This is a genomic window from Paenibacillus vietnamensis (assembly GCF_020169515.1).
Taxonomy (GTDB): Bacteria; Bacillota; Bacilli; order Paenibacillales; family Paenibacillaceae; genus Pristimantibacillus; species Pristimantibacillus vietnamensis.
This window is the reverse complement of the sequence record NZ_JAHMHW010000026.1, coordinates 1-57671: the sequence shown is the minus strand read 5'-3', so window position 1 is coordinate 57671 and position 57671 is coordinate 1. Positions and strand designations below refer to the sequence as shown.

Here is a 57671-nt window from a genome sequence, read left to right as displayed (position 1 = left end):
CGAGCTGCCGGTACTGGACGAGCACCTTCGTGTCCGGCCCGGCCTCGCCCAGCTGAAGGCTAAAGCCGACGGGATCGCCGGGACGGTAGGCCGCTTTGTCGGTCTCGAGGCTGCCGATGAGCCCCTGGCTCTGCACCGTCTCGGCTTTAATCTCCTTTTGCCCGCTGCAGCCGGCGGCCAGCATCACTATACAGCTCAGCGCTATGACTGCAGCGGACTTCATTTTATTGCGATTCACATGCATCTGTCCTTCCTGTCCAAAGGATTAGCCCTTCACTCCGCCTTCGTTGAAGCCGCCTTGCACGAATTTTTTCTGGAATACGATATACAGCAGAACGGTTGGAATAAGCGCGATAACCGATGCCGCGAATATCCATGAATAGTTGGTCGCGTACTTGTCGTTAAACATAAGCAAGGCGATCGGCAGCGTCCTCATCGCTTCGTCCTTGATAATGACAAGCGCCGTGAAGTACTCCTCCCATGTTCCTTGGAACGAGAGAACGGCAAGCGTAGCGATAGCCGGCATCGACTGTGGCAAATAAATATTCCAGAAAATTCGCCAGTTGCCGCCGCCGTCGATCAGCACCGACTCTTCGTATTCCTTCGGAATGCTTTGGAAGAACCCCCTCAGGAAGAACGTACTGCCGACTACGCCGCCGCCGATGTAAATCAGCCACAATCCCCAGTAGGTGTTCACTAGCCCAAAGGATTTAATAATAAGAAACTGAGGAATGATGTTAATCACTCCGGGAATCATCATCGTGAGCAGGAACGTCCGGAACAAAAACTCCTTGCCCGGAAACGCAAATCTTGCGAAGCCGTACGCCGTCAGACAGCCGAGAAACAGGCTTCCTATCATCGATACGAGCGTCACGAGCGTACTGTTCAGGAAGTACCTCGCGAAGTTGTTTTTCTCCCATACGAGCTGGTAATTGTACAGATTGGGAATGACCGAGAACACTTCCTTCGGCCTCGGCAGCGAGTATGCTCCTTTAATAAAGCTGGTCATGATCATATATACGAAAGGAAACAGGAACGAAAGGGCTCCGAGCACGATGATCGCATATACCAGGAGCTGAATAGGCCATTTTGTTTTCATCCGTTACCCTCCTATAAAAACCGCTGATTGCCGAATTTTTTCATCTGGGAATACGTCAGCAAGAACACGGCGATCCCCATCATGACGGCTACCGCGGATGCATAACCGAAGTTAAAGTTCTTGAAAGCCTGCAGATACATGAGACTCGGCAGCGTTTGGGTCTGATCCATCGGGCCGCCGCGCGTAATGAAGTAGACCTGCGGGAAAAAGTTAAAGGCACCGTTAATCAGGTTAATGACGACGAATGCGGTGACCGGTCCAAGCATCGGAACCGTTATGCTCCAGAACTGTCTCGAGCCGTTTGCCCCGTCGATGGCGGCCGCCTCGTAATATTCCTTCGAGATGCCCTGCAGCGCCGCCAAATAAATGACTACGCCCCAGCCGACCGTTTTCCAAATATGAAATAACCAGATGACGATCATCGCCGACCAATAGTTCGCCAGGAAGTTGACCGGAGCGTCGAAGATACCAAGCTGCTTGTAGAAAATATAATTGATCAATCCGTACTCCCCGCCCGCGAACAGGAAGCGGAACAGAAACGCAACGACGATCCAGGAGGTGATAATCGGCAAATAATACACGGTACGGAAAACGATTTTGTGCTTGACGAAATGCAAGTTGATCAGCACCGCAAACACGATCGCAAGGAACCAGTTGATCGGCACCGTGACCGCCACGTTCAGGAACGTGTTGCGGATCGCCATGAGCACTTTGTTGTTCGGATCGGTAAACGCCGACACGTAGTTTTCGAAGCCGATATACGGATTTTCCGCATTCGGCATAATGCTGTACTCCTGGAAGCTGATCAGAATGTTTCGGATCATCGGGTAGATGACGAATACAGCCGTACCCGCAACACCGAGGAAGATAAAAGGAAGCACCTTTATCCACTGCTGTATGCCTTTCTTAATCTGCATGCCCGCCCGAGGCTGATGCCCGGGTGCCGGTTGTCCCGCCACTGGTATAGACATGTTGAAGCTCCTTTCTTGTTTGCAGGGCCCTCTCCGATCGGTTCTGACGGAAAAAGGCCCTGCCTGTTGCATGTTATGAACGGTTTTTATTTCGCCAAGATGGCTTCGATGTTTTTCGCCGCTTCGTCGAGCGCCGCCTTCGGCTCAAGCTCGCCGCGGATCGCTTTCTCGAACGCAAGGTTAACGATGCCTTCCATCTCGCCATATTGCGGAATCGGCGTACGAGGCAGCGCCGTTTCCAGCTGCTTCACGTATTCGGCAACGAACGGCTGCTCGAGGAAAGCCGGATCGTTTGCCGCGGTTTTGTTGGTAGGAATAAGGCCCAGCTTGCTCATGATTTTTTGCGGCTCTTCGCCGAGCATCCACTTTGCGAATGTCCAGGCTTCTTTCGGATGCTTCGAGTTCGTGAACACAACCAGATCTTCGCCGCCTACGACGGAGCGGCTGCCGCCTGCGCCTGCAGGAATCGGGCCGCGGACCGTTTGCTCGAGCGGTTTGAAGCTCGACTCCGCCTCGTTCATCAGAATGCTGTAGAACCAAGGGCCGTCGTCGATCATCATGTAATCGTTGTTTTTCATGCCGTCCCAAGCGCCCGGCTCGCCGCCAAGAATCGTTGGCGTAATCAAGCCTTCCTTTTGCCACTGCACGATGGTCTCCAGCGCTTTCACGCTCTCAGGGCTATTCAGGAAGCCTTCGGCTTTCGTATAATCTTCGTTCGTCAATGAGCCGCCCAGACTCCAGAAGTAAGGAGAAGCCGCCCATACGTTCGCTCCGCCGATGCCGATGCCGCCCGGCTTGCCTTTCGCCACCGCAAGCTTTGCCGCTTCGACGAGCTCATCCATCGTTTCCGGCGCTTTCGTGATACCGATTTCGTCCAGCACAGCTTTGTTGTAAATCGCGATTTTCGTATTTGTGTTCACCGGAACGCCGTAGTAACCGCCGTTGTACGCGTTCGTTGCCATCGGCGCTTCGAATACGCCGGCTTTCACCTCGTCGAAGCCTTCGAACTGGCTGATATCCTGAAGCGCTCCCATTTTCGCAAATTCCGGCACCCAAATAATGTCCATCCGCATCAGGTCCGGCGCCGCATCGCCAGCTACGCCCGCGACAACCTGCTCCTTAAGCCCTTCGTACGGCATTCTCGTGAGCTTAAGCTCGATGCCCGGATTTTCCTTCTCGAACAGCGGCTTGATCTCTTCGGTCAGAACCTTCTCTTCCTGATCGCTGTAAGTATGCCAGTATTCAATCGTCACTTTCTCGCCGGAAGGGGCGTTACCGCTTTCATTTGCCGGCGCATTGCCTCCGTTACCGGCCGGTGCGTTATTGCCGCCGCTGCAAGCCGTTACGGTGAATGCCATCGTCGCCGCCAGAACTCCGTAAGAAATCGATTTGTACCATTTCATCTCGTTTGACCCTCCTCTTAATGATTGCTGCTCTCTCATTATGCGACGATCGGCCGTTTGCGGTAACCGTTTTCATTGCGCTTTTGGTGTCTCATATTACTGTCCTGCAGCCTCCTCAGCATCAGCGGGGATAACAAAAGGTGTCTTATTTTTCTGCACGTGCAGATAATAAGACACCTTTTGTTTGGCTGCTTGGGACTGCAGTTTGCCAGACAGCAATCGAACAAGACTTAGCAGCGGCGGTCCCGCGCTAACGAACTGCACAGCCTCTGCGACTCCCCTCAGCTCCTAACGAACTGCACAGCAACTATTGGCCCGATTTGACCAACTTTTCATTTTTAACGAACTCCACGCTCGTTATTCGGGTAAAATGCTGCCGAAAAACCTCCACTGCAGTGCAATAACGTGTCCTGAGTTCGTTAGAATTCCAATTCGCGCTCCCGGGAGCAGTTAGCGATGACTGAGTTCGTTAGCTCTAGCCTTGTACAACCGTCAACCGCCGCCGCTTCGTTACTTTCACGCCAATCGATACACCAGTGCCTCATACGGACGAAGCGCAAGGAGCTCCGCAGACGCATCGAGGCGGGCGGCTGCATCTCCGTAGTTTGAGATAATCAGCTCCGCGCCTTCCTCAAACGGCAGTCCCGCTCCGGCTTCGATTTGCTGCCCGGAGAAGTTAAGAAGGACAAGCCACTTCTCCTCTCCCAGCTGCCGCGTATAAGCGTACAGCTGCTCATGCTCCTCCGCCAGCAGCGTATAGTCGCCGTAGATCATAATCGGATGTTTCTTCCGCAGCGCAATCAATCGCTTGTAATAATGGAAGATCGAATCCGGATCGCCAAGCGCCTCCTGCGCATTGATCTCCGTATAGTTCGGATTCACGCCGATCCACGGCTCACCCGTCGTAAAACCGCCCTGCGGGCCGGCGTTCCACTGCATCGGAGTCCGCGCGTTGTCCCTGCCTTTGGCATAGATGGACGCCATCGCCTGCTCATGCGGCACGCCCCTCTCTCCCACAGCCTCGCGGTAAAAGTTCAGCAGCTCCACGTCCCGGTAGTCGTCGATGCTCTCGAACCGCACATTTGTCATGCCAAGCTCCTCGCCCTGATAAATGTAAGGCGTGCCCTGCAGCGTATGCAGGAAAGTAGCCAGCAGCTTTGCCGATTGTTTGCGGTACACGGTATCGTCGCCAAACCGTGAAACCATGCGCGGCTGATCATGATTGTTCAAATAAAGGCTGTTCCAGCCCTTCCCGTTCAAAGCGTATTGCCATTTGCCCGTGACCGCCTTCAAATCGGCCAGCTTCCAAGGCTTCAAATTCCACTTTCCGCCTTCGCCCGAATCGATATCCATCGTCTCAAAATGGAACACCATATTTACCGCCCGATTAGCGGGATCCGTATAAACGGCTGCCAGATCAGTCGGAACGCCAGGCATTTCGCCTACCGACATCGCGTTATACCGCGACAGCGTCTGCTCGTTCATTTCCTTCAAATACTCCTCCAGGCGCGGACCGCACAGGAAAAAGTCGCCGCCCCACGCATACCGCTCCCCGCCGGGAGCGCTCGGCAGGCCATCCGCTTTGGAGATGCAGTTGATGACGTCCATCCGGAAGCCGTCGATGCCTTTATCCAGCCAAAAATTCATCATATCGTACACTTCGCGCCGAAGCTTCGGATTTTCCCAGTTAAGGTCCGGCTGCTTCTTCGTGAATAAATGCAGGTAATATTCATTTGTCGCTTCATCGTACTGCCATGCCGAGCCTCCGAAGAAGGACAGCCAGTTGTTCGGCTCGCCCCCGTTCTCCCCGGCCGGTCTCCAAATATAATAATCGCGGTAAGGATTATCCTTTGACTTTCTCGATTCCTCGAACCACGCATGCTCGTCGGAGGAATGGTTCACGACAAGGTCCATGATCAGCTTAATGCCGCGTTCATGGAGTCCGTGCAGCAGCTCCTCCCAATCCTCCATCGTTCCGAACTCGTCCATAATGGACCGGTAATCGCTGATATCGTAGCCGTTATCGTCGTTCGGCGACTTGTAGACGGGGCTGAGCCACACGATGCCGACCCCCAGCTCCTTCAAGTAATCCAGCTTGCTGATTATACCGCGCAAATCGCCGATCCCGTCCCCGTTGCTGTCCATGAAGCTGCGCGGATAAATTTGATACACGACTTCCTCCTGCCAAAATGCGCCTGCTGTCATCCTTCTGCCTCCTCTAATTCTACTGTCCTATCATCATAAAAGAGCCCCGCCAGCCATGAAACCGCTATTATTACGTAAAAAAACGCAAAAAAGGGCGTTGACGGAAACGCCCCTTTGTGCAGCCATAGCAGTTTTATCGATGCATGATATCCGATTGTCACGTGTGCACGGCCCGTCAACCGTCCCGCTTAACCCGTATCACGGGCAGCAGCTCCCGCCTCTCTGCTAAGTTCTGCCCGGTAGTAACCTCTCCCTACATAGCCCAGTTTGTTATAAGCGCCCAAATAGGCTCATCTCACGGTTGGGTCCGCCTGCTTTTGAGCAGCATAACTGGATTTCCGGCATCTAATTTTAGCTTATCGATCTATTGGAGAAAAATAACTGGATTTCATACAGCAAAATCATAACGGTTGATCGTAAATGAGCATTTCGACCGAAATACATACGAAAAATCCAGTTATTTTACATAAGAAACCTTTAACCCAAAAAATATATACACCAAATACAGTTACGCAATGCATCTCGGCATTCCGCTCCAACCAACACACCGTCGCGCATTTAACCGGCTGCGATTGTCCGCCTTATTGCCCTATCCCCTACAGCCTTATTACTCGACCGCCTGATCGCCTTATCGCCCTACCGCCTTATTACTCAACTGCCTTACTTACCTACTTACCTACCTACCTACCTACTTACCTACCGCCCAATCGGCTCCAATGGAGCCGTCCTCCCCGAGGTCAGGGCTGCGCCCGCGACAGGAGCCGCCCAGCGGACTCCGTTGCCGATCACCTTCAGCACATCCGGATGGCGGTAAATCGGGAACGTCTCATGACCCGGACGGAAGTAGAACAGCTTCCCTTTCCCTCTCCGGTAGCAGCAGCCGCTGCGGAACACCTCGCCGCCCTCGAACCAGGAGATGAACACAAGCTCATCCGGCGCGGGAATGTCGAAGCGCTCCCCGTACATTTCCTCCTTCGGAATTTCGATATAATCGCCAAGCCCCTCCGCGATCGGATGCCCGTGCTCGATGACCCATAGGCGCTCCTTCTCGCCGTCGTCGCGCCATCGCAAATGGCCGGTTTTCGTGCCCAGCAGCCGCTCGAATAGTTTGGATCCGTGGCCGGAATGCAGCACGATCAGCCCCATCCCCTCCAGCACCCGCGAACGGACCTTCTCCACAATGTCGTCCCGCACTTCGGAATGGGCGAGATGCCCCCACCAGATCAGCACGTCCGTACGGTTCAGCACCTCGTCGGTCAAGCCGTGCTCCGGCTCATCCAGCACCGCCGTCCTGACCTCCATGCCGTCCAGCGTCTTCAAATAATCCCCGATCGCGTTGTGAATGCCTTCCGGATAAATGCCGGCGACAAGCTCGTTTTGCCTCTCATGCCGGTATTCGTTCCACACCGTTACGTTTAGCTTCTTAGCCATGCACGGCCGCCCCCTCTTCAAGCTTGATCCATTTCTCTTCCGTAAACGAGCGGACGATCCCATCCAGCGCCAGCTGATTGATATAGCCGTCCTCCATTGTCGCATCCAGTCCGTCGCCCATGCCGTTCAGCAGATTAAAGAACGACTGCATTTGATCCGCTGAATAAGTGGCGGGAATGTCAAGCTTACGGAATTCATTGTCCCCCTCCAGCTTGATTTGCAGCGTATCTTCTTCCTCCAGATTATAGATCAGCGCGCCTTTCGTGCCGTAAATTTCAAGCTGCTGGTAATTGCCGCGCCCGTAGGCGAACCGGGAGATGCTCATACACGAGGAGGCGCCGCTTTCGAACCGGGAGAGCACATGGCAAAAATCGTCCACGTCCACCTCGCCCGTGCCTTCGCCGCCCGGCAGCGCCCGCTCCTTCACAATCGTGCCCGCGTCCGCCAGTACCCGCGAGGTTTCTCCGACCAGCAATCGATACAAGTCGAGAATATGCGAGCCCAAATCCCCGAGCGCGCCCGAGCCCGACAGCTCCTTGCGGAAGCGCCAAACTAAAGGGATATCCTCCCGGATGCCCCAGCTCTGCAAATATTGGCTGTACACGTGGTGAATTTGGCCGAGCGTGCCTTCTTCAATCAGCTGCTTGGCATAGCGGACTGCCGCTTTGTACCGGTAGCTGAAGCACACCATATGCGGCAGCGGTTTAGCGTCCAAAGCCTGCTTCAGAATGGCTGCCTCGCCTGCGCTCATCGCGACCGGCTTCTCCAGCGCAAACGGCTTTTGATGCTGAATGGCATCGTAGGCCACCGTAAAATGGCTGATGTTCGGCGTTCCGATCGTTACGGCATCCAGCTTTTCATCTTTCAGCATGTCCATATAGTCCGTGTAACGGCGGGAAGGCGGAATATTCAGCTCTTCCCCTTTGTCCAAAAGCGCCTTCTCATTGCAATCGCAAATCGACCAAAGCTCTGCGTCTTCGCTGTCAAGAATCCCCTTCATATGAAAATTCGCAATGCCGCCCAGGCCAATAACGCCGATTTTCAGCTTTTTCATCGGTTTATCCCTTCCTTTAACGATGGATTTGGTATAAACCAAGTATAGATTGTGGTAGAATGAACGAAAATGTCGGAACAAGACCACTTTTGTACAAAAGCGACTTTTCTGCCAAAAAAGAAAAGGAGGCGCCCTATGCTGGCCGTTAACATCGAAACCATGCCGCGAATGCTGCTTATGGGATTCGTTTCCTATAAAAATCCGTGGCTCCACTTTAAGCGCAACCTGAATGAATACGTACTTTATTTTGTCCGCAGCGGAGAGCTGCATTTGAAGGAGGAGGACCGCCGCTATGTGCTGAAAAAAGGGGACTGGCTGATCCTCGAGCCTAACATGACCCACGAGGGCACCGAAAAGCACGCCTGCGACTACTACTATATCCATTTTGAGCATCCGGACGTCGTTTCGATGAAAGGAGAAGACACACTGGCGCTCGCGCAGTATTACATGACCGTGCATGACCAGTCTCCCTACCACGAGAATAAACCCCTCCCGCCGCACGAAGGTCTGCATCTGTACAGCTGCTGCATCCCCAAGGCATGCGCCGTAACCGAGCAAGGCCGATACCGGAAAATGCTGCACGACATGAACGAAATGCTCCAGCAGTACAAGCGCAGACATTTCAACCGAAGCTTAACGGCGTTAAAATTCACGGAGGTGCTCATCGGGCTGTCGCGCGACACCTTTATGGATGAGCTGCAGCGCGGCGAACGGTTCCGTTCTAAGGCGATCGTCAAAGTCAACGCCCTCCTCGACCACATCCACCAAAACTACCAGCACAAAATAACCGGCGCCGACATCGAGCGTCTATTCGAATGCAGCTACGACTATCTCAACCGCGAATTCAAAAAGGTAACCGGACAGCCGATCAGCCGGTATATGAACGCGGTCCGCATCGGCCAGGCCAAGGAGCTGATCGGGACGACTTCGCTTGGCATGGGCGAAATCGGTTATTTAACGGGATTAAACGACCCGTACCACTTCAGCAAGCTGTTCAAAAAGCATACGGGAATGTCCCCGACTGAGTACTTTAATCAGACCCGGGACGACAGATAAACGGCAATCTGCGACTACGTTCATAAAATCCCCTCTATCTGGAAACAATTAACGTCGTGCGGCAAACGCACCGCGTTCATGCGGCGGAGAAAGGGGTTAGGAACAGATGTCCAAATCGTCGTCGGTCAGTCCGACCCAGCTGTTTGCGATGATCATCCTGTTCGAATTCGGCACGGCATTAGTGCTTCCGATCGGCCAGGCCGCCGGCTCGAACGTCTGGCTCTCGATATTGCTGGCGATGCCCGGCGGTATGATCTTGTATGTTCTCTACACTTACTTTAACCGGCAATTTCCGGCACTCACGCTCAGCGGGTATATCCGGAAAATTTTAGGTCCGTATTTCGGCTGGCCCGTCAGCTTCCTTTATATCGTTTATTTCATCTACATTTCGTCGCGCAATTTGCGGGAGGCCGGGGATCTGCTCATATCGGCTTCCTATGACGAGACTCCCCTGGCGACCGTCCATGCGGTCATGATAATAGCGGTTATCTATGTCATTTACAAAGGGGTTAACGTGCTCTTCCGTCTCGGAGAAATCTATATCCTGATCATCATTTCGTTAGGCATACTAAGCCAGGCCGCCGTTCTGTTCTCCGGTGCCCTCGAGCTTAGAAACCTGCTCCCCTTGATGGGTGAGGGCTTCATCCCAACATTAAGAGATGCGTATCCGAACATCCTGATGTTCCCCTTCTCCGAGCTGATCTGCTTTGCGACGATATTTCCTCACATGAAGCAGCAGAAGCTGATCAGAAAAACAGGTTTGCTCGCCATTTTGGCCAGTTCTCTTATGCTCAGCCTGTCTCATGCGATCGAAATTGCGATTATCGGCAAGGATATATACTCCCGAGCGACCTTTCCGCTATTTACATCGATTACGATCGTGGAAGTGGCGGAATTTATGCAGCGGCTCGATCCGTTTGTCATTCTTACGCTCATCATCGGCGTCTTTTTTAAAATGACGGTTTACGCCTATGCCGTTACCGCGATGGCCGCGGACTTATTCCGCATTGAAGATCGCCGCCAACTGGCCTTTCCTATCGGCATCGTTATTTTTTTGATATCGGTGCTTTCCGCGTGGAGCTTCCCCGAGCATAACAGCGAAGGAAGAGTACATCTGATTACCGGCAGTCCGTTTTTTACTGTTGCGGTCCCGATCCTGCTGCTCCTCGTACACCTGCTCAAGAAACGTTCCACTCATTCATAAAAACGCCCCTTTCTGGAAACAAATAACGACGTGTCTTGAATCCCCTGCTCCCTGCAGCAGAGAAAGGCGGATATGGCCAAATGACCAAAAAGCAGGCGATCAGTCCGACTCAGCTGTTCTCGATGATGATTTTGTTCGAGTTCGGCACCGCCCTTGTGCTTCCGATCGGCCTGGGTTCAGGTGCGAACGCGTGGCTGTCCATACTGCTGGCGATGCCGGGAGCCATGATCCTGTACGTTCTGTTCACCTATTTCGAGAAACAGTTTCCTTCCATGATTCTGAGCGGATATACGCAAAAAATTATAGGCGTATACTTGGGCTGGCCGGTCAGCTTTCTTTATATTCTGTTTTTCATTTACATATCGGCGCGCAATTTACGGGAAGCAGGGGATCTTCTCATCTCAGCCTCCTATGATCAGACCCCTATTGCGGTCGTCCAGGCAATCATGATCACCGCAGTCATATACGTTCTCTGCAAAGGAATAAACGCGTTTTTCCGTTTAGGCGAAATTTATTTCCTGATCATCGTTTCGATAGGAATCCTCAGTCACGCAGCTATTCTGGCTTCCGGAACACTCGATTTAAGAAATTTGCTGCCGGTCATGGGCAAGGGATGGATGACGACTTTAAAAAACGCTTATCCGAACATTTTTATGTTCCCTTTCGGCGAACTGGTCTGCTTTACGACCGTGCTGCCTTACTTGAAGCAAAAGCAGCTTTCGAAAAAAACCGGTCTTTTGGCTATTTTGGCGAGCTCCCTCATGCTCAGCCTCACGCATGCGATGGAGGTTGCAGTCGTCGGAGGCGATGTCTATTCCCGGGCAACCTTTCCGCTGTTTACGGTTATCACCATCGTGGATGTCGCCGAATTTATGCAGCGTCTGGATTCGTTTGTTATCCTCGCACTCATTATCGGCGTTTTTTTCAAAATGACGGTCTACGCCTTTGCCGCCGCTTCGGTCGCCAATGACTTGTTTCGCTTTAAGGAGCATAGCTTGATCGCTTATCCGGTCGGAATCATTATTTTCCTGGTTTCCATCATACTTGCCTGGAGCGTCCCCGAGCACAACGCCGAGGGGTTCACGGTGCTTTACGTCGTACTTCCCGTCTTTTGCTTGATCATACCGGTACTGCTCTTTATCGTTCACCTGTTCAGAAAACGTTTCGGCCACTCAACCTGAGCCTGCCGCCATTACATCGTCGCGAGGTGAAAATGATGTTTTACCGTAAAGCACAGCGAAATCGAAAACCTTCTTACCAGTCTCATACAGACGCGGCAAATGCGGCTTCGGATAACGGCGGCAAACCTCCGATATCCGCCGGTCTAGCCGATAATCTCGCGTACCTCCGGCAAGAGCTCGGGGACAGTCCCGACATGATCGTGAGAACGTTCGAAATCGGCGGGAACCGTATCCCGGCGGGAGCCGTCTACATGGACGGAATAACCGATAAAGATATGGTCAACGAGTATATTCTGAAATCGCTTATGATTGAAGCCGGCGAAGCCATGAATCCCGATGAAAAGCCTGACATCCTGGCTTACCTGAAAGCCAACGCCCTCACCATCGGCGAAGTCCATTTGCTAAAGGACTGGGACTGCATCATATTGTCCGTGCTGTCCGGCGATACGGTCATCTTCCTCGACGGCTCGCCGGAAGCAATAAGCGGCAATACGAAAGGCGGTGAGCAGCGGACGATTACGGAGCCGTCTACACAAGTCGTCATTCGCGGTCCGAAGGACGGCTTTACGGAATCGATCGGAACAAACGTATCGCTTGTGCGGCGCAGAATTAAAAGTTCCAGCGTAAGGCTGGAGCCGTTCAAAATCGGTCAAACGACAAAAACGAATGTAGCCGTCATGTACATCCAGGGCAAAGCGGAGGATCACGTCGTTCAGCTGCTCCGGGAACGGCTGTCCGGTATTCAGATCGAGGCGCTGACGGGCTCCGAGCTTCTTGAGGAGCTCATCCAGGATCAGAAGAAAAGCCCTTTCTCCACGCTGATCAATACGGAGCGCCCGGACACGGTTGCCAATCATCTTTTGGATGGACGCATCGCTATTTTCGTTGACGGAACGCCCTTTAATTTAATTGCGCCTACTACGTTTCTTATGAATTTCCTATCGACAGAGGATTATTACACGCGTCCCGAGGCGGTGGCGGCAATCATCATCGTGCGTTACGCCGCCCTGATCATCTCGCTGTTTGCACCTTCCATCTACATTGCCGCCATTACGTTTCACCAGGAGATGATCCCGACGCCGCTTCTGCTTAGCTTGGCCTCACAGCGGGAAAGCGTTCCTTTTCCGGCATTTATCGAGGCGTTAATTATGGAGTTCACTTTCGAAATTCTGCGCGAAGCCGGTATCCGGATGCCGCGTGCCATCGGGCAAGCCGTTTCCATCGTCGGAGCGCTCGTGCTCGGGCAGGCTGCGGTTGAAGCCGGCATTATCTCGTCCGCCATGGTCATTGTCGTGGCGATCACAGGAATTTCCAGCTTCGCGAACCCGTCATACAATATGGCGCTTTCGATTCGTCTCATCCGGTTTTTCCTGATGGTTGCCGCCGCGCTGTTCGGCTTTTACGGGATTGCTATCTTCAGTATCATCCTGATCAGCCACATGTGCAGCCTCTCCTCATTCGGCGTTCCATACATGACCATCAAGACGCCGAGCGTGCCGGAGGCCGAGAGAAAAACCTTGTTTGGGATTCCATTAACAAAAGAGAAGACAAAGCCGCAGCCGGCTCCGGATAGCGGCGGCAGCGGGGCAGGCGGAAATGACCAGGCCCAACCCGCATCAGCGCCTTCTAATCTTTTGAATGAAAGTGGTTCCTCATGAACGCCTGCCGTAAGCCCATCGCGGCTGCAATGCTGCTGCTATTGAGCATTGTTGTTCTAACCGGCTGCTGGAACAGCAACGAGCTTAGCGATATGGCCATCGTCGTCGGAATAGGCGTCGACAAGGATGGAGATTCCGGCAAATACCGGGTATCCATGCAAATCGTCAATCCCAGCACGGTTGCGGCAAACAAATCGAGCGGCGGGGGACAAAACGCGATCCCAAACATCGTCTACTCTTCCGTTGACCATACGCTGTTCAGCGCGTTTCGAAAAACATCGCAGAAAGCGCCGCGGAGGCTTTTCTTTGCCCATTCCCAGATGTTCGTCATTGGTGAACCGCTCGCAAGAGAAGGAATCAACGGGCTGTTCGATCTGTTCGAAAGATCCCGCGAGCTTCGTCTCACCTCTTCGGTCGTCATCGCGAGAGGAATGAAAGCGGAGGACCTGCTGAACATCTTGACTCCTATGCAGACAACGACGGCGACGTCGATCAAAGACAAGCTTGAGGTGACGTCCGAGGTTTGGGCCCAAAACGTGGATACAGACGTGACCGACATCATCAAGAAAGTGAGCGGTTCGGGCGAACCGGCGATCAGCGGCGCAAAAGCAGTCGGAAATCCGATCGCCGGAAGAAAGAAAGCGAATCTGGAAGAAACTCCGCCGCAAACGAACATCGAGACGAAGGGCATTGCCATCTTCGCGCAAGGCAAGCTTGCGGCTTGGCTCGACGGCAAAGCCGCCCGGGGCGCCGTCTGGGCGATGAACAAAATGAAAAGCACGACCGTAAATCTGGATTGCGGAAACGAGAAACAGGCGATTGCGATTGAAGTCATCCGTTCTTCGACCAGAACGAGGGTGCATATGCGAAATGGCAAGCCGGTCTTAACCATGCATATTAAGGAAGAAGGAAACTTAACCGAGACGAATTGTCCTCTGGATCCGAGCAACCGCGAGTTGATCGTTAAGCTCCAGAATCAGCTGGCGGAAGCAACGAAGAAGGAAGTGGAGACGGCCATCAAGGCCGCACAATCGAAGAAAAGCGATATATTCGGCTTCTCGACCGAGATGGAGCGTACCCAGCCGAAAGCATGGAAGCAGCTTGAGAAGAGCTGGCCTGACGTTTTCGCGGAAACCGAAGTAGAGATTAACGTGGAAGCTTACATCAGGCGGACAGGCCTCCGGATCAAATCGTATATAAAGCCGGAAAAAGAGTGAGCGCTGAGCCGCTCATTTTTTTCCGGCCTCGATTTGCTTTTGCTTTCTTTTTTTCTTGAAATAGCCGATAAGCGGCAGGTAGAAGGGAATGATGACCGCAACGGCGACGATAATCTTCTCCTCGACCGTTACGACGGTAAACGACTGTGCCAGTATGTTGACGGCCTCGCGAAACGACATCCCGGAAAGCATGTCTACCGTAACCAGAAAGGCAAGGCAGCTCACGAGAATTATCAAAAAAACGAAAGGTAATTTCATCGGATTCAGCTCCAGCTTCCGTATTTTGTCTTCCACCTGTAGGGTTTCCAACGGCAGGAAAATCATCCGCCCCTACCATCGAAAAGGCGCCATTCCGGCGTCTTTTTTTAGGCGTGTACATAGGCTGATCCCCTTTCCTCCTAACTATCATTGCCGGACATCCGTCCCGAACTGACACTAGCAGATTTTAATAGAGATAGGGATATTGACCAGTACGAAGGATATGTCTTGCACGTATACATACATTATATAAAAAAGCTGAATGATAGATTGCTAGAAGGGGGAGATGCCGCAGTCCGCCAGACATGATTTTACGACAAAGGAGAGAAAGAGCTTTAACCAAGAAGAGAGGTATTCGGCATGCACGATTTCATGGTTTTGATCACCGTCTGTTCATTTCTGTTCACCCTTGGTTTTATTTATTGGAGGCCGCACATCAATGAAGCGATACCGGCCACGGTCGGCGCGGCATTCGTATTGCTGAGCGGCAGCGTAACCCTTGCGGATTTGGGCCAAATTACCGAAACGGTAAGCGGCGCCGCAATTACGATTATCGCCACGATCGTCATGGCGATCGTGCTGGAAAGCTTCGGCTTCTTCTACTGGGCCGCGGAGCTGCTTCTTGCAAAGGCGAAGGGCTCGGGTATCCGCCTCTTTTGGCTGACGAATTTATTCTGCTTCCTCATGACGCTGTTCGTCAATAACGATGGCAGCATCCTGATTACAACACCGATTCTGCTGCTTCTGCTGCGGCATATGGGGCTCAAAACCGCTCAAAAAATCCCGTACCTCCTCTCCGGCGCGCTCATCGCAACGGCATCCAGCGCCCCGATCGGAGTCAGCAACATCGTCAATTTGATCGCACTCAAAATTGTCCATATGGACCTCTACCTGCATACCGCCATGATGTTCGTCCCGGCCATGCTCGGGCTTGTCCTGCTGGCGCTTCTACTGTTCGCAACCTTCTACCGCACGCTTCCGCGGAAGCTGCCGCCGATCGCCGGCTGGAAGCTTATGCCGGGCAGCCATCCGCTCAAAGATCACGCCCATGGCCCTAACCGCGCCAAATTCATGCGCAACATTCTGTTGTTCGTCTTTGCCGTCAGGATCAGCTTATTCATCGCCTCCTACATTCATTTCCCGGTTCCCTTGATGGCTGTCATCGGCTCGGCCGCCTTGCTCGCATGGCGATGGATTTATTTGAAAATATCCCCTGCCGACATGCTGAAGAAAACGCCCTGGTATATTTTACTGTTCGCCTTCAGCATGTACGTCATCATCTACGGCTTGAACAATATCGGATTAACGGAATGGCTGATCCAGATGTTCCAGCCGATTGTTTCCGGCAATCTGCTGAACGCAAGCGTAGGTATGGGAATACTGGTAAGCGTCCTTTCCAATCTGTTCAACAATCACCCCGCGCTGATGATCGGCACCCTTACGTTAACCGGCATGGAGCTGGATCCGTTAACGTTAAAAATCGCGTACCTCGCCAGCGTCATCGGCAGCGATATCGGCTCCCTGCTGCTTCCGATCGGAACGCTCGCCACCCTGATGTGGATGCACATGATCCGTAAAGGCGGAGTCTACATGACCTGGGGAGATTACTTGAAGGTAACGGCGCTTGTCATCCCGGTCACCGTTATTTTCACGCTGGCCCTGTTGTCAGTATGGGTATATTGGGTTTTTTGAATATAAAAAAAGACCTTCAAAAGAAGGTCTTCAAGAAGAGAGCTATGCACCCTCTATCTTATGTGAACAGTTCTTAAAACGTACTTCTTCAAACACGGAATAAGCCGTAGCCATTCAGCGGAACGACCGGAGCAAGGTCGGTCAGCAGGCCTTGCGAGCGGCGATGGAACGCAACGTCAATGAGCCAGCGCGTAAACGGCGCCACATTCATCGTTTCCAGCTCCTGCTGAGTGAAGAAGCCGGCCGCATCCACCTCTACGTTATCGGGTGCCGGCTCTCCGCTTACATACTCCATTTCGAAAGCAATGTAAATATTATGTATGCTTCTAGGCTGGTCGCGAAGTGCGACGACGCTTTTCACCGACGCCGCCACTCCGCATTCCTCCAGCACCTCCCGCTCGACCGTCCTCTCGATCGGCTCGAGCTGCTCGATATAACCGCCCGGATTCGTCCAATAACCTTTACCCGGCTCCTGGGCTCTGCGCACAAGCAGAATACGTTCGTCCCTCACAACAAGTGCCCCGACACCTACACTGTAGCTGCCCCAATGCACGAAGCTGCAGCTCGGGCAAGCCGCCCTCATCGTTCCGTCTATATCCCGGATTTCCAGCCCCTGCCCGCATGTCATGCAAAATTTTGGTTCCATCTGTGTCACCCCTGAACGCAATGAAAAGCACCCCTGGCGCGGCTGCATGAAAGGACCTAAGCTTTCACGAGCGCACTCAGGAGTGCTTGATATTAGGTAAGAATTGATGTTACACCAATTGAGTCGTTTTTTTCCAGTCGGCAGCGAATTTCTCCATACCTTGATCTGTCAGCGGGTGCTTGGAAATTTGCTCGATTACCGAGAATGGAACCGTTGCGATATGAGCGCCTGCCATTGCTACGCGAGTTACGTGGTCCGGATGGCGAACGGATGCTGCGATAATTTGCGAGTCCAGATTGTGCACTCGGAACAATTCAGCTACTTTCGATACCAGCAGAACGCCGTCTTCGGAGATGTCGTCCAAACGGCCAAGGAACGGAGATACATAAGTTGCGCCTGCACGAGCGGCAAGAAGCGCTTGGTTCACTGTGAAGATAAGCGTTACGTTTGTTTTTACGCCTTTTTTCGTCAGGTAACGGCAAGCCTCAAGACCGGCCAGCGTCATTGGAAGCTTGATCGTGATGTTTTTGTCGTTGTTGTTGATCTTGATCAGCTCGTTTGCTTGTGCGATCATTTCTTCAGCTGTCAGCGCGTCAGGAGTAACTTCAGCGGATACGGATTCCACTTCAGGTACGGCTTTCAAAATTTCTTCAATGCGGTCTTCGAATTTCACGCCTTCTTTGGCAACCAAAGAAGGGTTTGTCGTTACGCCGGACAATACTCCGATTTTATAAGCTTTCTTGATGTCTTCCAGATTTGCCGTATCGATAAAAAATTTCATGGGAATTAACCTCCATTTATTTAAAGGATTGGACTAATGATTATTATACCAGTAATTCCTTCGTCAAGCGAACGACATTGTCCGTCGAGAAGCCGAAGTATTCCAGAACCTGGTTGCCAGGGCCCGAAGCGCCGAACGTATCGATCGACAATACTTTTCCGCTTGGTCCCGCGTAACGGTCCCAGCCGAGCGAAATACCGGCCTCGATCGCCACACGCTTCGTTACGGAAGCAGGGAGAACGCTTTGCTTGTATTCCTCGGATTGACGGTCGAACAGCTCTCTGCTCGGCATAGCAACGACGCGTACGGATACGTTGTCCTTCTCGAGCTCCGCTTTGGCGTTCACGGCTAGAGACACCTCGGAACCGGTGGCGATCAGGATCACATCCGGCTGGCCGTTCGTTTCCTCCAGAACGTATGCACCTTTGCTAACCGCATTGACGTTGCCTTTTGTCGCTTCATAAATAGGCAGGTTCTGTCTGCTCAGGATGAGAGCGACCGGTCCTTCGTTCTGCTGCAAAGCATAGGCCCATGCGCTTGCCGTTTCATTGGCGTCGGTCGGCCGGATGACCGTAAGGCCCGGAATCGTGCGCAGCGCAGCCAAATGCTCGACAGGCTCGTGCGTAGGCCCGTCTTCTCCGACAGCGATGGAATCATGCGTAAACACATAAACGACAGGCAGCTTTTGCAGCGCAGCCAGACGAATGGACGGGCGCAGGTAATCGCTGAATACGAAGAAGGTGCTGACGAAAGGCTTCACGCCGCCATGCAGCGCCATGCCGTTGCCGGCTGCGCCCATCGCATGCTCGCGCACGCCGAAGTAAACGTTGCGGGCCGCGTAGGAATCCACCGCAAACTTCTGCTCGCCCTTGATGTCCGTCATCGTCGAATGCGACAGGTCGGCGCTGCCGCCGAAAATCGCAGGAACGGTTTTCACAAAATAATTGATCGCTTCACCGCTCGCAACGCGGGTCGAAATCGATTTGGAAGTATCGAATGTCAGGACGTCTGCAGCGTCGATCGACACTTTTCCGTCGATAACTTGCGACAGCTCCTTGCCTTGCTCCGGATATTGCGCCGTATAGGAAGCGACCAGACTGTTCCATTGTTCTTCTTTGGCCGCGCCGTCCTGCTTCAGCTGCTCGAAATGAGCTTTCACTTCTTCCGGAACCGTGAATTCTTCCTCGTAATGCCAGCCGTATACTTCTTTTGTTGCCTTAGCTTCTTCTTTGCCCAGCGGATTGCCGTGCACTTTGTTCGTGCCGGCCGCTTTGCTGCCGTAGCCGATGATCGTGCGGATCTCGATGAGCGTCGGCTGCGAATCGTTTTGCTTGGCAGCCGCGATAGCCTCACCGATGCCGGCAATGTCATTGCCGTCTTCTACGCGCAAATATTGCCAGTTCGCCGATTCCGCTCTTTTCTGGATATGCTCTCCGAACGAAAGGTTCAGATCTCCGTCCAGGGAAATGTCGTTCGAATCGTACAGCACGATCAGCTTGCCGAGCTTCATATGGCCGGCCATGGACATAGCCTCGTAGGAAATACCCTCCATCAAGCAGCCGTCTCCGACAAGCGCATACGTGTAATGGTCGACAACCGGGAAGCCGTCTTGGTTGAATCTGGCCGCCAGATGGGCTTCGGCCATCGCCATGCCGACCGCATTGGCAATACCTTGACCGAGAGGACCGGTCGTTGCGTCAACGCCGTCCGTGTGGCCAAACTCCGGATGTCCCGGCGTCTTGCTGTTCAGCTTGCGGAATTGCTTCAGATCGTCAATCGACACCTGATAGCCGAACACATGCAGAAGGCTGTACAGCAAAGCCGAGCCGTGGCCCGCGGACAGCACGAAGCGGTCGCGGTTGAACCATTTGGAATGGCCGGGATTGTGATTCAAAAATTGGGACCACAGAGTGTACGCCATCGGCGCCGCTCCCATCGGAAGCCCCGGATGACCCGAATTGGCGCTGTTAATCGCGTCGATGGACAGCGTACGGATCGTGTCGATCGCCAGTTGATCAATGGTTTGTGTTGTAAGCATATTCTTTTCCTTCCTTTACTTCAATTTCTTCTTCAATCTTGTAGTCGAACCACCAGTGGAAGCCGTCCTTCGCAAGCAGGGCGTCGGACTCGGCCGGACCGTAAGAGCCCGCCGCATACGGATGAAGCGGAATCAGATTCTCTTCGAAGGCTTCCAGAATCGGCTGAACCCAGGCCCACGACAGCTCAACCTCGTCCCAATGCGCAAAGAACGTAGGGTCGCCGTGCAGCGCGTCGCGAATCAAATTCTCGTAAGCTTCGTTAAGCTCTTGCTGACCCGGATTAAGGTCGATATGGATCGGCTTGAACTCCCCTTTATTCTGAGGATCTTTGGTGTTCAGCTGCAGAGTAATGCTTTCCTTCGGGCTCATCTCGATGATGAGAAGGTTCGGCGCAATTTGATCGTCGTTCGCCGCAGAAGCCTGCTTCAGCGGCTCTTTGAACTCAATGACGATCCGCGTCGATTTCTCCTGCATTCTTTTGCCCGTCCGGATATAGAAAGGAACTCCCCGCCAGAAATAATCGTCGATTTGCAATTTGGCGGCGATAAACGTATCGTTCATGGATCCAGGCGCAATGCCCGGCTCGGACTGATAACCGGCTACCGGCTTGCCTTGAATGCTTCCGGCCGCGTACTGCCCGCGGATGACGCTTGCGTGGACATCCTGCTTCTGCAGCGGCTCAAGCGCCTCGATCAGCTGCTTCTTCTTGAAGCGCACCTTATCGGAATCGCTTTTTTGCGGAAGACGGATGGCCGTCATCATCAGCAATTGCAGCAAATGGTTCTGGAACATGTCTCTTACGGCGCCGACGTGATCGTAATAGCCCGCTCTTTCTTCCACGCCGACCGTTTCGTTCGCCGTAATCTGAACGTTGGCGATGTAACGGTTGTTCCATAACGCCTGGATGACCGGGTTCGTCTGCTGCAAAGCTTCGAGCCTTTGAACCATCGGCTTGCCTAAGTAATGGTCAATCCGGAACACTTCGTCTTCGGCAAAAGCTTTGCTAAGCTTCTCGTTAAGATCCCGTGCGGATTGAAGATCGTGGCCGAAAGGCTTTTCGATCACGAGACGCTTCCACCCTTTCGCGGAACCAAGCCCGCTCTCTTGAATGTTCGCTGCGATCGTCTCGAAAAATTCGGGTCCGACAGATAAATAGAACATGCGGTTCGGCGGAATGCTAAGCTCCTCTTCCCGCTGCTCGATCATCCGCAGCAGCTTCTGATAATCTTCCTTGCGTCCGATATCAAGGACGCTGTAGCGGAATGCCCGCAGAAATTCTTGCAATATAGACGGATCTTCCGCCTGGCGTCTGGAGAAGCTGCGGATCGATTGCTCGACATTCGCTTGAAATGCCGCATCGGTCAGCTCTCTTCTTCCAAGTCCGATCAGGGAAAAGTATGGCGGAAGCTTCTTATCGATAAACAAATTGAACAGGGCGGGAAAAATTTTTCTTTTCGCTAAATCCCCTGTTGCTCCAAACAGGACAAACGTGGTTGGCTCCATCTGTCTGACTCCTTCCAGCTGCGCTCTATAGAAGTTTGGCGAATCCTTCCGCAATGCGGTTAGACGTTCCGGCGTGGGCGGCGGCCGCTGCCGAGCAGCGTGACCGCAATTCCCAGCCGCTAGCTATGGTTTCTCTCTCTTAGTTCCACTATAATACGATTATGAGCCATACAAGTAATTAATATATTTTACAGGAGCTATAGACCGCATCTATGAACAACAATTACGAGTTATATAAGGTTTTTTATTGGGCCGCCAAGACGGGAAGTTTGACGCAAGCCGCCAAAGCTTTGTACCTGACGCAGCCAAGCGTCAGCCACTCCATCAAGCAGCTGGAGGAGAGTTTTGGCATCCAATTGTTTTACAGGAATTCCAAAGGCGTAACGCTGACTCACGAGGGCACCGTGCTGTATTCCTACATCGAGCAGTCCCAAAATCTGATCTCGCTAGCCGAGGAAAAAATGACCTCTTTGAAAAATCTGGACAGCGGCGAGCTGAGGATCGGCGGCAGCGATTCGTTGTTCAAGCATTATTTGCTGCCGTATCTGGAGGAGTATCACCGTCAGCATCCCGGCATCAGGCTCCATCTCAACCATGGAACGACGCCGGAAGTCATCTCTTTTCTGAAGGAAGGAAGAATCGATATGGGCGTCGTCCGCATGCCGATCGTCGATCCCCAGCTCGAAGTGAGGGAAAGTATCCAGCTGAAGGATTGTTTTGTCGCCGGAGCCCGTTACGCCGAGCTTAAGGGCGCGGTGCTGTCGCTGGACATGCTGCTGAAGTACCCCGTCATCCTGTTCTCGCGCAACAGCCGGGCCAGAATGGCCATCACGGAGCTGTTCCATAATTACGGCTTAACGATTAAGCCGGAAATCGAAGTCGGAAGCGTAGATCTGCTTATTGAGCTGGCGCGGAAGGGACTCGGTATCTCTTATGTGACGCGGGAATTCGTGACGAAGGAGCTCGAGGAGGGCTCGCTGTTCGAAATTCAATTGGACGTGCAGCTGCCCCCTACCCACGTAGGAATTATGACTATGCGCAGCGTCCCGCTCTCCAGCAGCGCTACCAAGTTTATCGAGCTGATGAAGTAGGTGCGGTTTCCGCCAAACCATAAAAACAGGGCTGTCTCCCCAGTCACTGCATCATCTGCATGACCTTTGAGACAGCCCCACATTTTTTCATGCCGGTCCGACCGTACTGTCTGACCTTCATTACCAGCCGGCTCCGAGCCGAAACGTCCAGCTAAAGCCTCCCGATCTCGTCCATAAGCTGGCGTGTGCGCTTCGCGTTTCCTTCCGCGAAATTTTGAAGACGCGTCTTCAGCTCCTCGTTATCGTGAATACGTTCCGAAGTTATCGTATACGTGCGAAGCAGCTCCGTCTCTTGGTCCAGCGACTGCTGCAGAATACTCTTCAGCTTGTCGCGATCGATTCCATACGGCGATTCATGGCCGTCAAGGTTCATATCCCCTCACCTCCTCTATTAGTGTAGACGGAGGGCGATTGACCTAAACAAATACCGTCACCGATCCATACCCTGAGGTCAACGGTCCATTATCCGGCCTGTCAAAGTCCGGAGAAGCGACGACATGCCGCCCGCCGGTCTGAGCAGAAGCTCCCGTACCGCGACGGCGGCGGCGGCGAGCCAAAGCAGCAGCAGGATGCATGCCAGAATCGGCAGCGGACCAAGCTCGAACACGGTCCGGCCAAGCGCGGTTTGAAGCATGATGAGCACCAGCGCGGAAGTCCAGGCGATGCTGCCTGCGTGAACGATCGTTCGCGCGCGTTTACCGTCGACCTGTGCATGCTCCAGCAGCAGACCGAGCAGCGGAAGAGCCTGCAGAGCATGGAAGCCTAAGCCGTGAGAAACGATAAGGTTGCCTTGATCCCCGGTATAACGTCCCTGCAGCGCGATCATCCAGATGCCTCCGGCAAAGGCAAGCATCGTGGAAAGAAACGCATAACGGATGCCGAGCACCGTCAGCACCCGATCATCGGTCCGGCGTTTACGGAAAAAAGAAATCGCAACCAGCACGGTAACGATAATAATGATCAGCGATTCCAGTCCGAATAAACCGCCGAAAATCGTGTCCGCGAGCGTCCCTTCCCGAGTGAACCTGGGATTGATTCCGCGGAAGTGCTGGATCGTTTCCACCGCATAGGAGTATAACGTTGCTTGGATGAAACTCACACGGATAACCTTCCGCTTCCGCGGGCTCAGCCCTGCTAGCGGCATGATCGCAGCTATAGACAAAATGAACAGCCCGATCGCGGCATCGAACGAAAACGCTTTGTGCAAATTCCCTTCCGGACCGACGGCCGCTCCGTTAAATCCGGTATAGACGGCAATCATCCCGGCAAGCGCAAGTCCGAGCAAGCCGACAATGACGAGCGAGCGCTCGCCGGCAAACAGCCTTCCATCCAAATCCTTTGCCTTTTCTTTCATTTTGATACGCACCTCTTTCGAATAACATTTATTTATCAGTCAATAAATAAAACTCCAAAATGAAAGGCAGCCTCATGCTGCCGCTTACTTCTGTACCGCTCCTATCGACCGGTTCAGCTTTCTTACTTGAAATGCAAAAGCTCAGGAAGCCCCAGCACTTCCGACAAAGTAATAAGCAGTCCGGTTGCCATAAATTGGCTCGCCGCCGCTTCCGGATTATTGAGGGCGGCCTGCTTGAACTTGGCGATGACCGCTTCGTAAATGAGCCGGTATTTATCCCGCACATGCTCCCGAATGGCAGGCTCGGAGATCGAATGGGCCTGCATCACCAGCAAAATCTCGCCCTTATGCGCATTCATAATCCCGATGAACGCCATGCCCATCGTTTCTTCCAGCTGGTCGGCAGGCGCTTCCACCCCGATGAACGTCTCGTAAATCCGCCTAACCGCCCGGTCTACGACCGCCTTGAATAGCTCTTCCTTATTTGCGAAAAAATGAAACACATAAGGCTGCGTCACACCGGCCGCCTTAGCGATCATAGCCGTCGTCGCTTTATAGTATCCCAACTCCGCGAATACCCCCACTGCTTGTTCTAAAATCTGCTCTTTCCGATCTTCGCGGACAACCATATCCATACTCCTTTCAATTTATTGATTGATAAATAAATTATTTAACACTTCCATCCAAATGTCAAGAGGTGCCAAAGGCGCTGAAAAAAACAGAGCTGTCTCGCCGGTCGTTCTACGACTTTTGAGACAGCTCCACATTAAGACTGCAATAGAAACTGCATCGTCTTATCGGAGAAGCCCGGCAAATCCTCGTGCCCGAAATCCGGGTAGATTTCCATACGCTTGGCTGCCGTGATTTTATTATAAACCGCGAACTGCGTCGACGGCGGGCAAATCGTATCCATCAAGCCGATGCCGAACAGCACCTCTCCCCGGATGCGCGGAGCCAAATACTGGATATCAATATAGCCCAGCTTCGTAAAAATTTCCTCTTCCCGCTTATGCTGCGGATCGAAGTGGCGGAAAAACGTGCGCAGCTCGGCATAGGCGTCTTTGGCCAGATCCATCTGCCACACCCGCTTGTAATCGGCCAAAAACGGGAAAACAGGCGCCAGCTTGCAAATTCTCGGTTCAAGCGCCGCGCAGGCTATCGTCAGCGCTCCGCCCTGCGAGCCGCCGATCGCCATCACCTTGTCCGGATCGACTTCCGGCATTTGCATGGCAATCCCCGCCAGCTGCGCGGTATCAAGGAAAATATGGCGGAACAGCAGCTGATCCGGCTCATCGTCCAGCCCCCGGATAATATGCCCGTTATGCGTATTTCCTTTGACTCCGCCCGTGTCCTCCGATCGTCCGCCCTGCCCGCGGCAGTCGAGCGAGAAGAACGAATAGCCCAGCGCGGCGTAAGCCAGCTTGTCCTGCCAATGGCCCGAGGAGCCGGTGTAGCCGTGAAAATGCAGAACGGCCGGATGCGGCTCCGGAGCATGCTTCGGCCGGATGTATTTGGCGTGGATGCGCGCTCCCCGGACGCCCGTAAAATAAAGGTCGAAGCATTCCGCAAACGGCACCTGGAATTCGCTCGGCACCAGCTCGAGCCTCGGATCGACCGCCTTCATTTCCTCCAGCGCACGCTCCCAGAAGGCGTCGAAGTCGGCCGGGCGAGGGCTGCTTCCCTCATATTGTTCAAGCTGGCTTAAAGGCATATCTACTTGTGGCATTTTTTGTTCCTCCTAATGGTTCCGTTAGTTATGTAAACGCTACCTACATTGTAATGAGAATGGTCCGCCTTGCATAGAGGGCTTCTATTCGCCAGTCTCACTAGCTGTTCGTATAAGCAAACTGCCGGTCGCAGAGCAGCATGTACGTAACCAGCCTGTTCTTATCATCCGTTACGATAAGGCTAAGATCGTAGACGTCTTTATCTTTAAGCGCCTCAAGAGGCTCATCTGCGCCCAGCTTAACCAGCCGATTGCCGGATCTGTAAAACTTGTAGCCGAGTACTTGACCGTCATCATAGTACGGCTTCCCGAATAAACGCTCCAGCTTGGCTGCGCTTGTCAGCAGGGATACCTCTCCTCCAGCCGTCCGGTAAATCCGGGTAGACTCCATGTCCAGGTCAATCTGTATCGCCGCCGCACGCCCGTTGCGGTAATAGATCCGAACGCCGTCATACTGATGCATGACGATGCCTGACGCATGCCGGAACGCTCTTGATTTGCCAAGCACCCGGTCCGCCTCTTCTTTGGTCATGCCCAAGGCGGCTCTTCTGACGCCGTCCCCCGTCTTCAGCGACAGATTCTCTACCGTCAGGCGAGGAAGCGCGGAAGACAAATCCGCAAGCCGGTTCATCTCTGCCGTTTTTTCCATCAGCTTGTTCTTGTACTCCCTGCTGTACAGCTGAACCGCCGATACGACGCCAAGCGCATTCACGCCGACATCCAGCACATAAACGTCCGAATCCTCCTCCGCCGCCTTGATTGCAGCCGGATCGTCAAGCTGCTTTACGCCGGAAGCGTCCGCCTTGAACCATAGGCTTCTAATCCCCGAATCCGCCTTAATGCCTAACAGCCCCGCCGCTTCCCGCCATTCCATTCCCGGCCTGACGCCGCCGTCCAAGCTTCCGGTCTCATCCGGCACGATCATCGCCAGCCTGTCTCCCTCATAAGCCACCGTCATCCCGCGATACTTGTAGTACACCTGGTTCGGCACCTGATACCGTTTCGCTTTCCCGATCAGCATGCCGACCTGCTTTTTGCTCATTCCAAGCCGAAGCTTCACCGTCTTAAATTTCACCGGGTAATGGACCGTCAGCAGCGGATGGTCGATACCCGCAGATTCGGCGGAAGCCTGCCCGTACGCCGTCGGAATGACCGTTAACATCATGAGTGCTGCAATCCCTAATAGAAGAAGCTTCCTTTTCAAGTCAAGCATCAAGCTCTCGTCTCCCTCCCTGGCCAAGCGAATACAGCGAAAAAAAGCAGGATACCGATGCATCCTGCTTGATCTCATTCAAAAAAACTACGATTCGTCCGCCGGGTAACGAAGACCCCACTGCTTGCGGATGGCGTCAAGCGTGCCCATAATGGCCAGCGTCTCTTCAACCGGCATAACGGCGCTCTCCAGCTTGCCTTCGCGCAGACAGCTCATCGCTTCCTCCGCCTCAAAAGCATAACCTTTCGCCTCGCGGTCGTCGGCATAGTGCTCCGGCTCATCGCCTCTTACATGCAGGGACGCCGTTTTGCCGAACAGGAAGTTCGGAATATGAATATATCCTTTAGTACCATAAATATAAGCGTCGCTAACCATTCCGAGCTGAACCGCTCCGTTCAGCGCCGCGGTCCGTCCGCCCTCATATTCAAACAGCAGGGAGAACTGCTCGTCCACGCCGGTTTGACCGATTCTGGCGCTGCTCATGATTTTTTCCGGCTGCGCCCCGAACACCATGGAGGCGAAGGAGACCGGATAGATGCCGGCATCCAGAAGCGCGCCGCCGCCAAGCGCCGGATCGAGCAGACGGCTCTCCGGGGCCCAGCCGACGTCGAAGCCGAAATCGGCCTTCAGCATGCGGACCTCGCCGATCCGTCCTTCCGCGATCCACTCCCTTACCTTGCGGATCGGAGGCAAATAGCGCGTCCACATCGCTTCCATCAGGAAAACTCCGTTTTCCCGGGCCGCCTGGATCATATCCGCCGTCTCCGCCGCATTCATCGCAAACGGCTTCTCGCACAGCACCGATTTGCCGGCGCGCAGCAGCTGAGCCGCATTTTCCTTGTGCACGGTGTGCAGCGTACCGATGTAGACGATGTCGACGTCAGGATCAGCCGCCAGCTCCTCCAGGCTTCCGTATGCGCGGGGCACCTGATGCTCCTCGGCAAAGCGCTCCGCCTTCTCCAGGCTTCTGCCGCCGACGGCGACCAGCTCGGCGCCGGCAGCGTATTTCAAATCCCCGGCAAATTTGGACGAAATGCCTCCCGGCCCGAAAATGCCCCATTTTATCGTACGCAAAGACATCCTTTTATCCAGCTCCTTTTTGCCAAATAATAGAGTAAGAGACTACCCTACTTTATCACAAAGAGCCTCCGCCGCACCATCTCAGCCCTCCGGCGATCGCGGCCTGATAACCGGGATGCAGCAGCGCTTCTAGAAAATGCCCCGGCGTCAGCACGCACACCCGTCCTTTGCCCTGTTCCCTGACCCAGCCTGCGGGCTGTGTACCGTGCTCCGAAACGGACGTCATGATGACTTTGATCCGCTCGTCCAACACCTCGACAAAATAATGCTCGTCATGCACCGTGAAGCTCCCAGGCTCCTTCACCGGCAGCACCGGCTCGCCGGCGTAGGCAACCGTTACCTCGCATGCCTTCGGATGGCTGACAAACACGCCGCCGATCAGCTCAAAATATGCCGTTTCATTGCGGTAACCGACCGTTCCGGAATGGAGGACGAGCAGCCCTCCCCCGTTTTCCACGAAACTCCTCAGCAGCGTCTGCTTTTCTTCCGTCAGCCATGGCGCCGAATCGGCCGTGTAAGCGTCGTTCGATTTGGCGATCAGCACGGCAGCCTTGTCCTCCAGCCACGAGCTCGTGCATGCCTCGCCGTCCTGAATGAAATCCAGCCGGAAGCCTTCCGCCTTCAGCGGCTCCAGCCCTTGCGTCATCGTTTGCCCCGGATGCCAATAATCATGGCAGATTACGCCGATTTTCACCTTGCATCTCCTCCTGTCAATCTTAAAAATATCACATTTAGAGAGCGAGCTTGCTTAAATAGTTGTAGCTGATCGCCAGGCTTTCGAACGGATCGCGGCGGCATACGTCCTGCTCGACCACATACCACTCCACGCCCGTCTCGCGGCATGCCCCGATAATTTCCTCGAAATTCAGGTTGCCTTCCCCGATTTCCGCGAACACCTGCTGATGGCCGACGATTTCCAAATCCTTCAGATGGACGACGCGCATCCGTCCGTTCACGCGGCGGATCATCGAAGCCGGATTGACTCCGCCCACATGTACCCAATAGGTGTCAAGCTCAAAGCCAAATGCGTCAAAATCGCTTTCCTGCGCCAAAATGTCCATTCCCGTTCTGCCGCCGAACTTCTCGAACTCGAACTGGTGATTGTGATAAATAAACTGAAGCCCCTGCTCCTTCAGGCGTCTGCCGATTTCCGACGCTTCCTTTGCGAACGCCGCATAGCTCTCCCCGCTCGTACGGTAACGCTCCGGCAAGCCGCCAATGCCGACATACTCGCAGTTCCACAGCTTATGCTTTTGCACATTCGCTTCAAATTCGTTCACGAGCGAGTCGTAGCTGACGTGAGTCGCGCAAATGTTCAGGCCCGCTTCATCCGCGATCCGTTTGACCGCTTCCGGCGCAATCGGTCCGATACCGGATACTTGCACCGCCTGGTAGCCGATCTCCCTCACTTTGCGAAGGGTTTGCTCCAGATCCGCTTCCGTTTTGCAAAAATCACGCAGGGTGTACAGCTGTGCCGCAATGTTGGCCAGTTTCATGTAATCGACGCCTTCTTCCTGTTCGAATAGTGTAAAAGAATCATGCTCCCATTGTAGCACCATTCATGAAAGCGCTACTTTACCGAGATTAGCGAACATTGGGGCTCATTTGACCGTCGTTGGGCTTTAGCCGTCTTTGCAGTTCGCCGAATGGCTGGCCGCCGGACATGCCAAAACGGCTGAAACCGCCTGGCATCCACTGCTTTATAGCCAAAAGAACATGTACACAACCAACGCAATCAGCAGTACCTCGATAAGCGCCAGCGCAACGAACAGCATCTTGACCAGCATGCCTGTCGAACGAAACGTTTCCGTATTGATGCCGCGGCGCTTGATCATATACTCCCTGGTCGCCAGTCCCATAATGATAAATCCGAGCACAGCGGAGCCAATACCCGCGATAACAGCCAACATATGCCCCACTGCGCCGTTCGCGGAGAACTGGAATACGATGCCGGCGGCTAGAAAGCCCAGACCCATAATCGTAATGCTTGTACGGACCCAAGCCAAATACGTGCGTTCGTTAGCCAAATGCTGTTGGATATATTTGCTTTCATGATCCGCCTGCTCTTTCATGCACTCGACCTCCCATCACGTCACCCGCCGCCTTTCCGAGCACTGACGGAACGAGGGGCGGCATACGGCTTTAGCGGCTTTTGACCAGCAGCTCGACGGCTTCCTTCACCAGCTTGCTGCCGTCGCGTCCGGCCGCCTGCTCCTCCAGAATGCATTGCTGCAAATTCTCGGCAACAATTTGCGCCATCGCCCTATCCGCAGCGTTGCGGACGGCGGAAAGCTGGCTGACAACGTCCTTGCAGGACTTTCCCTCTTCCATAAGCCGCAGCACGCCGCGAATCTGCCCTTCGATCCGCCTCAGCCGCGTTTTCGTTTCATTCGTATACTGGTAATCCATGATCCTTCCCTTCCTTTCCTTTCGTACGGCACATACGTATATGGGTATATTATAGCGCAAAAAAAAGAGATGAAACCAATGTGCCTTCCCCTTCTTTAAATAAACAAATTCACTTTGCCGTCCGACGCATCTCCCAAATAAGCCGCAACCCCGCCATACTCGAGTCCGTCCAGCAGCTCCTCTTGCTGCAGGCCGAGCAGATCCATCGTCATCGTGCAGGCGACCAGCTTGACGCCCTGCTCACGCGCCAGCTCGATCAGCTGCGGGAGCGGCAGAGCTTTGTGCTTGCGGATAACATGCTTGATCATTTGGGGCCCCATGCCGGCCATATTTAACTTCGACAAGCCCAGCTTCTCCGCTCCACGCGGCATCATAGCGCCGAAAATCCTCTCCAGGAAGCCTTTTTTCGTCCGGACAGCCGCCTCTTTCCGAAGGGTGTTCAGTCCCCAGAACGTGAAAAACATCGTTACTTCATGCTCGTAAGCCGCCGCCCCGTTTGCGATGATGAAAGCGGCCATCGCTTTATCGTAATCCCCGCTGAATAGAACGATCGTCGTTTTTTGCGATTTCTCATCCATTTTATATATTCCCCCTTTCAAAGCTTTCTGACCCAAAAGCGGTATTCGCCGTTTTGCTCCTCATGCGCGATCAGCTCGTTTTTCGTCTGGGATACCCATGCCCGAAAATCGTTTAGAGAGCCCTTGTCGGTGGACAGCACCTCCATCACTTGACCAGTTTTCATCGCGGTTATCGCTTTTCTCGCTTTGACGATCGGCATCGGGCACGCAAGCCCTTTCGTATCTACGATAATATCTGCTTTCATTTTCTGTTCCCCCTCAGTGATCGTGAATAGCGCAGCGGTTCGGACCGGATTCCATGTCCCGCTGCTCCTCTTCCGTCGGTATGAATTTGCCCATGTTGATTTGCCGTATTTCCTGATAAGCATTCGGCTGCGGCGGCAGATTGGAGGTGACCAATCTCCTGAATTCGGCTTCATCCTCAACGTTTAAGCCTGGATTTCGCTCATACAGGTCCGACAGTAATGCCGATACCTCACCGCGCTCGCCCAGCTCCGACAGCTTGCCGAAATGCGCAGGCAGGACAGTCAGCTCCGGTGCCAGTTCCATATAGCGTTCATAAAGAGTATCCCGCAAATCGCCGACCCAGTCCTCCGCAAGTCCGGCCAGATCAGGACGGCCAATCGATTCCACGAACAAAATATCCCCTGAAAGCAGAAAGCGGTCGTCAATGATCAACGACGTGCTGCCGATGGTGTGGCCCGGCGAATACAGCGGCTGAATACGTATGACTTCCGTTCCGACCGTTATAATCTCGCCTTCCTCCAGCCTGCGGTACGGAAATGCGACCTCCTGCCCATCCTTGGGCGGGAGCCAATATTGAGCACCCTCGCGGTCCGCGAGACGCTTGCCGCCGGATATGTGATCCGCATGGAGATGTGTATCGATCGTGTGCTTGATGACGGCGCCCCGCTCCCTCGCAAAGCTCTCGAATGCTTCCGTCATCCGGAGCGTGTCGACGACAGCCGCTTCGCCGCCCGACAGAACCATGTACGATAGGCAGCCCTTGCCTAGCCGGACAAACTGGTACAGCTCGCCTCCGTCCTTCAAATTCGCGATTTTGACCGGCTCAAGATGCTCACTCCATGCCTTCATGCCTCCCCTCAAATAATAGATGGATGTGCGCCCCGCTTCCGTCAGCTGCTCCGCTACGAATTTCGAGGAGCCTTCTTTGGCGCATACGACCAATACCTTGCGGCCGTCCGGAATACGTTCGAGCACGTCCTCCACTCCGTCCAGAAGCTCGAAGTATGGAATGTTGACGATATCGAAGCGATGCCCTTCTATATGCCAGTTATTGAAGTCTTCATAGTTGCGTACGTCAAGGATGAACAGCTCCTCGCGGTTAATGACCATTCTGGCAGCTTCAGCCGCCGACATCGGGAGGGGGACAGCATTCGCGCCGGCTATCCGTCCGCTCCATCCGTTCATGCCCGATACGACGTTAGTCACGTCCGAAAAGCCGTGCTCCGCGAGCCAATGACAAGCGATATCGCTCCGCATGCCGGAACGGCAGATGACGTATACAGGAAGCTGCTTATCCAGCTCTCCCGCTCGTTCCTCCAACTGACCGAGCGGCATGGATACCGCTCCAGGTATATGGCCGAAGGCGTATTCCGCCGGCTCGCGTACATCAAGCAGCAGAAGAGCTGCCCCCGAAGCGAGCTTAAGCTTCAGCTCCTGAGCGGATGCGATTGTCTCAAATTTCGTTTCCCCGGTTCTTTCCGACACATTTGCCTTACGCACATAATGCTTGAGCACGCCCTCATTCGCCTTTGTCCCCAAATAATGATGACCCGTTTTCTGAGACCATGCCTGCAGATCGGCAAGCGAACCTTTGTCCGTCGCCAATATTTCTAGCACTTGTCCCGCCTGAAGCGCTTCTACCGCCTTCTTCGTCTTTATGATCGGCATCGGACAGGCCAGCCCTTTGCAGTCCAGTGTCATATTGGCCCATATGCTGTCTTTCATGGACATGTCGATTTCCTCCTTGGTTTTAATAATACATAATACTTATACCCCTATAGGTATATTAACGGTTAAAAAAAACGCTGTCAACTCCACAATCATTGCCAGTGTTTTTGCGGGTGCGGTGTCCTCATCCATTCGCGCCGCGCTCGGCCCGGTACAAAAAAAGAGCTCACCTGAAAAAGCGGTGAACTCCTTTTTTCATTTACAAAATAACCTCAACCTGATGCTCTATTCCATCATCCAGAAGCTCCACTGCAGGAACAGCCGATTCCTCGCCTGACTGTAACTCGAGCTCTTCTCCGTCAAATAGCAGCTTGCCTCCCCGGCCGTCGGAGCCTTGCCCTCGCTTAACGGTTATGGCATAACTCGTATCGCCGAAGCGGTATGTCGCCTCGAAGCCCGGCCAGCCGGACGGGATGCGCGGATCGATCAGCAAGCGGCTGCCCTGGCGCCTGATGCCGAGAATCCATTCGAGCCCGACCTGGTACATCCAGCCGGATGCGCCGGTATACCAGGTCCAGCCCGCGTGGCCGCGGTGAGGCTCGGCCGTATATACGTCGGCGGCCATAACGTAAGGCTCGCCTACGTACCGCTTGACCTCCTGGTCCGTCCGCGTATGCGTAATCGGGTTCAGCATATGGAACAGCTCAAACGCTTTATCCCCCTGCCCCAGCTGGCTCCAGGCCATAATGCCCCACAGGACTCCGTGGGTATACTGGGCCCCGTTCTCGCGGATGCCCGGCGGATACCCTTGAATGTAACCGGGGCTCGGATCGGTCAGGTCGAACGGAGGCGTAAGAAGCCGCGCCACCGAAAGCTCCCGGTCTACGAGCTCGCGGTCGAACGACTGCATCGCCTGCACGGCCCTGTCCTTCGGAGCCGCGCCCGAGATGACCGACCAGGACTGCGCAATCGCATCGATCCGGCATTCCTCGTTATGGATCGAACCGAGCCAGGTGCCGCTGTCCGTAAAGGCGCGCCGGTACCACTGCCCGTCCCAGGCATGTTCGTTAAGCGCAGCAGCCAGCTTTTCACGCCGGTCCATATACCGCTGCTCCAGCCCGGCGTCGCCCTGCTCCCGGCAAAGCGATCCGAAGCGCTGCAGCACCTCGCAGATGAACCAGCCCAGCCATACGCTTTCGCCGCGGCCTTCATCCCCGACCAGGTTCATGCCGTCGTTCCAGTCGCCGACACCGATAAGCGGCAGGCCGTGCTCGCCGATCCGTGACAAAGCTTTGTCGATCGCTCTCAGACAGTGCTCGTAGACGGACGCACTGAGCTGCGACCGCTTCGTCTCCTCGTAGCGCTCATGCTCTCCTTCGCGCAGCGGCTCGCTTGTGATGAAGTAAGCCGTCTCCTCCAAAATGCTGCGGTCCTCCGTCTGCTCGATGTAACGCGACACCGCATACGGCAGCCAGAGCAGGTCGTCGGAGAACAGCGTGCGGATGCCGCGCTCCGTCTCGACATGCCACCAGTGCTGGACGTCTCCCTCCTCGTATTGATGCGAGGCATGGATCAAAATTTGCGATCTCGTAATTTCCGGCATCGTATGCAGCAGAGCCAGCGAATCCTGCAGCTGGTCGCGGTAGCCGTAAGCGCCGCCGGCCTGATAGAACGCCGTCCGCGCCCAAATCCGGCAAGCCAGCGACTGGTACAGCAGCCAGCCTCCCAGCATAATGTTCATTTCCGGAGACGGCGTGGATACGACGGTCTGTCTGAGCGTTTTGTCCCAGAATGCCGTAACGTCCTCCAGCGCCTGCCCGCAGACGGATGCCTCACGGAATCGCCCTGCCAGCTCCGCCGCTTTCTCCTTCGAGACTTCGCAGCCCAGCAATACCGTCACCGTCCGCTCCTCGCCAGGCTCAAGGCTCAGCTTCCGCTGCACCGCGCCGCAGGAAGCGTAGCCCGCTCCGGTCCTGCCCGACAAGCGCTCGCGTCCCATGGCGGCCGGCTGCTCGGCCGACCCGTTCCGGCCGATGAACTCCTCCTGGTCGGCCGTCCAGCTGAGTCCCTCCTCTTCCGTTTCCTCCGCCGAGTCCGAGTATATCCCAAGAAACGCCGTCGCTTCGCGGAACGTTTCCTGATACCGGTTGTGCGCGGTCATGATCTGCGCGTCCGGCTCCCACTCCGTCACGATATACGGAGCGTTCGCCGGCCTGGAGACGCCGAGCACCCATTCCGCATAATACGTCACGGACAAGCTTCTCCGCTCGGCGGAACGGTTCGTCAGCCGAAGCCGCATCACCTTGACCGGCTCCTCCAGCGGGACGAATACGCTCAGCTCCTGCGTGATGCCTTCGCGCTCGTGCTCGAACCGCGAATAGCCGAAGCCGTGGGTGACCAGGTACGGCGGCGAGTCCATATGCGCGGAGGCCGGCGTAAGCGGCCAGCTCCTGCCGCTCGTCTCGTCCCGCAAAAACCCGATCTCCGTAGGCGGATCGAGCACCGGATCGTTGGACCAAGGAGTCAGCTTGCACTCCCGGCTGTTTCTCCACCAGGTGTAGCCTCTGCCTAACTCCGTCACAAGCGTGCCGAAACGTTTATTGGCGAGAACGTTAATCCATGGAGCCGGCAAATGGCAGCCGTCTTTGATGACGAGCTTATATTCTTTTCCGTCCGGAGAGAAGCCGCCCCAGCCGTTATAGAACAGCAGATCCTTCGTCTCGTATGAAGCTGCAGGAGGATCCTGCCGCGAAGCTTCACCGCCCTGGGAGGCTTCGAGCTTCGCCGGCAGCTGCTCCGCTTTTCTCGGCAGCCTCAGCTGCGCGATGAAGCTGGAGCCGCCGGCTTTCATGCGGATTCTGGCCACCGACAACAGCAGGGTAAGCGACTCCTCCGCCAGCTGATTCGCCGGAATGACGTGAATGCCGGCAGAGCCGGTGCCGAACCGGTCGACGCCGTGCTCGACGGCCCGCTGCAGCGCTTCCTGCAGGTCCTGCTGGTAGCCTCCCGACGATTCGTTCAGAACGACGAGGTCGAACGACAAGCCCAGCCTCCGCAAATATTCATGCCCGGTCAGCAATTTCAGAATGAAAGGCAGATGGCTGCGGTTATCGATCTGCACCAGGGCGATCGGCCGGTCTCCGGATATGCCGAACGCCCACAGCGACGACTGTCCGAGCCCGCATGCCTCAATGCTCAGCTCGCGCTCCTTCCGCAGCGGCGGCGTATACGAGACTTGCCCGGCGAGCTGGTGAAGCGCCGTCGCTTCACGCTGGCTCAGCTGAAGATTGCGAAGCTCGATGCGGCTACGGTTCCACGACAGCTGGAACGTCCGCTCCACGGCCGGTCCGTTCGACAGCTTGGACACGGTCTCAACCGCTTCCTCCCTCGTTTCGGCCACAGAGGTGACCATAAACAGGCGGACCGTCTCCCCCGGCTCAATCCGTACACGGCGCCGCATTGCGAAGGCCGGGTCCGCTACCGAGCCGGTTTTGCCGTGCAGGCGCGTGCGGATGCCCTGCGGCGCGGCCAGCGTATGGCCGCGTCCGATAAAGGCCGACCGATCCGTCTCGAATTCGAGCGGTCCGAGCATATGTCCTTCCGCCGTCAAGACGTGCGCCGCCCAGAGTGTCCTGTCCTTCGCCTCGCGCGGCCTGCGGCCCGCGACCAGGCAGCCGCTGCTCTGATCGTACTGCGTCCGGATGAACAGCTTGCTGAATGCGGTGTGGGCATCGTCCGCGATCGAATCGGCGAGCGCCAGCTCCACGAAGCTCGTGACCTCCAGCACCTTCGCTTCGGACCCGCGGTTCGAAAGCGTCAATCTGCGGACTTCGGCATTCAGCTCCGGCGATACGCACACTTCCATCAAGCTCGTGACCTCATCGTCCACCCGCTTGAAGGACGCCTTGTCCAGCTGAAACTCGACCCGCTGCTCGGGCGACTCCACCTGGCAGGGCTGATAGGAAGGCGACCACAGCTTTTCCGTAGATACATCACGCAAATAAACATAGATCCCCCAAGGGTCCCTGACCGGATCCTCCCGCCATCTGGAGACGGACAAGCCCTCAAAACGGGTGAACCCGCTGCCGCTGTTCGTCAGAACGCTCGTAAACCTGCCGTTCGAGAGGACGCACGTTTCCGGAATGCGGGTGTTCGCACCCGTAAATTCCCGGATTTCCGTATGGTCCAGCGGCTTGCGGCTGTCCGGCCTGTGCACGCGGTGCATGGCCGGGTGCTTGATCCATTTCGGATTCGAGGGGCTGCGCTCCTGCAGCAGCAGCTCCGCCGCGCGGACCTCCTTGTTGCTGTGAAACCTTTCGTACATCGTCTTCGGCAGCAGCAAATTCGAAAGCGTCAGCAGGCTCATCCCCTGATGATGGGCCATGAAGCTGCGGATGACCATGTAGCGTTTGCCTGCCGGCATTCTTTTCTGCGTAAAGTCCAGCGCCTCGTAAAAGCCGTATTTGCCGCGTCCGCCAAGCTCCTCCAGCTCCCGGAGCGCCTGCAGCCCTTCTTTTCTCGCAAAAGGCAGCGCCATAACCGTCGCGTACGGCGCGAGCACAAGATCCTCCTCGAGCCCGCGCTTGAAGCCCAGTCCCGGAACGCCGAACGCCCGGTACTGGTAATTCATCCGGTAATCGAACGCATAAAATCCGGATTCGGATATGCCGAAGGGAACCCCCCTCTGCTTCGCGTATTCGATTTGCCGGTCGACGACGGCCCTGTAAGTCGTATCCCAAAGCGTATTCCGGTAATTGCGCATGAACAGCCAAGGCATCAAATATTCGAACATCGTGCCCGACCAGGACAGCAGCACCGGCCGTTTGTTCACCTTGGTCAGCGTCCGCCCGAGCACATTCCAATGAGATACGGACACTTGGCCGAGCGCAATGGCAATGAAGCTTGCCTGCCGGGCTTCCGATGCCATCAGATCGTACAGCACCGTCTCGCGCTGCCGATGGGTCACCTGATAGCCGAGCGAAAACAGCTTCGCTTGTTGATCGTACAACGGCCTGAAATCGGTATTGCGGATCAGGGCATCCATCCGGGCAATCAGGCGTCCTCCGCGCTCGTCCGCACCGGTTCTGCCCCGGACGCCAGGACGCGCGTTCCTTCTGGAAGGCGCAATCTCTTCCGCGAAAGCGACCTGGAACGTGTCCCGGCGGCGTCCGGCGTCTTCTTGGACCGCGTTTTTGCCGTCTCCCCGTTCATCCGCGCGCAGCCACTCGGCCAGCCCTTCCTTGGCCGCCATCAGGCAGGCGACGAGGTTGCCGGAATCCACCGTGGATACGTAGATCGGATTTAGCGGAGCCAGCGTTTGCGTATCGTACCAATTGTAAAGATGGCCTTCCCACTTCTCCATGCGCTCGATCGTTGACACCGTTCGCTCCAGCCGCATTATCATGCCCGGCGTATCGATAAACCCGAAGTCCCTGGCCGCTAGCACGCAGGACAGATACAGTCCGATATTCGTCGGAGAGGTCCGGTGAGCGATGCCGTTCGGCGGCTCGAGCTGGACGTTGTCCGGAGGAAGATAATGCTCCGCCTCCGTCACGTAGTCTTCGTAGAAGGACCAGATTTCGCGGGACAGGCGGTGCAGCTCCTCTTTTTCCCCTTCGGTGAAGGAGGCCGCCTCCCGGTACAACGGCTGATCCAGCCAGGTGACCGCGACCGGCGCCGCCAGCCATAACGCTGTCAAAGCAGTGCCTGCGATCCGCAGGCCGGCATCTCCGTTCCACAAGCATAAGGCCAGAAAAATAAAGCTTAAAACCAATCCGCCGTAATAGCCGAGTATCCTTCCGGCCCCTTGCTGGCCCGCGCGCCTTTCGACCTCCGCCTGATTCGTCCACTCCAGCAGGCGCCGCTTCGAGATGGCGAGCCGGTACAGCGTTTTGCCGATCGCATTCAGCAGCAGGACGGTCTGGTAAGGAAGCGTAAGCAGCGAGACGCCCGCTTGTCCGAGCGCCATCAGCAGGCGGCGGGGGCTGCGCAGCGCATCCGGCAATGCCAGACACTGCCGCCACACAGGCATAAGCAGCGTGGCCAGCGTCAATGCGTACCAGCGCATCGGATTTCCAGGCAGCACCGGAACAGCGAGCAGAACGGCCATAAGCGCCGGATGCAGCAGGCTTCTCCGCAAATTGTCGAGCATCTGCCATCTGGTCAGCAGGGACAAATCCGCCTTGATCAGCTCGCCCCTGCGGTTGCGCGTTTTGGGGAAGAGCCACGGCAGCAGCTGCCAGTCCCCGCGCACCCAGCGGTGCAGCCGTTTCTGGTGGGCATGGAAAGTCGCCGGATGGTCGTCGATCAGCTCAATGTCCGAGATCAGGCCGGCCCGCAGCACTCCGCCTTCGAGCAAATCGTGGCTGAGCACCCGGTTGTCCGGAACCCGCTCGCACAAAATGTCATGGAAAGCGCCGATATCGAAAATCCCTTTCCCCGTAAAAATGCCGACGCCCATCGCATCCTGATAAGGATCGGAAATGGCGAACGCATACGGATCGACTCCCGGTTCGGAGGACCACAGCGCCGCCAGTCTCGAGCGCTGTACGCTGGCGAGGCTCATCCCGATTCTCGGCTGGAGCACGCCGTAGCCTTCCACGACTCTCGTTCTCGATGCGTTCATTCGCGGACGGTTGTAAGGCAAATGCATCGCGCCGACCATGCGGCGCGCGCTCTCCAGCGGAAGCTGCGTATCGGCGTCGAGCGTAATGATGTATTTTAGCTTGTTCAGTATTTCCGGATCACCCGACCGCTCGGAATAGCTCGTATCCGTCTTGCCGCGCAGCAGCTCCACGAACTCTACGAGCTTGCCCCTTTTTCGCTCCCAGCCCATCCAGGCTCCTTCGGAAGCATTCCAGCACCGCTCGCGGTGGAACAGATGGAACGTCGTTTCCGGATACGCCTCGTTAAGACGCTCGATTTCCGCCTTCGCGGCCGCGATAACTTCCTTATCGGCATCCGTATGCTGCGTATCCGCATCCTTGTAATCGCTCAAAATGGCAAAATGAAGATTCGGGTCCCTGTTTGCCAAATAATGCAGCTCGAGCCGATCCGTCAGCTCCTTCACCTCTCCCGCATCGGACCAGATGACGGGAATGACGACCATCGTGGCCGCATTGTCAGGAATACCGTTGGAAAAATCGTACCGCAAAATTCGGGCCGGACGCGCCGCTCGCTCGATCAGCCAATGCAAAGCCGTCACCGCCCACTCGCTCGCCGGCAGAGCAAGCAGCAGCAGCACAACCGCCGTACCCGCCGCCGTCCAGCGGTCCTGCCATCCGATCCAGACCGAGAACACGGCCAAAGCGACGGCAAAGCTGAGCGCGAGCAATTGGAAGTAGGTACCCGAGGCCCGCCGCCTCAGACCCGCAGCCGGCATCGCTCCCGTCTTGCCGCATGCCTTCAGCGCCTTCCGGAGCTCGGTCTGGCCACCCGGATCGAGCAAATAATAGGCGGCATACGACGATCTCGGTGGCGGGCTCCCTTCCTGCCCGGTCCCGGCTGCCGCGAAGGCCTTGTCCGCCAGGCCGGCCGCCTGCACGGCGACCAGCTTCTCCGGTACCTTCATCCGGCAGGCCAGCTTGGACACCCGCTGCCGCAGCAGGTCGCGGCTGGCAAAGTCGAGCAGCGGATAATCCCCCGCCTGCTCGCCGCGCAGCGTCTGCTCGACCAGGCTGATCCGCTCGAACATGCCGCTCCAGTCCCAGCGGGAGAGCAGCCTCAGGCTGCCGATCAGATTTCCGGTCGTCACCTGATAGCTTGCCTGAAGTTGATACTCATAGGACATAATCGAGTCCAGACTTTCGGGGCCGTTCTCCAGCTTGCAGACGAGCCACTCGCCGATGTTCGCGGTCTCCTCGGCATGCTCGCGCAAATGCTGGACGAGATGTACGATCATAGCTCCCGACAGCGGCATTTCCTGGCCCGCTTCCTCCAGCGCCGTCTTCAGCCTGTCCGGCGTAAGCTCCGAAGGCTTGATGCCGCCGAGCATCCGCTCTACCGTCTCGCATACGGCGCGGCGTTCCCTTACAATTTCCATAATGGCCGATAAACGGCGGATAATGGCGATTCTAAGCATGACGGGCAGCGTCCATGCTTCGGCATTAGCCAGCACGGATACCTCTTGATACGATTGAATGTAGGTATAGAAGGTTTCCTCATTCAAGCTCCCGTCCGTATGATTCAAATAATCGTCGCAAATCGCGAAAGCCCTCAGCTCACCCGTCTTGCTGATGTGGGGCAGCTCTTTTACCGTTTCGCGCGGCAGATCCGTCCGCACCGTCAGCATTTCGCTCTCGATGAACTCGGCGTTGTCGAGCAGCCATTCCTCCGCCGGCTGCGTGCAGGTGCCCCTATGCCCGGTCAATTCCGCCACGAAGGCGCGGAGCTGCTCCATGTTCGTTTGCAGGTCCCGCCACATCCGGCCGGACGAGTCCCGCTTCATATACGGGTCGTGAATTAATGCGAGTTGGTGCGCTTCTTCCTTGAGCTTTTCGTTATGTAAGAACATCCTTATCCCCCAAACGAGCCTAATGTCATAAATCCACCCATTATTATGCCCGTTTGGAAAAATATTATGATTTTATTCGACAATTCCACTCCTCTGCGCTGCCGCCGATCCTCGTTTCAAGTCGGATCTTCTCCCGTCGTACGGCGCTTCCGGCGTTTTCTGCAGTACACGAAATTTACCGCATTAACGAATCTGATGTCCTCCGCTCATCCCCCTAAACCTGCTACGTCCATCCCTCCACCGCTATGAACTCTACGCCGTTCTTTGGCGGCTAACTTTCGCCATCGCGTAGAAATAGAAGTCAGTTAAAGCTTGTATCTACAAAAAAACACCCGCCGGCCACAACCGACGGATGTCTCTTTCAATTTAATAACAGCAGCTATTTCTTCGCCCCGCCGCTTCCTTTCGAGCCTTTGCTTTTACTGAAAATGCGCGGTGCGCTCTTCGCTTTATTGCTCTTCTCCCACCGGTTCCAGCCCTTCTTGCCCGTGCCTTGCCCCGTTCCGCCCTTGCTCTTGCTCATCTCATCACTCCAATGCCGTATGACTTTCCATTCTAACACATTTTCCCGCTAAAATATTCCTAACTTCTGCACCCGCCACGTAACCGGATTTTGTGTATCTATTTTCCCCCTGACCGCCCAACTCTATAAAATAAATGCATTTCACGTATATACCTAGGCCGATTAAAGAAATGAAGTTACTTTGAAGGAATTAGATGCAGAGAATACAGTTACTTCGAGCAAATCCGGTACATTCGAGAATATAAGGACATGAAATCCATTAATTTCCGAGACGCCTAAAAAAAATGGCGGCACCCCGTAACGGGATACCGCCTTCGCGCCTTCGCGCTTAGCCGAATTCGCTAGTGAGCCCGCTCGTCCAGCGGATAGAAAATCAGATTGATCGGGAACGCCGACCCTGCCGGCGGCGAGAACTCAATATCGAGACTTGCTTCCTTGCCGGTCGTCTTCGCCAGAATGACCATGCCGTCAAACGCCGTCAGGACGCCGGAGCCCGGTACTTTGCGGATTTCGCCGTTCACCTTGAACGGGCCTTTGAACGGTCCGCCCTTGGCCAGCACCATAATCGCCATCTTGCGCGGCTTGTCGGCGTGGATTTTATACACCGTGCCATAGTTAGCCGGGTCGTTCACTTCCATTCCGCGTAAAGGATCGTAGCCGATCTGGAACGGATCGCTTTTGCCGTCCCCCAGCACGAGCAGCTTAGGCTCGCTCAGTCCCTCTTCCGACAGGTCGACCTTCCAGTCGAAGCCGGTAATCGGGAACGTGCCGCGGATATGCCCGTTGTACGCCAGCTTCGGCAGGTCCAGCATGTCCGACGATACTTTGTCCGACACCGCGAAGGTATATTGCACCATGCCGTCCGTTTCCACATCATACAGCAGATTGACGCCCTGCCCCGGGTAAAAATCAGGGAACTGCTTGTAGACAAACGTCTCGCCCGGCGGAATCGTCTTTTTCTCGTTAATCGGGTCGCTCATGAGGAAGTCGACGCTCGCCTCGCTGCCCATTTGCATGGCGTAAATCGTCGGGTAGACCTCGCCTTTTTTCGTCGTTGTGATCGTCACGGGCTGGTCCGACATATTCGTCGCCAATATCGCGAACGAGACCTTCTTCTGCATGCCGTTCTGATGGTTGGCGTACAGCCTCGTTTTCCCTTCGGCCGTGTCCTGATACAAAATGCCCAGCTCGGTGAACGTTTCCGGGCTGTCGCTCAAAATCAGCGATCGCGACCGGTCCTCCGTCACTTCTTTTGACACCTGATCCAAATTAAAATAATTGCCGTAAAGCGTAGACCAGTCCGTCGTAATGTATCCGCCGACCGGCTTCGTGTAAATCGGGTATTCCACCTTGCTCAGGTACACTTCATTTACAATCGTAATATTGCGGGTGTACGGAGCGCTTTTGTTGCCGCTCTTGTCGGTAGCCGTCAGCGTAACCGGATAGGTTCCCGCCTTAAAGAAAGCTTCCTCCTTGCCCTCCCACTCCAGCTTCAGCGCTTCCGCGTCCGGATCGTAGCTGAGGTTCACATAGTTGACCGGCTCGCCGATCCGGTATGTATCCTTGGCAAAAGTAAACTTGGCAACCGGCCGCGAGCTGTTGGAGTCCGGATCGTAGATCCCCTCCGGCTGGTTCACATGAAGCACGTCGATCCGCTTGAGCTCGCTGTTATATGTATAAGATGCACCCATGTAATCGGAAAGCCACGTCAGCTTGATCATGAGCCTGCCGTTTACGATCGTGGCCACGTCGTCCATCCTGAACCAGTAGCCGTTGACCCATGCGGATTTGTTTTTCGTATCGATCGAAATATTGTATTTTGGCGTTTCCATGATGATTGTTCTAGTCGCTGCGACCCATTCGACCTTCATGCCGAAGGCGTCGCCGAGAAATTTGGCCGGGACGAAGGTTTTCCCTTTCAGGACGACCGGAGCCGAATCGAGAATGACTTGCTCTCCGTCAAGGAAAGCTTCCTGCTTATCCACGTAAAATACGACGTACGTCGTGCCGGACGTAATGCCTCCCGCTGCGCTCGCAGCTGCGCCGAACGGCAGCAGCATGACGGCCATCAGCAGCGCCAGCACTCTTTGGCTTACCCTAGTTAGCTTCATCTGTTCATTCTCTACTCCCTTGACTTTTATTGCGGATTGGGAAATTCAGTAACAAAATCCTAATTCCGATACCTGTATATAGACGCATGGATTATTAATAAGTTGCACCAAATGGCGACAGATTTATCACCCGCCGGCTATGCCTGCCCGGAAAAGAAAAATGGCGCCTGACGGCGCCATATCGAACTAATTATCAGTTGTACCGCTGCTGCCGCCAGAACCCGCTGTACAAAATACAGCCGATAGCTAACATGCGGCACCGAAACGCAGCTTGTGCTGCACTTTTTACAGCAGAATCCGCGCAGACTCTTACAAAATCGGACAAAAGTCACCTTTCCCCTGATTCTGATGCAAAAATGACATTCTAACTGCCTTTTATCCTAAATCCGCACGATTGTGATGCACAAAATACATTCTATCTGCACCAGCTGTATCATCCACCTTCCGCCCAACCTGAAGCTGCGGCGCTTTCTCCCGCTGCCGATCAATGCTCCTGCGGCCATCCGGCTGCCAAGCCTCGATTCACTCATAACGGTACCATCTCTTGCAGCGGGAAATCGTCTACCCCTCCCCAACCATCCGGTTAACCAGCTTGCCCAAACGCTCAATCTCCACCGCAACCACGTCGCCGGCCTTCAAATACACGCGCTCGTGCTCCGGGTAGCCCAGCATGACACCTTCAGGAGTTCCCGTCAATATGACGTCGCCCGGCTCCAGCGTCATATGCCGCGAAATGTAGCTTATGATCTCGTCGCAGCGGAAAATCATATCCGACGTGTTCGAATGCTGCCGGACCTCTCCGTTGACGGAGCATTGGATACTCAGCGCGTTCGGATCCGGAATTTCGTCCGCCGTCACGAGATAAGGGCCGAGCGGGCCGAACCCGTCGCAGCTCTTGCCGAGCAGCCATTGCGACGTTCTCGTCTGCAGCTCGCGCGCGGACAGATCGTTTGCACAGCAGTAGCCGAATACATAGTCATGCGCCTGCTCCTTGCTTACGTTTTTGGCCTTTTTGCCGATGACGATGGCAAGCTCCGCCTCGTAATCGACCTGCGACGTCACCGCCTCGGGCAAAACGACCTCTTTCCCGTGCCCCGTCAGCGCGTTGCTGAATTTATTGAACAAAATCGGATATTCCGGAATGGCGGCGTTTGTCTCGATGGCATGCTGCCGGTAATTCAAGCCTACGCAAATGATTTTGCCCGGACGCGGCACGCAAGGGCCGTATCCGATGTCCTCCTCGCGGAGCAGCAATCCCTCTTCGCGAAGCAGGCGCTCCGTATAGCGCCGCAGGCTGTCCAGGGCGCCCTCGCCTCCCGCGATCGCATCCATCGGATCCGCCGGGACGGCCGGATCCGGCAGACGCTCCAGCGCCGACCGGATGTCGATAATGCCGCCGTTTTCTTTTACTCCAAGGCTGAATTGCCCATCCTTCTCGATCGTTACCAGCTTCATAGAGTTGTTGCATCCTTCCCGTTATGGAATCAATGGTCCGTCAGGACAGCGTTTACACAATATATTATACCTCGCTCCGTCAACCCAGATAAATTTAAGAGAGTTGAACGTTAGGGCCGTTAAAATCCTTCGCCGGTCGTTAGGCCAGGCTTTCCTTCAGCATGTCGATCATGTAACATCGTTAACAGATAACCTTTTGGGGAGGGAGCCCTTTTGTTTCGGATCATGCTCGTCGAGGACGATGACAAAATTAGAAAAATCGTAGCCGCCACCCTGCAGAAATGGCAGTACGAGGTGCTCGAGGTGACCGCCTTCGACCGTCTGCTCGAGGAGTTCAAAACGTTCGGGCCGCATCTGGTGCTGCTGGACATTAATCTGCCGGTGTTCGACGGCTTTTACTGGTGCCAGCAAATTCGCAGCATTTCCAAAGTGCCGATCATTTTCCTCTCCTCGCGGAATCAGAATATGGACGTCATTATGGCCATTAATATGGGCGGCGACGATTTCGTGCAGAAGCCGTTCGACCTTGACGTGCTCGTCGCGAAGGTAAGCGCTCTGCTGCGGCGCAACTACACGTACCAGGACGAGAACCTGCAGCTCAGCCACCGGGAGCTTGTCTTCAATCTATCGAACTCGACCATCCAACATGGCGGCAAGCAGGCGGAGCTGTCGCGGAACGAGCTGATCATTCTGCAGACGATGCTGCGCAGCATCGGGAAAATCGTCTCCCGCGAGCAGCTCATGCAGGTGCTGTGGAACGACGAGCAGTTCGTCGACGATAACACCCTTACCGTTAACGTCAACCGACTGCGCCGCAAAATCTCCATGCTCGGCCTGGAGGATTTTATCGCCACGCGAAAAGGAATGGGGTATATCGTCGAATGAGCTTCTGGCGGTTTCTCAAATACGAACGCCCCTACCTTCAGCTTCATGCGGCCGGAGTTCTGATCATGGCGGCCGTCTTCTATGCCGATTCCCGCAGCGGCTGGGACTGGGAAACGTTCGGCTACGCGCTGCTGCTTCAAGCTCTCATGCTGGCCTGCTTTTTTCTGTACAGGTATCTGAAAACGGTCAGCTCGGTGAAACGGATGCGGGACGAGGACAGCGAGCCCTTGTCTCTGGAAGCGGAGGCCTGCCATGCCGCCCTGGAGCAGCTCGAAAGGGAGCATCTCCGCGCCTTGAACGACATTCAAGCGAGGCAAAACGAATATTACGACTTCATCGTTTCCTGGTTCCACGAGATCAAGACGCCCATTGCGGTGCTCCGGCTCATGCAGCAAACCGAAATCGACTCCAAAAGCCTGGATGAAGAAATATCGCGGGTCGAGCACTACGTCGACCAGGCTCTTTATTACGCCAAGCTGGACAGCTTCAACCAGGACTACGAAATCGTGAACTGCGATTTGCAGGCGCTGATGATGCAAGTCGTCAAGCGGCATTCCAAAACGTTTATTTTTAAAAAAATCCGCATCAAGCTCGAGATGGAGCCGATCGATGTGCAAAGCGATCCGAAATGGCTGCAGTTCATCCTCAACCAGCTCATTACGAACAGCCTGAAATATACGGGGGAGCAAGGGGAGATTACGGTCGCGGCGCGCGTCACTCCGCAGGAGAAGCTGCTGACCGTCCGGGACAATGGCATCGGCATCGCGGACAAGGATGTGCAGCGGATCTTCAACCGCGGCTTCACGGGGACGGCGGGCAGGACACAGACGCACGCCAAGTCTACCGGCATGGGGCTGTACTTGGCGCAGCAGCTTTCGAACAAGCTGGGGCATTATATTACGTGCGAGTCGGAGGCGGGCCGTTTTACGGAGATGACGGTTCATTTTCCGAGAAACTATGACCCTTTCCTTCAGCTGATGAAGGTGCGGGCGGAGGATTAGTGAAGGGCCCAGGCGGCGGCCTTGGGCATGCAGGGCCTCGACTGCCGCCGGCTGCCGTTGTCTGCTGCCGATATACGTTAGCTGCCGTTGATTGCCGCTGACCACTGACGCGCTAACCGCAGTTGGCTGCTGGCTCAGACTGACGCCGCTGACTGCAGCTGACTGCTGACTCTGACTGACGCCGCTGACTGCAGCTGACTGCTGACTCACGCCGCTGACTGCAGCTGACTGCTGATTCTGATATCGCTACCTGCTACTTACGCCACTGCTACACGGAAAGATAACTGGATTTTATGGCCATATTTTTTAACCAACTAGTGGTTTGAGTTAAATAACTGGATTTCCTACCGTTAAATCGGCCTCCTCACTCCAAACCCGCCTTTTCCCGTGATTTATATACATAAAATCCAGTAATTTTGCGAAAAAGTGCCATCCAGCCGAAAATAGATACATAAAATCCATTTATGGCCGGCCCACTCGGGATCCGCACGGTACCCGCTCGGGATCCGCCCGGGATCCGCACGGTACCCGCTCGGGATCCGCCCGGGATCCGCACGGTATCCGCCCGGGATCAGCTCGGGATCCAGCTTGCGGCCTGCCTCCCCGTGTCCCCCGGCAGTCGAAGCCCCGCCGCACATCGAAACTTCTTCCTTCCAAGTCTACCCGCCCAATTCCGTCATCATATAATCCGCCGTACGGATCGCCAGCGCGACCGTCGTGAGAGTCGGATTGGCGACGCCGAGAGAGGGCAGCATGCTGTTGTCCGCCACATAAAGTCCGGGCACGTGATGAATTTGGCCGTAACGGTTCGCGGCGGAGGTGGCGGGGTCATCGCCGATCCGGCAGGTGCCCGCTTCATGATGATCGTCCCCGGGCGGCCTCAGGCAGATCTCACCGGTAACCCGGGCGGCTTGAAGCGCCGACAGGACGTCCTCCATCGTTTCGGCTACCCCGTTAATGACGGCCTTATCCTCCATCGTATACGAATAGCGGACCTTCAGCCTCGGAACGCCAAACTCGTCGATCCGGCCCGGATCCAGCTCCACCCGATTTTCAAAACGCGGCTTGAGGGAGCCGTAGCCCCTGATTACGATTTCCCTTTCGTTAAAGTCATCGCCGGACTCTTCGCCTGAAATAAGGAACTGATACGGATAACGGCCCGTCGGAGGAACCAGAATCCAAAGCGGCCCCGACCCGTACGGAGACGGACGAACGACGGCGGCCGATGCCTTTAACGCCGCATGATCGTTCAAATAATGCCCGATCGCCTGCCCCCGGATTCCGGAATGAAGAAGCAGACGCGGCGTTTCAAAGGTGCTTCCGGATAGGACGATATTTTTGGCTTTCAAAACATAGCTTTGATGCAGCCGGTCCATCACTTTTACTCCGCTTGCCCTTCCCTTCTCCGTAAGCACCTGAACCGCCCTTGCGTTTATCGCGAGATCAAAGCTCCGGCGCTTCAATGCCTCGGCCAAAAAGAGAATCGAACTGAAAAAGACGTCCGATCTGATTTGTCCGTATTTTGCGGGCTGCAAATTGAGAGCTCTCGGGGCTTCCGTCGCTGCCGTAAATCCGGACCGCCTGAGCCTGCCCAGCATTGTCTGCGTGAAGGGCGAGCAGCTGGTGTACGCTTTAGTGACGTTCATCGCCCGTTCCGCAATCGAATAGTAGATTTCCATTTCCCGTGTACTGACCGGCCAGTCCTTAAAAACGGCAGGATCGTTGCGGGGACTGTTGGCGTCCCATACGAGGGTTCTGCCTCCTAACGCGAATAGCTGCCGCGCCGCGGGAAACTCCGGATAAAGCCCGGGAACCGATATTTTAGGGTTAAAAATATATTGGTCCAGGCGGATCCCGTCCAGCGTCGACACATTCCGGGCGTTGGTAGGCAGCAGCAGGTCTCCGGCTTCAATCATGCCAATCCGCAATCCGTCGTTCTTCAGCATCTCGCACAGCCTCCAAAGAACCGCCCCTCCCCCCGCTCCGCTTCCCACAATGAGCACGTCATACACAGTGCCGGACATTTGTTCCAGGGACGTAAGGGGAATCCATTGATCCAGGTATCCGGGCAGCCTTAAAGGGGGACAGGTCTCGGGCATTCGCCAAGCGATGCCGGCCTCGTCCAGCAGCTTTTTCGTTGCTTTTGCCGCTACTTGAAACAGTTCGGGCTGACTGAGTCCCGCAAGTTCTCCTGTCGGCTGCAAATGAGATTCGACCGATATAAATCCGGAGTAGTTTTTTTTCTTGAGCGCTTCCATCAGCTCAGGAACCTGCCCGTCTCCTTCTCCCGCCGGCACATTTTTGCCGGTATTCACTAAGGCGTCCTTGATCTGCACCCAGCCGATATAGGGCTCGACCAGCGGATAGGCATCCGTCATCGGCAGCACCTGGGACTGAACAAAGTTAGCCGGATCAAAAGCTAAACGGAAATTGGGAGATGGTATCGACTCGAAAATATCCCGAATTCGCTCGCCATTATCTCCATAGATCCGTCTCTCGTTTTCGTGCATCAGGACGATTCCTTCCCGTTCGGCAATCCGGACCAGCGCACGGAGGCGGCGGAGCACTTCATCCCGGTAATTCCAAGGATCTTCTCCGGCAGGCGTATAAAAAGAAAAAATCCGAATATTAGGCGTACCGAACCGCTTCGCAAGCTCGATCGCCCTATCGAGCCTTTGGAGCTCCGGAGCAAAATCCTCCGTAATGTCGGTTTTGCCAATCGGCGTACTAATGCTATGAACGCGAAAGCCGCGCTCGTCCAGTCGCTGCTTGATATCGGCGATCTCTTCATCCGTAAGGTCGAGAATTTGTTTTCCCCCCACGCTGCGCAAATCGATATAACGGACCTGTTCCGCGTCCAAAACGTCCATTTGAACATCCAAATCCGGCGAAATCTCATCCGCATAAGCCGATAATTCGATAATGGGGATCCATCCCTTTCGAGCATATTTTATATATCATACGATTCGTATTCGCGATTATTACGTTTATGCCGTCTTTAAAAATATTGTTAAAAATGAAAATCAACGGTTTACAAAATTCATCTGCCGGATTATATTTAAGACACCAAAAGTTTACCCTATGCAACAATGTGTCTTTAGAACTAAAGTTGTTCTATAGGGAAAAGTACAGGGAGGCATTCTCAATACGTCGGGCTAAACGTCACGCTATTGGGAAGAGAGACTTATTATGGAGGGATTTATAATGATGAATTGGTTACGAAGCAGCAAGACGGCGGCCGTATTTTTAACTTTGCTGCGGCTGTATGTGGGCTGGAAGTTTCTTACGGCCGGCTGGGGGAAATTATCGGGCGGCGAGCCGTTCGACGCTTCCGGATTCATGAAGGGGGCGATTGCCAAGACCGCCGGGGAAAGGCCCGCCGTTCAGCAGTGGTACGGGGACTTCCTGCAAGGCTTGGCCCTGCCGAATGTGGATGTATTTAACTTCCTGGTTCCGTGGGGAGAATTTCTCGTCGGAATCGGCTTGATTACGGGTACTTTGACAACGTTCGCGGCATTCGTAGGGATTTTCTTGAACTTCAACTTTTTGTTCGCAGGAGCAATCAGCTCGAATCCGAATTTGATCCTGATGCAATTTTTCCTCCTGGCAGCCGGTATGAACGCAGGCCGCTTCGGCGGAGATTATTGGGTCGTTCCTTGGCTCCGGAAACGCACGCAAGCCTTATTCCGCAGCAAGAAGCCGCTGATTAAATCCCCGGCCGCCTAAACGGCGCAGCCGTATGCTTCACGAGCCCGGATCCCGGACCGTGTGTACCTGCGCGGTCCTTGCCGAGCTCGCGGAGCAGCGATTATCCCTATCTTTGGCTGACGATTTTGAAGTAAAGGTTCGTCGAAGACATATAAAGCAGGAAGTAGATCAGGCAATAGATCCCCAGAATCCCCCAGACGAGCCCGCCCAAACCCGGAAAGTCCTTCACGGAATCCAGAATGTACGACTTGATGATCAGCCAGCTGACCAGAAAGCCGATGGCAAGCGGCGGTAAAAAGACGAACAGCAGCTGCTTGCGGATGACGCTTCTTACCTCGCGGTCGCCGACCCCCATTTTCCGCAAAATCGCGTACTGCGCCTGAGCCTCCGTCGCCTCCCGCAGCTGCTTGAAGTATATGACGCTTGCCAGGGCGAACAGGGCGATAAGAGCAAGAAAGCCTGCTGCGAACAGCATCAGCGAGGAGCTCTCGATCTGCTTGGAATACACGTCGGCGAAGGAGGAATAGTACGCCTCCGGCGTCGCCTGGACGATTGCATGCACCTGCCTGGACAGCTCTTCCGCGTTCCTTGCGTTTTCGACCTGGTAAATCTCGAACGATCTTTTTTCGGCTCCGTCCCGCAGCTCCCGGTACAGCTCGTCGGACACGACGATGACCGCCGGCTTCCGCTCCATAGAGGTGACCGGATCGGTCGACCATCCCAGAAACGCATAATCCTTCTTTTCGGCCAGCGACAGTTCTACTTGGCGTGTACCAGCCGCAGCCGGCATCGTTACCCGTTGTCCGGCCTCGTAAACCTCGGCGAAATCCGTGCCTTGCGACAAAGACACCGCTTCCTCCCCGCTCAGATCAACGGACTGCTTATCGCCGCGCAGGGCAACAATCCCGTTATACGTCTGCTCGGATACGAGCAGCACATACGGCGTATAGTACTCCGGATTTTCGAAGGCGGCGTCCATCAGCTCCTGCCGCACCGGCTCGGCAACGACGGCTTCCACGGTACGGTGATACTTGATCGGATGCGCGGAGCTTTTGATCAGCTCGTCGATCCGGCCGTTCGTCGCGTCGTTTCGGGATTCGAAGGCGATATCGTTAGGCAAATTGAAGCCTGCTGCCTTGAACTGCACCGAGTAGTTGATCGTCACGAAGCACATCAGCATAATGACCGCCGCACTGAACAGCGAGATAAACGTCAGATTCAGCGTGTTGCCGCGAATTTGAAACCGGAGCGAGGACGTCCACAGCACCGTGTTGCCGACGGCATAGCTTTTGCGGCGGCTGATCCGCTGCAGCAGCCAGCCCGCGAACTGGCGAAAGAACAAATACGTGCCGCCGACGATACCTACCGCGCAGGCGATCAAGCTTGCTCCGGCATACTCCTGCCAGTAGACGGAACCTTTTCCGCTCGCAATCAAGCCGAAAGCCGTGCCCAGCAGCAGGACGGACAGCAAAGCCAGCATGGGGGAGGAAGCGATCGGTTTCTCCATTTTTTCCTTGGCATGGAACAGCTCGACCAGCTGCACGCGCCCGATCATAAAGTAGCTCTGGACGCTGATAATGACCGCGAGCAGCAAAAACACGCCGACCGTCGAGCCGATGGCCTGAAGCGGAAAGGCGAGTGAAATCGCCTGGTCGTACTGCATCAGGTTCATGAGCAGCATGCCGAACAGCTTGCTCAGCAGTCCGCCGAGCAGAATGCCCGTGGCAAGCGACACCGCCCCGACCATCAGCGTCTCGTAAAATACCATAAGCGTAATTTGCCTCTCGTTCATGCCGTACAGCAAATACATGCCGAATTCCTTTTTCCGCTGCCGCATGAAGAACGAATTCGCATACAGGATAAAGAAAATAATGAACAAAAACATGACAACCGAAGCGATCGTCACACCCGTCCGGAAATTGTCGCGGTTCTCAAGCGCGGCCAGAATATCCTCATTGTACATAAGCGACGAAAACGTAAAATGAATAATGACACCGATAATCATGGACAGCAAGTAAATCGTATACAGCCGGAAGTTGCGGCGGACGTTCCGCTGCGTCAGATCGAGCAGGCTCATCGTTGTTTGCCCCCCAGCAGGCTCTGCGTTTCCAGAATGCGGTCGTAGAACGCTTTTTGCCCCTGCTCGCCCGCATACAGCTCGTTCACGACCGAGCCGTCCCGCAGAAAAATGACTCTTTTGCAGTAGCTCGCGGCATAAATGTCATGGGTCACCATCAGAACCGTCGTCCGGAACATTTCATTCAGGGCGGCAAGCTCCTCCAGCAGCTGCGTCGCGGACCGGGAATCCAGCGCACCCGTCGGCTCGTCCGCGAACACGATCGCCGGCTTCGTGATCATAGCCCTTGCGGATGCGGCCCGCTGCTTCTGCCCGCCCGATATTTGGCTCGGATACTGGTCCAGAATCGCTTCGATATTCAGCGCCTTCACGATCGGCTGCAGCCGGCTCTCCATCTCGGATACCGGACATTTGCGAAGCGACAGCGGCAGCAGAATATTTTCTTTGACCGTTAACGTATCCAGCAGATTGTAATCCTGAAAAATAAAGCCCATCCGCTCTTGGCGGAATTTCCTCAGCGTTTTCTTGTTCAGCTCGAGCAGCGACTGCTCCTCCAGCCATGCTTCCCCTCCCGTAAACCGGTCTATCGTCGAAAGCACGTTCATTAATGTCGATTTGCCCGAGCCCGAGGGTCCCATGATGGCGGTAAATTCGCCAAGCGTAATCGTGAGATCGATGTTTTTCAGCACGGCCGTTTTGCCGTAGCTTTTGGACAAATTTTTCGTCCGGATAACCGTTTGCATCGTTAATGACCTCCTGTTCCTGCTACCTACTATAGCCCGGTTTCCGAAAGTCATCCATCGAAGGAGCATGGAACGAGGTGACGTTTTTGTCACTTTCAAACCAATAAAACTTATATTTATAAAAAAAAATGAAAGTCACTTTGCAGCAACCTTCATTTCTTTGACGAGATCAACCAGCTTCGTTTGCTTCAATTGCTGCTCCATCCTTCTTTCCGCCTCGAGCATCACCTTCTGGATCAAACATTCCTCTCCGTGCTCCAGCCCGCAATCGAACAGCGAGGAGGTGCCTTCAATCGCATGAATGATGTCCAGAAACGACACATCCTCTTTCCTGCGGGTCAGCCGGTAGCCGCCGCCCGCGCCGGAGGCCGATTCGACCATTCCCGCTTTGGCGAGTTTCGTTAAAATTTTGGACAAATAAGTCGGCGATACTCCCTGCTTGTCCGCCAGCTGTTGTACGCCTACAGGCTTCCCAGTCTCATCTACAGCCAGCATCAGCATCGTGTGCAAGGCATAATCGGTCGCTTTCGAAAATTTCATACCGGTCCGCACCCCCGATTTAAAGACTATTTCGGTCTATAGTAGCCTGTACGGTTACCTTCGTCAAGCGGTGAGGTTAGCTTTGCTCACTTGGTGGATGAACCCCGCCGCCTGCAACAACGATAGATATTAGCGCTATTCCGCCAACCAAGCACCCTTCTCCCGCCATTTGTGCTGCTCCAGGGGCATTCAGCGATAGAAACTATCGTTATCTCTCTCGTTACGTACCGGTTGCTCGCAACAACGATAGATATTAGCGCTCCTGCCCGCCCTGTCCATCCTTGCTTTCGCCTACCAGCTCGCGCGCTGAGCTTTTAAACTCATGCAGCGTGCGCCCAACAGCGCGGCCCAGCTCCGGCAGCTTCGACGGTCCAAACAGAATCAAAATCACAACCAGAATCATAATCAAACCCGGAATCCCTATACTTTGCAGCATAACCCATCATCCTTCCTCGTAAATTCATTTGCCTAAAGTTACCCTATCAAAATTTTAGTGGGATGTCTCTGGTTATGTCATATTATCTAACAATAATTTTACATGGGCCATTCGAACAAAAATAGCCGATAAAATGTTTTATACGAAGCGTCTAGTTAAACATCAAAAAGTTATGCAACTCATCTAATGACATCATCCCTCATCGGTTATTATCATTAAGTACACAGCAGGTTTGCGGCAGATTAATTGACAACTGAAAAAGGAGTGAATCATGAATAGCCGAATGCAACGGTGAAGGAGTGGTCAGGATGTCCATTATGGATAAGCAAGTCGTCAATATCGGCACGGTGAGCGAGCTGACCGGCTTAACGGAGCGTAAAATCCGTTACTATGAGAAACGGAAGCTTATTCATCCTAAACGAACCCAAGGCGGCACCCGCAAGTTTTCATTCCGCGATATAGAAAGGCTCATCGAGATCGGCAGCCAAATGGAAACCGGCTGGATGACAGCCGAAATCAGGGACCGGCGTGAAAGTCAGGACAAGCGCACGGCGGTTCACGGTTAGGAGGGAATGCCATGCAGGCGCAACCGGACTTCATCGAACATTTAACGGAGCTGCGAAAAAGAATCCTCTACGCGCTGGCCGCTTTCCTTATGGCATTATGCGGAGGCATGGCGATGGTCCGGCCTGCTCTGGCTTATTTGCAGCGCTCCTATGCGCCTGAATCTGCTATTTTATGGAATGCGTTCTCCCCGTTTGACGCGCTGCAGCTGTACGTGCAGACTGGAGTTACGATCGGGGCTGGCGCTTCGCTCCCCTTCGCCCTGCTGCAGGCTTGGCTGTTCGTGAAGCCGGCTTTAACGGAAGAAGAACGGAAAGCCGTACCTTGGCTGATCCCGTTCGCCTTGTTTCTTTTTTTGCTCGGGCTGGTCTTCAGCTGGTTTGTCGTATTTCCGATGGCTCTCCAATTCGCCTCGTCCATCACAAGGTCCATGGGGCTCGTCGAAACCTACGGCGCGGCTCAGTATGTGCAATTTTTACTCAGGATCGTGCTGCCGCTGTCGGTTGTTTTCGAATATCCCGTCGTCGTTGTTTTTCTGGCCAGGATCGGTCTCATTACACCCGAACGGCTCCGGAAAAGCCGGAAAGCCGCTTATGTCATGTTAGTTACGTTATCTACAGTATTGACGCCTCCGGATTTCTTGTCGGCGTTTATGGTATTAATCCCGTTAATTATTTTGTTTGAAGCCAGCTTTCCGCTAGCAAGGTGGGCAGGCAAAAAAAGAGGAGGAAATGATGATGGAGCTTGATAAGAAAGGCATGTCCCGCAGGAAGTTTATTGGCAATGTCGGCAAAATCGGCGGCGCCTCCGCCGTACTTGGCGTGATGGGTACGATGGGATTATTCGACCCGGAGCAGGCCGGTGCGGACAGCCAGACAAAAAAGCAAGGCGGGAACGGTAAAAAACCGGATAAGCACAGCTCTTACATGCTGTTAAACGTCCGCCTCGAAAGCGGCTATAAATACGAGAACGGACAAGTCGTCGCAACCGAAAGCGTCATGCGCAATCTATATATTACAAAAGGAAAAATCTCAAAAATAACCGAATTGAACGCTCCCGTCACTAAAGGGGTCGACTGCTATGACGCAAAGGGCATGCTTCTCCTCCCTTCCTTCAGGGACATGCATATCCACCTGGACAAAACCTTTTACGGAGGTCCTTGGCGTGCGGTTAGACCGACGAAAAACGGCATTTTCGACCGGATCATCGAGGAGCAGACGCTGCTGCTTGAGCTTCTCCCGACCGCTCAGGAGCGTGCGGAAAAGCTGATCGAGCTGATTCTCGGCTACGGCTCCACCTACGTCAGAAGCCACTGCAACATCGATCCTACCGTCGGCCTCCGCAATCTGGAAAATTTAAAGAAGGCGCTGGCGAACTACTCGGACAAAATATCGCATGAAATCGTCGCTTTCCCGCAGCACGGGCTGCTTCGCTCCAATGTGGCCGGCTTGATTCGCGAGGCTATGCAGCTTGGAGTCACGCATGTCGGCGGCCTTGATCCTACTCTGGTCGATGCCGATATGGAAAAGTCGCTGCAGACGATGGTGCAAATCGCGGTAGATTACAAGGCCGGGATCGACATCCATCTGCACGAAGGCGGGGATACGGGGCTGAAGGCGATCCGAAGGCTGGCCGAGCTGACCGAGGAAGCCGGACTGCAGGGCAAAGTGACGGTCAGCCATGCCTTTTCCCTGGCTTCGCTCACGCCGGGCCCCGACGTCGAATTGTTCGACCGGCTTGCTGCGCTAGGCATCTCCGTCGCTTCCTCCGTGCCGATCGGAAAAAGCGTCATGCCGATCCCGCTCCTGCAGAAGCAAAAGGTCAACGTCATGCTGGGCAACGACAGCATTACGGATCACTGGTCGCCCTTCGGCATCGGGGACACGCTGCAGAAGGCGCACCTGGCCTCGCAGCTGTACGGCTGGTCCAGCGAATTCAACCTGTCGCGCGCGCTGGCGCTGGCTACCGGCGGCGTCACGCCGCTGGATGAAAACGGCAAGCAAGTGTGGCCAAAGGTCGGGGACGCGGCTACCGGCGTGCTCGTTCGTGCAAGCTGCTCCGCAGAAGCCGTCGCCCGCTTGCCTGAACGCGCCGCCGTGTTCCATAAGGGGACGCTGGCCTCCGGCTCCCTGGAAAGCGGTAAGCCTAAGCACGCTTAAATAGCCGCCCGCCAATCTGCTAGTTTGTACAGCAGATTGGCGGGCGCTCGATTCTGTTTGCCGTTCTGATGCAGTTTTTGCAGTAGAATCACACCAAATCGGCCAATTGGGGCTGGGCGTTGAGCGATCTGATGCAAAAGCGGCTAGGCCCCTTAATTCTGGAGTCTCCCACCGTCAATTTGACGTTTTCGCAG

Annotated in this window: 49 protein-coding genes and 1 pseudogene (1 of these 50 running past the window's edge); 13 read left to right on the top strand and 37 right to left on the bottom strand. The window is 54.8% G+C overall.

Annotation, left to right across the window (positions count from 1 at the left end):
- The 7 genes from KP806_RS26095 to KP806_RS26065 form a co-directional block, all read right to left on the bottom strand.
- On the bottom strand, positions 1 to 244 hold the start of the coding sequence (locus KP806_RS26095; protein WP_397376434.1) for a glycoside hydrolase family 66 protein. The gene continues 1550 nt to the left of window position 1, outside the view; the window shows 244 of its 1794 coding nt (coding positions 1-244); it begins with the start codon at positions 242 to 244; its stop codon lies beyond the left edge, outside the window.
- A gap of 21 nt (positions 245 to 265) precedes the next feature.
- Positions 266 to 1099, bottom strand: coding sequence for a carbohydrate ABC transporter permease (locus KP806_RS26090; protein ID WP_224726675.1), 834 nt, complete (start codon positions 1097 to 1099; stop codon positions 266 to 268).
- A gap of 11 nt (positions 1100 to 1110) precedes the next feature.
- Complete coding sequence (locus tag KP806_RS26085) at positions 1111 to 2070, bottom strand: carbohydrate ABC transporter permease (protein WP_224726674.1); 960 nt, start codon at positions 2068 to 2070, stop codon at positions 1111 to 1113.
- Between the two features lie 86 nt (positions 2071 to 2156).
- Positions 2157 to 3473, bottom strand: coding sequence for an extracellular solute-binding protein (locus KP806_RS26080; RefSeq protein ID WP_224726673.1), 1317 nt, complete (start codon positions 3471 to 3473; stop codon positions 2157 to 2159).
- A gap of 516 nt (positions 3474 to 3989) precedes the next feature.
- Entirely contained in the window at positions 3990 to 5678 is a 1689-nt protein-coding gene (locus KP806_RS26075) for a glycoside hydrolase family 13 protein (protein ID WP_224726672.1), read from the bottom strand.
- 696 nt (positions 5679 to 6374) lie between these two features.
- Positions 6375 to 7109 carry a ThuA domain-containing protein gene (locus KP806_RS26070; RefSeq protein WP_224726671.1) on the bottom strand — a complete coding sequence of 245 codons (735 nt, stop codon included), beginning with the start codon at positions 7107 to 7109 and terminating at the stop codon, positions 6375 to 6377.
- Positions 7102 to 8163 carry a Gfo/Idh/MocA family protein gene (locus KP806_RS26065; protein ID WP_224726670.1) on the bottom strand — a complete coding sequence of 354 codons (1062 nt, stop codon included), beginning with the start codon at positions 8161 to 8163 and terminating at the stop codon, positions 7102 to 7104. The genes KP806_RS26070 and KP806_RS26065 overlap by 8 nt, the downstream gene beginning before the upstream one ends.
- A 135-nt stretch (positions 8164 to 8298) precedes the next feature.
- On the opposite strand from KP806_RS26065, the gene KP806_RS26060 reads away from it, so the two are divergent.
- From KP806_RS26060 to KP806_RS26040, 5 genes are all read left to right on the top strand, one after another.
- Positions 8299 to 9219 (top strand): helix-turn-helix domain-containing protein, encoded by a 921-nt coding sequence (locus tag KP806_RS26060; RefSeq protein ID WP_224726669.1) that lies wholly within the window; start codon positions 8299 to 8301, stop codon positions 9217 to 9219.
- Positions 9220 to 9325: 106 nt separating this feature from the next.
- Positions 9326 to 10423 carry a GerAB/ArcD/ProY family transporter gene (locus KP806_RS26055; protein ID WP_224726668.1) on the top strand — a complete coding sequence of 366 codons (1098 nt, stop codon included), beginning with the start codon at positions 9326 to 9328 and terminating at the stop codon, positions 10421 to 10423.
- Between the two features lie 80 nt (positions 10424 to 10503).
- Positions 10504 to 11604 (top strand): GerAB/ArcD/ProY family transporter, encoded by a 1101-nt coding sequence (locus KP806_RS26050; RefSeq protein ID WP_224726667.1) that lies wholly within the window; start codon positions 10504 to 10506, stop codon positions 11602 to 11604.
- A 35-nt stretch (positions 11605 to 11639) separates the two neighbouring features.
- Complete coding sequence (locus KP806_RS26045) at positions 11640 to 13262, top strand: spore germination protein (RefSeq protein WP_224726666.1); 1623 nt, start codon at positions 11640 to 11642, stop codon at positions 13260 to 13262.
- A complete protein-coding gene (locus KP806_RS26040) occupies positions 13259 to 14479 on the top strand; it encodes a Ger(x)C family spore germination protein (protein ID WP_224726665.1) in 1221 nt (406 codons plus the stop codon). The genes KP806_RS26045 and KP806_RS26040 overlap by 4 nt, the downstream gene beginning before the upstream one ends.
- Positions 14480 to 14491: 12 nt before the next feature.
- On the opposite strand, the gene KP806_RS26035 is transcribed toward KP806_RS26040, so the two are convergent.
- On the bottom strand, positions 14492 to 14737 hold the full coding sequence (locus KP806_RS26035; protein ID WP_224726664.1) for a hypothetical protein: 246 nt from the start codon (positions 14735 to 14737) through the stop codon (positions 14492 to 14494).
- Positions 14738 to 15097: 360 nt separating this feature from the next.
- On the opposite strand from KP806_RS26035, the gene KP806_RS26030 reads away from it, so the two are divergent.
- The gene (locus KP806_RS26030; protein ID WP_224726663.1) at positions 15098 to 16429 is read left to right on the top strand and encodes an ArsB/NhaD family transporter; all 1332 of its coding nucleotides are present in this window, start codon (positions 15098 to 15100) and stop codon (positions 16427 to 16429) included.
- An 88-nt stretch (positions 16430 to 16517) separates the two neighbouring features.
- On the opposite strand, the gene KP806_RS26025 is transcribed toward KP806_RS26030, so the two are convergent.
- The 4 genes from KP806_RS26025 to zwf all read right to left on the bottom strand — a co-directional run bounded on the left by KP806_RS26025 (position 16518) and on the right by zwf (position 21398).
- On the bottom strand, positions 16518 to 17075 hold the full coding sequence (locus KP806_RS26025; protein WP_224726662.1) for an NUDIX hydrolase: 558 nt from the start codon (positions 17073 to 17075) through the stop codon (positions 16518 to 16520).
- Positions 17076 to 17184: 109 nt separating this feature from the next.
- Complete coding sequence (gene fsa, locus KP806_RS26020; protein WP_224726661.1) at positions 17185 to 17856, bottom strand: fructose-6-phosphate aldolase; 672 nt, start codon at positions 17854 to 17856, stop codon at positions 17185 to 17187.
- 43 nt (positions 17857 to 17899) lie between these two features.
- The gene (tkt, locus tag KP806_RS26015; protein ID WP_224726660.1) at positions 17900 to 19894 is read right to left on the bottom strand and encodes a transketolase; all 1995 of its coding nucleotides are present in this window, start codon (positions 19892 to 19894) and stop codon (positions 17900 to 17902) included.
- On the bottom strand, positions 19872 to 21398 hold the full coding sequence (gene zwf, locus KP806_RS26010; RefSeq protein ID WP_224726659.1) for a glucose-6-phosphate dehydrogenase: 1527 nt from the start codon (positions 21396 to 21398) through the stop codon (positions 19872 to 19874). The genes tkt and zwf overlap by 23 nt, the downstream gene beginning before the upstream one ends.
- Positions 21399 to 21610: 212 nt before the next feature.
- Between zwf and KP806_RS26005 the strand changes: the two genes are divergently transcribed.
- Positions 21611 to 22489, top strand: coding sequence for a LysR family transcriptional regulator (locus KP806_RS26005; protein WP_224726658.1), 879 nt, complete (start codon positions 21611 to 21613; stop codon positions 22487 to 22489).
- A 151-nt stretch (positions 22490 to 22640) separates the two neighbouring features.
- Here the strand turns inward: KP806_RS26005 and KP806_RS26000 are convergent, their stop codons facing one another.
- The 19 genes and pseudogenes from KP806_RS26000 to KP806_RS25910 form a co-directional block, all read right to left on the bottom strand.
- Complete coding sequence (locus KP806_RS26000; RefSeq protein WP_224726657.1) at positions 22641 to 22862, bottom strand: hypothetical protein; 222 nt, start codon at positions 22860 to 22862, stop codon at positions 22641 to 22643.
- Positions 22863 to 22940: 78 nt separating this feature from the next.
- Positions 22941 to 23843: a hypothetical protein gene (locus KP806_RS25995; protein ID WP_224726656.1), complete on the bottom strand. Its 903-nt coding sequence runs from the start codon at positions 23841 to 23843 to the stop codon at positions 22941 to 22943.
- A 122-nt stretch (positions 23844 to 23965) separates the two neighbouring features.
- Positions 23966 to 24472 carry a TetR/AcrR family transcriptional regulator gene (locus KP806_RS25990; protein ID WP_224726655.1) on the bottom strand — a complete coding sequence of 169 codons (507 nt, stop codon included), beginning with the start codon at positions 24470 to 24472 and terminating at the stop codon, positions 23966 to 23968.
- Between the two features lie 137 nt (positions 24473 to 24609).
- The gene (locus tag KP806_RS25985; protein ID WP_224726654.1) at positions 24610 to 25569 is read right to left on the bottom strand and encodes an alpha/beta fold hydrolase; all 960 of its coding nucleotides are present in this window, start codon (positions 25567 to 25569) and stop codon (positions 24610 to 24612) included.
- Positions 25570 to 25669: 100 nt separating this feature from the next.
- Entirely contained in the window at positions 25670 to 26782 is a 1113-nt protein-coding gene (locus KP806_RS25980; protein ID WP_224726653.1) for a hypothetical protein, read from the bottom strand.
- Positions 26783 to 26869: 87 nt separating this feature from the next.
- Positions 26870 to 27862, bottom strand: coding sequence for a Gfo/Idh/MocA family protein (locus KP806_RS25975; RefSeq protein WP_224726652.1), 993 nt, complete (start codon positions 27860 to 27862; stop codon positions 26870 to 26872).
- Positions 27863 to 27917: 55 nt separating this feature from the next.
- Positions 27918 to 28556, bottom strand: coding sequence for a ThuA domain-containing protein (locus tag KP806_RS25970; protein WP_224726651.1), 639 nt, complete (start codon positions 28554 to 28556; stop codon positions 27918 to 27920).
- 37 nt (positions 28557 to 28593) lie between these two features.
- Entirely contained in the window at positions 28594 to 29358 is a 765-nt protein-coding gene (locus KP806_RS25965) for a sugar phosphate isomerase/epimerase family protein (protein ID WP_224726650.1), read from the bottom strand.
- A gap of 204 nt (positions 29359 to 29562) precedes the next feature.
- On the bottom strand, positions 29563 to 29934 hold the full coding sequence (locus KP806_RS25960; protein WP_224726649.1) for a YidH family protein: 372 nt from the start codon (positions 29932 to 29934) through the stop codon (positions 29563 to 29565).
- Between the two features lie 70 nt (positions 29935 to 30004).
- Positions 30005 to 30271: a metal-sensitive transcriptional regulator gene (locus KP806_RS25955; RefSeq protein ID WP_224726648.1), complete on the bottom strand. Its 267-nt coding sequence runs from the start codon at positions 30269 to 30271 to the stop codon at positions 30005 to 30007.
- A gap of 95 nt (positions 30272 to 30366) precedes the next feature.
- On the bottom strand, positions 30367 to 30849 hold the full coding sequence (locus tag KP806_RS25950) for a DsrE/DsrF/DrsH-like family protein (RefSeq protein WP_224726647.1): 483 nt from the start codon (positions 30847 to 30849) through the stop codon (positions 30367 to 30369).
- A 17-nt stretch (positions 30850 to 30866) separates the two neighbouring features.
- The gene (locus tag KP806_RS25945) at positions 30867 to 31094 is read right to left on the bottom strand and encodes a sulfurtransferase TusA family protein (protein WP_224726646.1); all 228 of its coding nucleotides are present in this window, start codon (positions 31092 to 31094) and stop codon (positions 30867 to 30869) included.
- A gap of 13 nt (positions 31095 to 31107) precedes the next feature.
- The gene (locus KP806_RS25940) at positions 31108 to 32229 is read right to left on the bottom strand and encodes an MBL fold metallo-hydrolase (protein WP_224726679.1); all 1122 of its coding nucleotides are present in this window, start codon (positions 32227 to 32229) and stop codon (positions 31108 to 31110) included.
- 48 nt (positions 32230 to 32277) lie between these two features.
- Positions 32278 to 32796 (bottom strand): annotated as a pseudogene (locus KP806_RS25935) (sulfurtransferase TusA family protein); the annotation flags it as partial.
- Positions 32797 to 33022: 226 nt separating this feature from the next.
- Positions 33023 to 41275 carry a GH36-type glycosyl hydrolase domain-containing protein gene (locus KP806_RS25930; protein WP_224726645.1) on the bottom strand — a complete coding sequence of 2751 codons (8253 nt, stop codon included), beginning with the start codon at positions 41273 to 41275 and terminating at the stop codon, positions 33023 to 33025.
- A gap of 379 nt (positions 41276 to 41654) precedes the next feature.
- On the bottom strand, positions 41655 to 41798 hold the full coding sequence (locus tag KP806_RS25925; RefSeq protein ID WP_224726644.1) for a DUF3934 family protein: 144 nt from the start codon (positions 41796 to 41798) through the stop codon (positions 41655 to 41657).
- A 341-nt stretch (positions 41799 to 42139) separates the two neighbouring features.
- On the bottom strand, positions 42140 to 43909 hold the full coding sequence (locus tag KP806_RS25920; RefSeq protein WP_224726643.1) for a stalk domain-containing protein: 1770 nt from the start codon (positions 43907 to 43909) through the stop codon (positions 42140 to 42142).
- Between the two features lie 380 nt (positions 43910 to 44289).
- Positions 44290 to 44439: a hypothetical protein gene (locus tag KP806_RS25915; protein ID WP_224726642.1), complete on the bottom strand. Its 150-nt coding sequence runs from the start codon at positions 44437 to 44439 to the stop codon at positions 44290 to 44292.
- A 31-nt stretch (positions 44440 to 44470) separates the two neighbouring features.
- Entirely contained in the window at positions 44471 to 45364 is an 894-nt protein-coding gene (locus KP806_RS25910) for a fumarylacetoacetate hydrolase family protein (protein ID WP_224726641.1), read from the bottom strand.
- 213 nt (positions 45365 to 45577) lie between these two features.
- Between KP806_RS25910 and KP806_RS25905 the strand changes: the two genes are divergently transcribed.
- Positions 45578 to 46249 carry a response regulator transcription factor gene (locus KP806_RS25905; protein ID WP_224726640.1) on the top strand — a complete coding sequence of 224 codons (672 nt, stop codon included), beginning with the start codon at positions 45578 to 45580 and terminating at the stop codon, positions 46247 to 46249.
- On the top strand, positions 46246 to 47250 hold the full coding sequence (locus KP806_RS25900) for a sensor histidine kinase (protein WP_224726639.1): 1005 nt from the start codon (positions 46246 to 46248) through the stop codon (positions 47248 to 47250). Before KP806_RS25905 ends, KP806_RS25900 begins: the two co-directional genes overlap by 4 nt.
- 392 nt (positions 47251 to 47642) lie before the next feature.
- Here KP806_RS25900 and KP806_RS25895 read toward each other — a convergent pair whose 3' ends face one another.
- Complete coding sequence (locus KP806_RS25895) at positions 47643 to 47888, bottom strand: hypothetical protein (protein WP_224726638.1); 246 nt, start codon at positions 47886 to 47888, stop codon at positions 47643 to 47645.
- A gap of 21 nt (positions 47889 to 47909) precedes the next feature.
- The gene (locus KP806_RS25890) at positions 47910 to 50120 is read right to left on the bottom strand and encodes a TIM barrel protein (RefSeq protein WP_224726637.1); all 2211 of its coding nucleotides are present in this window, start codon (positions 50118 to 50120) and stop codon (positions 47910 to 47912) included.
- Between the two features lie 331 nt (positions 50121 to 50451).
- On the opposite strand from KP806_RS25890, the gene KP806_RS25885 reads away from it, so the two are divergent.
- Complete coding sequence (locus KP806_RS25885; protein ID WP_224726678.1) at positions 50452 to 50976, top strand: DoxX family protein; 525 nt, start codon at positions 50452 to 50454, stop codon at positions 50974 to 50976.
- An 88-nt stretch (positions 50977 to 51064) separates the two neighbouring features.
- On the opposite strand, the gene KP806_RS25880 is transcribed toward KP806_RS25885, so the two are convergent.
- The 4 genes from KP806_RS25880 to KP806_RS25865 all read right to left on the bottom strand — a co-directional run bounded on the left by KP806_RS25880 (position 51065) and on the right by KP806_RS25865 (position 54754).
- Positions 51065 to 53035, bottom strand: coding sequence for an ABC transporter permease (locus KP806_RS25880; RefSeq protein WP_224726636.1), 1971 nt, complete (start codon positions 53033 to 53035; stop codon positions 51065 to 51067).
- A complete protein-coding gene (locus KP806_RS25875; RefSeq protein WP_224726635.1) occupies positions 53032 to 53778 on the bottom strand; it encodes an ABC transporter ATP-binding protein in 747 nt (248 codons plus the stop codon). Before KP806_RS25875 ends, KP806_RS25880 begins: the two co-directional genes overlap by 4 nt.
- 135 nt (positions 53779 to 53913) lie before the next feature.
- On the bottom strand, positions 53914 to 54318 hold the full coding sequence (locus KP806_RS25870; protein ID WP_224726634.1) for an RrF2 family transcriptional regulator: 405 nt from the start codon (positions 54316 to 54318) through the stop codon (positions 53914 to 53916).
- 253 nt (positions 54319 to 54571) lie between these two features.
- On the bottom strand, positions 54572 to 54754 hold the full coding sequence (locus KP806_RS25865; protein WP_224726633.1) for a twin-arginine translocase TatA/TatE family subunit: 183 nt from the start codon (positions 54752 to 54754) through the stop codon (positions 54572 to 54574).
- 308 nt (positions 54755 to 55062) lie between these two features.
- Between KP806_RS25865 and KP806_RS25860 the strand changes: the two genes are divergently transcribed.
- The 3 genes from KP806_RS25860 to KP806_RS25850 are packed head-to-tail and all read left to right on the top strand — an operon-like array spanning position 55063 to position 57477.
- The gene (locus KP806_RS25860; RefSeq protein WP_224726632.1) at positions 55063 to 55320 is read left to right on the top strand and encodes a MerR family transcriptional regulator; all 258 of its coding nucleotides are present in this window, start codon (positions 55063 to 55065) and stop codon (positions 55318 to 55320) included.
- An 11-nt stretch (positions 55321 to 55331) separates the two neighbouring features.
- Positions 55332 to 56066 carry a twin-arginine translocase subunit TatC gene (gene tatC / locus KP806_RS25855; RefSeq protein ID WP_224726631.1) on the top strand — a complete coding sequence of 245 codons (735 nt, stop codon included), beginning with the start codon at positions 55332 to 55334 and terminating at the stop codon, positions 56064 to 56066.
- The gene (locus KP806_RS25850; RefSeq protein WP_224726630.1) at positions 56056 to 57477 is read left to right on the top strand and encodes an amidohydrolase family protein; all 1422 of its coding nucleotides are present in this window, start codon (positions 56056 to 56058) and stop codon (positions 57475 to 57477) included. The genes tatC and KP806_RS25850 overlap by 11 nt, the downstream gene beginning before the upstream one ends.
- The last annotated feature ends 194 nt before the right edge of the window (positions 57478 to 57671 follow it).

Bases quoted from the DNA above. Each gene is read 5' to 3' on its own strand.
- KP806_RS25925 (WP_224726644.1), bottom strand. From the start codon at position 41,798: ATGAGCAAGAGCAAGGGCGGAACGGGGCAAGGCACGGGCAAGAAGGGC.
- zwf (WP_224726659.1), bottom strand. From the start codon at position 21,398: ATGGAGCCAACCACGTTTGTCCTGTTTGGAGCAACAGGGGATTTAGCG.
- KP806_RS25890 (WP_224726637.1), bottom strand. From the start codon at position 50,120: ATGGACGTTTTGGACGCGGAACAGGTCCGTTATATCGATTTGCGCAGC.
- KP806_RS26030 (WP_224726663.1), top strand. From the start codon at position 15,098: ATGCACGATTTCATGGTTTTGATCACCGTCTGTTCATTTCTGTTCACC.
- KP806_RS26080 (WP_224726673.1), bottom strand. From the start codon at position 3,473: ATGAAATGGTACAAATCGATTTCTTACGGAGTTCTGGCGGCGACGATG.
- KP806_RS26055 (WP_224726668.1), top strand. From the start codon at position 9,326: ATGTCCAAATCGTCGTCGGTCAGTCCGACCCAGCTGTTTGCGATGATC.
- KP806_RS26090 (WP_224726675.1), bottom strand. From the start codon at position 1,099: ATGAAAACAAAATGGCCTATTCAGCTCCTGGTATATGCGATCATCGTG.
- KP806_RS26045 (WP_224726666.1), top strand. From the start codon at position 11,640: ATGTTTTACCGTAAAGCACAGCGAAATCGAAAACCTTCTTACCAGTCT.
- KP806_RS25880 (WP_224726636.1), bottom strand. From the start codon at position 53,035: ATGAGCCTGCTCGATCTGACGCAGCGGAACGTCCGCCGCAACTTCCGG.
- tkt (WP_224726660.1), bottom strand. From the start codon at position 19,894: ATGCTTACAACACAAACCATTGATCAACTGGCGATCGACACGATCCGT.
- KP806_RS25895 (WP_224726638.1), bottom strand. From the start codon at position 47,888: ATGTGCGGCGGGGCTTCGACTGCCGGGGGACACGGGGAGGCAGGCCGC.
- KP806_RS25950 (WP_224726647.1), bottom strand. From the start codon at position 30,849: ATGGATGAGAAATCGCAAAAAACGACGATCGTTCTATTCAGCGGGGAT.
- KP806_RS25990 (WP_224726655.1), bottom strand. From the start codon at position 24,472: ATGGTTGTCCGCGAAGATCGGAAAGAGCAGATTTTAGAACAAGCAGTG.
- KP806_RS25910 (WP_224726641.1), bottom strand. From the start codon at position 45,364: ATGAAGCTGGTAACGATCGAGAAGGATGGGCAATTCAGCCTTGGAGTA.
- KP806_RS25860 (WP_224726632.1), top strand. From the start codon at position 55,063: ATGTCCATTATGGATAAGCAAGTCGTCAATATCGGCACGGTGAGCGAG.
- KP806_RS25850 (WP_224726630.1), top strand. From the start codon at position 56,056: ATGGAGCTTGATAAGAAAGGCATGTCCCGCAGGAAGTTTATTGGCAAT.
- KP806_RS25955 (WP_224726648.1), bottom strand. From the start codon at position 30,271: ATGGATTACCAGTATACGAATGAAACGAAAACGCGGCTGAGGCGGATC.
- KP806_RS26035 (WP_224726664.1), bottom strand. From the start codon at position 14,737: ATGAAATTACCTTTCGTTTTTTTGATAATTCTCGTGAGCTGCCTTGCC.
- KP806_RS25870 (WP_224726634.1), bottom strand. From the start codon at position 54,318: ATGAAATTTTCGAAAGCGACCGATTATGCCTTGCACACGATGCTGATG.
- KP806_RS25980 (WP_224726653.1), bottom strand. From the start codon at position 26,782: ATGCTTGACTTGAAAAGGAAGCTTCTTCTATTAGGGATTGCAGCACTC.
- fsa (WP_224726661.1), bottom strand. From the start codon at position 17,856: ATGAAATTTTTTATCGATACGGCAAATCTGGAAGACATCAAGAAAGCT.
- KP806_RS25915 (WP_224726642.1), bottom strand. From the start codon at position 44,439: ATGAGTGAATCGAGGCTTGGCAGCCGGATGGCCGCAGGAGCATTGATC.
- KP806_RS26070 (WP_224726671.1), bottom strand. From the start codon at position 7,109: ATGGCTAAGAAGCTAAACGTAACGGTGTGGAACGAATACCGGCATGAG.
- KP806_RS25975 (WP_224726652.1), bottom strand. From the start codon at position 27,862: ATGTCTTTGCGTACGATAAAATGGGGCATTTTCGGGCCGGGAGGCATT.
- KP806_RS25900 (WP_224726639.1), top strand. From the start codon at position 46,246: ATGAGCTTCTGGCGGTTTCTCAAATACGAACGCCCCTACCTTCAGCTT.
- KP806_RS25920 (WP_224726643.1), bottom strand. From the start codon at position 43,909: ATGAAGCTAACTAGGGTAAGCCAAAGAGTGCTGGCGCTGCTGATGGCC.
- KP806_RS25965 (WP_224726650.1), bottom strand. From the start codon at position 29,358: ATGAAACTGGCCAACATTGCGGCACAGCTGTACACCCTGCGTGATTTT.
- KP806_RS26000 (WP_224726657.1), bottom strand. From the start codon at position 22,862: ATGAACCTTGACGGCCATGAATCGCCGTATGGAATCGATCGCGACAAG.
- KP806_RS26085 (WP_224726674.1), bottom strand. From the start codon at position 2,070: ATGTCTATACCAGTGGCGGGACAACCGGCACCCGGGCATCAGCCTCGG.
- tatC (WP_224726631.1), top strand. From the start codon at position 55,332: ATGCAGGCGCAACCGGACTTCATCGAACATTTAACGGAGCTGCGAAAA.
- KP806_RS26065 (WP_224726670.1), bottom strand. From the start codon at position 8,163: ATGAAAAAGCTGAAAATCGGCGTTATTGGCCTGGGCGGCATTGCGAAT.
- KP806_RS26075 (WP_224726672.1), bottom strand. From the start codon at position 5,678: ATGACAGCAGGCGCATTTTGGCAGGAGGAAGTCGTGTATCAAATTTAT.
- KP806_RS26025 (WP_224726662.1), bottom strand. From the start codon at position 17,075: ATGGAACCAAAATTTTGCATGACATGCGGGCAGGGGCTGGAAATCCGG.
- KP806_RS25960 (WP_224726649.1), bottom strand. From the start codon at position 29,934: ATGAAAGAGCAGGCGGATCATGAAAGCAAATATATCCAACAGCATTTG.
- KP806_RS25940 (WP_224726679.1), bottom strand. From the start codon at position 32,229: ATGTCGGCGGCTGAAGCTGCCAGAATGGTCATTAACCGCGAGGAGCTG.
- KP806_RS26005 (WP_224726658.1), top strand. From the start codon at position 21,611: ATGAACAACAATTACGAGTTATATAAGGTTTTTTATTGGGCCGCCAAG.
- KP806_RS26050 (WP_224726667.1), top strand. From the start codon at position 10,504: ATGACCAAAAAGCAGGCGATCAGTCCGACTCAGCTGTTCTCGATGATG.
- KP806_RS26040 (WP_224726665.1), top strand. From the start codon at position 13,259: ATGAACGCCTGCCGTAAGCCCATCGCGGCTGCAATGCTGCTGCTATTG.
- KP806_RS25865 (WP_224726633.1), bottom strand. From the start codon at position 54,754: ATGCTGCAAAGTATAGGGATTCCGGGTTTGATTATGATTCTGGTTGTG.
- KP806_RS25985 (WP_224726654.1), bottom strand. From the start codon at position 25,569: ATGCCACAAGTAGATATGCCTTTAAGCCAGCTTGAACAATATGAGGGA.
- KP806_RS25995 (WP_224726656.1), bottom strand. From the start codon at position 23,843: ATGAAAGAAAAGGCAAAGGATTTGGATGGAAGGCTGTTTGCCGGCGAG.
- KP806_RS25930 (WP_224726645.1), bottom strand. From the start codon at position 41,275: ATGTTCTTACATAACGAAAAGCTCAAGGAAGAAGCGCACCAACTCGCA.
- KP806_RS25945 (WP_224726646.1), bottom strand. From the start codon at position 31,094: ATGAAAGCAGATATTATCGTAGATACGAAAGGGCTTGCGTGCCCGATG.
- KP806_RS25875 (WP_224726635.1), bottom strand. From the start codon at position 53,778: ATGCAAACGGTTATCCGGACGAAAAATTTGTCCAAAAGCTACGGCAAA.
- KP806_RS26060 (WP_224726669.1), top strand. From the start codon at position 8,299: ATGCTGGCCGTTAACATCGAAACCATGCCGCGAATGCTGCTTATGGGA.